Genomic DNA, 56830 nt, shown 5'->3' with positions numbered 1-56830 from the left:
GTATTTTGTTGTTCTGCAGCAGAGTTGCATCTGCGGTGGGTTGTCGTCCGTGCTGGATGATGTTGGGGGCGAGGATATTTCGGTCTGGAGATTGGGTTCCGATGGGGCGTTCGCTCGAGTGGCTGGGGTGTTCTATCGCGCGGAGCCACGGCGGTAGGCGCGGGCGTATCTGAACGGGTTGCTGGCGCCGGTGGAGCGGAAGAATTCCTGGCAGCTGGCGGAGGCGGCCGGGGTGGTGAAGCCGGGCGGATTGCATCCGTCGCCGAATCGGCCGCGCCGGCGTCGCGCCACGCGGGGCCGATCCGTCCCGGCGACAACTCCGGAACCCGCACTCCCACCGCTCGATCACCGTGCGCCAGTGCGGATTCCGGTACGAGGGCAATGCCAAGCCCGCCGCGGCCATGGCGACCAACAGGTCGGGATACCCGGCCTCGAAGATGATTCGCAACCGTGTACCCACCTGTGCGGCAGCACGATCGAGTTGTCGGCGTAGCCCGGACCTGGGACCGGTTGAGGAAATGCTAGATGTTCATCGAGCATGCCACGAGACTGACCGACGGGCAGCTCAGCTGACCGGATTCCGCGCTCCCGCATGGCGCCGACGAGCATCTGCCAGCCCGGTCCAGCGCCGCGCCCGCGGCGGGTCGAGATCGAATTGGTCGAGCACCCGCACCGCGATGTGGTCGACGATGTCGTCGACGGTTTCGGGGTTGTTGTAGAACGCAAGCATCGGCGGCACCATGCGGGCTCCCATGCGGCTCAGCGCCAGCATGTTCTCCAGATGTATGTCGTTGAGCGGGGTTTCGCGTGGCACCAGTACCAGACGGCGGCGCTCTTTGAGCACCACGTCCGCCGCCCTGGTGATGAGATTGTCGGCCAGACCGTGACGCACGGCGGCGAGGGTGCGCATACTGCAGGGCACGATGATCATGCCGTCGGTGCGGAAGGAACCCGAAGAGATGGCGGCTCCCTGCTCCCCGAGCTTGTAGGTGACATCCGCGAGCTCGCTCACCTCCCGCACCGACAGCGATGACTCCATCTCGATGGTCGAGTGTGCCCAGGTACTCAATACCAAATGTGTTTCCACCTCGGGCATTTCGTGCAGCATCTCGAGAATTCGCACAGCCAGTGGCGCACCCGTGGCACCTGTCACGCCGACGATGAGACGCCGGGTTGCCGTCTCCCTCATCAGATCCTCCGCATCAGGCGGTCCAGCAGATCGGCGACACGCCCCCATCGTTCGCGTTCGGCGAGCTCCGGTGACGCATGGAACATCATGGGGGTCAAGGCAATTCCGATATCGTCGCGCTTGTACTCGACGAGCTCGAACACGCAGCCGAGCAGGTCGCCGTCCTCGAGGCAGGAGATCATGCCCAGCTTGGCGTGGTGGCAGACTGTGCCCGCCACCGCGATCAAACCGGCAGCTCCGCTGCGATGCAGATTCGCCCGCGTGCGCGGGCTCGCCACCACGCCGAACAACCGGCTGCCGTCCGCCGCGGGCTCGAGTTCCGATCTCGACAGCAGCGCGCTGTGCGGGAACCCGTGCTCGTCGACCGAGAGGAACGGAAAGGCTTGCTCCCGCGCCTCCGGGTTAGGGAAGCCGCGCAGGAGCCCTGCGAGATCCTCGGGCAAGATGGCCATTGGCCTCACATACCTTTCCGTTTCGTCCCGGCCCCCGCGCCGCTTACAGCGGCAGGATCGCGTTCCACCTGTCGCGGATCTCGCCGCGGGCGGCGTCGTCGAAACGATTCGCCTTCGGGTAGGAGTCCTTCCAGGTGAAGGGCTTACAAGCATCGATCAGCACAATGCCCATCGACATGTCCCCGGCGGTTCGCTTCTCAGAAGACAGGCGCGGGTCGATGGCCGTGGTCAGCGTGCGCAGCGCATGAATCGTCTCTGCGGGATCGACCCGGGTGAACTGTGTCCACAGCACATGGTTGATATCGGTGATGTCGATATCCTCGTCCACAACAACGAAATACCGTTCCGTCCCGACGCCAACAGTGCTAGCCCAGTGGCTCTCACACAAGCCACCCTCATGGCGATGCCGTCCTCCTGATCGGTCATCGTTCCAGCACAGGCGAATTCGAAGATGGTGCATCAAGCTACGTCCAGGGCAAGCGGGCCGCGAAATTCAGCAGGTGCATCGCCAACTCGCCGGGTGCGGAAAGGAATGGGGAGTGTCCGGTGGACAAGGTGACAGTTTCGGTGATTCCGTCACGTCGGTACAGGGCCTTCTGAACGTCGGGGGGCAGGAGTGCGTCCTCCGAGGTGATCACCCCTAGTCGTGGAAGCGAAAGGTATCGGGTCGTCGGGGCGTCGACAAGGCCGGTGATGGTCGCGTTGGGTTCCGGGGTGAGGAGTCGGAGGGCCAGTGCGATGTCGGCGGCGTCGCAGTCGTTGTAGAAGAAGCTCGCCGCGGCCGCCGGGGCCAGGTCGAATGTTTGGTCGTCGGGGTTGGCCGAAAGATGGGGGCCCAGTCTCCCGAAGACACCGGCCAGGGCCGGATCGGTGGCGAGAGATTGCCCGCCCTCGACGACGTCTGCGGCAACGTACACGATTCCCGCGATCTTGTCCGCGTAGCGTTCCGCGGCGGTCTTCACCGTGACACCGCCCATCGAGTGGCCAACCAGTATCGCCTTGTCCGCCAGCGGATCCAGGACCGATCGGACCCGGTCGACGTAGGCGGACAGGCTCGCGCCCGCGACCGGTGTGCGGTCGATGCCGTGGCCCGGCAGGTCCGGTGTCACGACCACGTGGCCCAGGGATTCGAGAATGGGCACGACCTTGTACCAGCACCACGCGCCGTGACTTCCGCCGTGGATCAATACGAATGTGCTCATGCCGCCGCCCTATCCCTTGTTCCGGTCGCTGATCGGCGTGAGGTGCCACGCGGCGACCCGGTCCTTGATCCGGCGTTTGAGGTCTTCCGGATAGCTGGTCGCAAAGTCGCTTCGCAACGGAATGTCCTGTGGTGCAAGGTCGATCGGCCAGGTGCAGTCGAGCAGCACGTTCGCGCCGCCGACCCCGAGGGCGCGGTGCGGGCCCGGCGGCAGGTAGGGCTGCAAGGGTGCGTTGTAGAAGCCGGGGTAGACGTGGATGTCCCGTGCCGGATGGCATTTGGCCACGATGGCGTGCAGGACGGCGTCGGTGTCCATGGGGTCGACATCGGTGTTCACCACGATGACGTAGGGCGTGAGTTTGCTGCCGGCGGCGTCGGACCAGATGGTGGCGGCGATGCGCTGCGGAAGTCCCGCGATCGGAGTATCGGTCGAGACGACGACGGCCATCCCATTGCCGGCGCGCGGTACCCCGACCTTGTCGATGGGCAGCCTGGCCTGCAGCAGGGCGCGCTTGAAGTTCGCCGCCATCTGGATCTGCGGGAACACCATGTCCATCGGGATGCCCATGCTGCACGTCGGCAGAATCGCCCGGTCCCGATAGGTGACGGCGGTGACCCGCACGACCGGGGCGGGCGCCGGGTCGGAGACCAGGTAGCCCGGGTATTCGGCGAACGGCCCCTCGGGCAGGACATCGCCCGGGGACACCGTGCCCTCGACCACGATCTCGGCGTCGGCGGGGACGGTGAGATCGACGGTCTTGCACCGCACGAGTTCGACCGGGCGGCCGCGCATTCCGCCCGCGATGTCGACCTCCGAGACTCCGGGTGGCGCGCCTGGACCGCCCAGGATCGTGTAGAGCGGGTCACCGCCGAAGAACATGGCGTACGGCATGGGCCGGTCGTCGCGGTGGTAGGCGGCCATGATGCGGCCGCCGTGGTTGATCTGCGGATGCAGGGTGATGCCGAGCGCCCGGGGTCCGTGGATCATGCCGCGGTAGATGCCCCAGTTGGTCCAGTCGCTGTCGGGGTCCTTGGTGACGCTGACGCCGAAGGTGCCCAGATACCGGCCGCCGTCACCGGGGTGGCCGTGGATGGCGGGCAGTCCGGTGAGGTCCGCGTCATCGCCGAGCAGGACGTTCTGCTGGCACTCCCCCTCCGCGACGACGACGGGTTCGGTGGTGCGGCCGAATCGTTCGCGATAGCAGTCGATGATGTCGTGCACATCGGTGTCGGCGGGCAGGCCGAGCGCGATCGCGACACCCGGGAAGGTCGCGAACATATTGGCCGCCAAGCGCATTCCTGGAATCGAATCCTTGACGCGGCTGTAGATCGGTCCGGGAAGGCCGGATTCGAGGAGGTAGCGGTTGATGGCGCCGGCCTCGAGGTTCCAGTCGACGGGTTCGTCGATGCGATGCATCAGTCCCGCCGCGATGAGGGTGTCCAGAAAGTCACGGAAATCGGTGTGCGCTTGGTTCATCGGTCCTGCTCGGGAGTATGAGGGTGAATGGCGACGGCTACGGCCGCCACCAGGCCACGACGGCGTCCATGTCACCGTCGCCCGGCCCGGGGATATGGCGTGCGCCGGGAAATCGTTGTGCGGGTTCGGTATACGCGCGCTGCTGTACCAGGCGAGCGATATTGGCCCGGTAGATGTCGTCCACCTCGGCGTGTCGCCCGGGTTCACGGCTGAGCCAAAGATTGGCCGGATGGATCGGCCGGTCGTACATGCGCTGGAATAGCTCAGTGCGAATGTCCTTGAGCCAGTTCGAGTTCAGATTCATCATCCGATACTGGCGCAGCGCCTCGACGTCCACCGGCGCGGCGATGATCGTGTTGGCGCCCGACGTCACCCGCCCGATCACATGACCGTGATAGTCGACGATGTGCCCGTTGCCACCGGCGATATCCACGGGATGCTCAGCGGCGGGGCTGGAGTAGACCGGCCCGGTGTTCGGGCACACCATGTACACCCCGTTGAAGTGCGCGTGCGCCCGATTCTGCAGCAGCCAGGTGCCCCCGGCGTCCGGACCGGCCGCGGTCATCGGCACGGCCTCACTGGGCCGGTACACCACCTCGGCGCCGTTGAACGCCAGTGCCCGAACGGCTTCCGGGTACTCGCCGTCGCTGCAGCAAAGAGTGCCGATATTGCCGATGTCCGGGGTCCGTAGCACCGGATAGAAGGCGTCGATGCCGTCGCCGAACAGCTCGACCCACCGATCGTAGACATCGTGCGGGGTACACGAATGCTCCCGGCACCACACATGGTTCTTGGCGGCCCGATGGACGATCTCACCCTGCGGCGAGATCACCACCATGACATTGAAGAACCGGTCCGCGATGACCTCGGGCCAGCGGGCCTTGCACTGAACGATGAGATAGGTTTCGTACAGCCGGGCCAGCGCAGCGAGACGATCGGTCTCCGGGCCGGGTATATCGATGAAAAGCTCTCTGGCGCACCGGCTGTGCGGCAGATCGAAGATCTCGTCGGTGAAGCCGGTGAGGGCCCCTTCGGCCAGAGCGACGAGTTTCACCGGCAGATTGATGCCGACGACCGACACCGCCGCATGCATGGTCTCCTCGATCGTGTCGAGGTTGCGCGCGACGTGGTCGCGCGCCCCGATGCCGTGAACGATGGTCGACAACCCAACCGCCATATACGGTGCGACCGGTGCTGCCCCGGCGGCTCGGCCGCTCATTCCGCACCACACCAATCGATAGCGGCAACCGCGTATGTTTTGGCGGCACACACCAATTCGTCAATCGCGCACCGCTCGTCGACGGTATGAGCCACGGCGAGGGCACCCGGCCCCAGTCCGACGGCGGGGATGCCTGCTGCGGTGAACCACGTGAGATCGGTGGCCGACGGGAACGGCCGCACCTCGGGCACACCCGCGAAGGCGGTCTCGAGCGTGGCCCGTTCACGAGCCGCGCACACCGTCCGGGTGAACGGATGATCCCCGTTCGTGCGCCCGCCCGGATAGTGCATGGGCCAGTCGATGCGCGGCGGGTTGGCGCGCAGCCACGGGTCCTGCTGCGCGATGCCGGTGACCGTCTGCACGATCTCCGACTGGATCTCCGCCACCGGCGCCGCCGGCGGGTAGAAGATCGCGTAGTCGAGGGTGGTCTCGTCGGGAATGAACGCGACATTGCGGCTGCCGCGCGCACCGCCCTCGATCACATCGAGACCGATGGTGAATTGGCCCTTGTCGAACAGCGGATCGACCCGGCTCACCACCCACTCGTCCTCCAGCCGGCGCAACCCGTCGTGGATGCGCAGGGCCGCGTCGATCGCGCTGGCGGCAACGGGTTCGCCGGCATGCCCGGCCCGCATGTGGGACCGCATCGACGCGTGCGCCGAACGCCCGGTGACCGAGATGCGCATGACCAGCACACCGGGAGTCGCGGGCATGACGGTCAGCGGGACACGGGCGCCGGTGGGCTCGGCGATGATCGCCGCGTCCGCGGTGAAGCCGCGCTCGAGGACCGCGGAGGTCCCCATATGGTGTTCGAGATTCTCCTCGCCCGCCACGCCCTGCAGGATCAGGTCACCGCGCAGCCGCACCCCGGCCTGCCGTAATGCCATGGCGGCGAACGCCTGCGCGATCAGTCCGCCCTTCATGTCCACCGAGCCCCGGCCCCACACGTGGGTGTCGTCGACGAAGGCGGTGAACGGGTCGTGCGTCCACTGCGCGGTGTCGTCGGCCGGAACGACATCGACGTGGCCGTTGAAGATCAGCGACCGCCCGCCACCGCGCCCGCGCAGCACCCCGACGACATTGTCGCGGCCCGGGGCCTTGCCGAACAGTTCGGTCTCCGCCCCGGCCTGCCGGTACAGCCCGGCCAGCAGCCCGGAGACCGCCGATTCGCCGCCTACCAGGTCGTCGTAGTCCTGGTCCGGATAGGTGGGGTTCACGCTGCGGATGGCAATGGCCTCGGCGAGCGCGGCCACCAATTCGGCACGCAGGCCGTCGATCCGAGCGAGCGCACGATCTATTGCCTGGGCGTTCACGCGCGCACCTCCTGAGTCTCGGCGGCTGCGGCGAGATCGCCGCTGTCGTGGACGACCGTGCCGCCCAGATAGGTGCGCAGCACCTTGGTGTCCCGCAGGTCGTCGATCGGGCATGTCACCGGATCGCGGTCCACGATCACCACATCGGCGTGGTTTCCCGGTGCGAGCGAACCGATTCCGGGCCAGCCGAGCACCTTCGCCGCACCCGTGGTCCACATGTGCAGCGCGTCGGCGCGGGACACCTTCTGGTCGGGTCCGTCATTGCGGTGGTCGCTGCCGGCGAACCGGTGGGTGTGCGCGAGTTCGATCTGCTCCCACGGGTTCTTCGGTCCCCAATCCGATCCGCCCGCCAGGTCCAGGCCGCATTCGGTGAGCCGGTGCAGCGGTTCCAGGTCGCGCCAGACGTGCTCGCCCATGCGCTCGCCGTACATCGCGCCCTTCCCCCACGCGAAGCCCGCACTGGTGGTGACCTGGAAGCCGAGGTCGGCGTAGCGGCGGGCCTGCCGCGGCGTGATCGTCATGGCGTGCTGCAGAATCCAGCGCCGGTCACGGAAATCGTGTTCGCGCACCACGCGTTCGGCGATGTCGAGGAAGTCGTCGTGCTCACGGTATGCGCCGAGGCACAGGTTCGCGCGAATGTCGTTGGCGGCGCAGAACCTGACGAACGCCTCTTCCTTCTCCAGCGACACGAAACGCACACCGCGCGTGGGACGGCCGAACGGGTCGGAGTAGGTCTCGTAGGTGGCGAAGTAGCCCGAGAAGCAGGGGCCACCGGGACTCAGGGTGAGGCCGTCGACGCGCAGCAGATCGTCGTCGAGATCCGAGGCCAGCTCGGCGAGGTGACGCAGCCGGTCGTCGAACTCGGCGCCGGTCAGCGGATCGAACGGATAGAAGATGACCGACTCGGCATCCAGCGTCGCCTGGACACGCAGGGTCAGGGCGTCGGTGGCACGCAGATGCCGGTACAGCGCAAGGTGTTCCGGTTCCATGGCGTGACCCTCGTACACGCTGGTCACCCCCTGCGCCGAGTAACGGGCCATCTCCGCGGTCGTCCCGGCAACCGCGTTCGCCATGTCCGGCGGTGGCAGTTTGGTGAGGATCTGACCCCAGAAGGGGTCGTAGGTGTAGTAGTTCGTCACGGGTCCACGCAGGATTCCGGTCAGGTCGCCGGATTCGCTCTTCTCGATCTCGACATCGCAGACCCGGTCCGGGATGAACGCGGTGAGCCCGACGGCACGCAGCCCGGCGGTGTTGAACGCCACCACATTCGGCATGCGGGGCGCCCACGCCTGGATGAGCACCGGATGCGCGTCGGTCGCCGTGTCGAGGGTCCACCGATCGGGCAGGCGACGCTCGAGCAGATCCCGCTCGGAACGGCGGATGAAGTAGTGCGGCTCGCCCACCGGCGTACACATGATCCACTGCCCCGGCGGCGTGTCCGCGGCCTTGGCCCGGATCCGCGCCACGATATCCGCGTGATCGACCGCGTCGGTCAGATCCACCAGCCCGCCCGCCAGCATCCCGAAGTGCATAACGTGCGGGTGGGTGTCGATGAGTCCGGGTAGCACCACGCCGTCGCCGGCCTCGACGTGCCGGGCGTCCGGCCCGGCCGCCGCCCGCATGGTGTCGCGGTCCCCCACTGCCAGAACGCGTCCCCCGGACAGCACGAGTGCCTCGGCCTCCGGGGTGTTCGGATCGAGCGTGCGTACCCGCCCGGTGATGATCGTGTTGGTCATAGCCGTCCTCCGCTGCCAACCGGTTGTGTCTACTGCGCACACCGTACCTCGAGTTTTCTCCAAACGGAGAATTTTTTGATTTTCGGTCGCCAGTACGATGACCCCCATGACGACTCCCATGCGCGAGCCGCGGATGGCCCGGGGGGCCGCCCGCCGCGAGGCCCTGCTGGAGGCCGCGATCCGACTACTGGCCCGCGAAGGCGCCCGCGCCGTGACCCACCGCGCCGTCGCCGCGGAGGCGGGAACCACCCACGGCAACGCCCGCTACTACTTCGGCACCCTCGACCAACTGCTCGACGAAGCCCTGCGCCAACTGGCCGCCCGGCAGATCGACGAGGTCCGCGCCCTGTTCGACGGCCTGCCCGATGTGGATGTGCCGCAACGAATTACGCGGCTCACCCATTACGTCGCCGGAACCCTGGCAGGCGACCGCGATTCCAGCATCGCCCGCTACGAGTTCTTCCTGGAAGTCGCCCGCCGCCCCAACCTCCGGGCCAGCCTCGACGAATGGGGAGCCACCCAGCGCGCCGCCTTCGCCGCAGAACTCCGCGGCGCCGGAGCCACCGACCCCGAGGCCGCCGCCGCCGACCTCCTCAACCTCATCAACGGCCTGATCCTCGAACAACTCGCCCTGCCCGCCGACGATTTCGAATCCGCCCGCCTCCGACCGGCCATCGCCCGCTTCTTTCCCGAGCTGTCATAACCGGGCGGCTGTGGAGGATCATTCGATCTCCGAGGGTGGACCTGTGCCACGTCAGTCAGGGGTAGCCGCGTTCGCAGAGTGCACACCCATGACCTCGAAGCCGCCCAGCTGGCGATCCGGCAACGGCCGATAGCTGGGCGGGAGTCCCTGATCCGCGGTCACCAACCACCTCATCCCCCGCGTGGTGTACTCGCACCCGGAGCTGGCCTCCGTCGGCCTGACCGAAGCCGCCGCCCTGGACAGCACGGCTCTTGCACCACAACGGTTTACGATCTCGCAGGCAACGAAAAGAGCCAGATCCTCCGCAGCACCGGAGGCGTGAAAGTCGTGCGCGCGGGCGAAGAGTGCCCGATAGTCGGCATCCATATGTTCGGCCACCGCATCTGCGAAGCCCAACTGGCAGTCGCCTGGGAAGCCCTCCCCACCGACTCGCCGAAAGCCAATCGACACCTGTTTCCGGCAGGTCGAAAACTACTGCGCCGAAGGGAGACCCGCCCACGAGCGCAACACAGCGACCGCCAGCACAGGACCCGCGGTTCGTCGCCAGCCACCTTCAGACGCTCGGCCGGGCGCGGTCGTGATGCAAATCTGCCACGTGCGGTGGGATGGAATGCAAGGCCAGAGATAAGGGTATTGGGTGGCGTTCGAGGTAGACCTGGTCCTGACCGACAACCATGGGCACTGTGGCGATCTATTGATTCAGTGTCTGTACCCCAGTTCACTTTTCTGTCGGTAGATATGCTGCGTTGAGCAGTACCGTTTCGTCCACCCGAGAGCGCGTCGCGACCCCTTGCGATTGACAACCTCGACTCAGCCCCACTACTCTCGCCCGCTGTCAGATCACGCTGCCGAGAGTGTTCCCGGACTCCGACAGACGTTTTCCCCCAGTCGCTTTCCTGTCGCCAGTCACTTCCATGCCGTCGGCACCGTTCCGGTGCTCGACTCACGGCACGACTCGAGCAAGGAAAAGTGTTGGAGTACCCGATCTCTGCCAGGCAATGCGGGCTGTCCGCGCGGATTCGACTGACCTGCAACAGGAGCGCACGATGCACCAAAGCGTAGAAGCGCACGGCGACCCATCCGATCTCAGGACGCGCTACCGCGCTCTCTTGCGATTTCGACCGCGCACGAGCATCCGGATCAGGGTGCTCGCGATCGCGCTCGTTCCGAGCATTATCTTGCTCATCACCGGCAGCTTGGTTGTGGTGTCCTTGGCACGCCAGGCACAAGCGGCGCGCGATTGGTCGGAGTATCAAAGCAAGGGCACCGACCCTATCCTGCGATTCATCACTGCGACCCAAGACGAACGGACCGTCAGCCTGATGGCGCTGGCGGGATCCCAGTCTGCCGTTGCAGAACTGCCGAATCTACGTAATCAGACCACGGTATCGGTTGCTGACCTGGGCCGCACACTGGCTGGACTGCAGCACATCAATGCCAGCTCCATCACGCAATCCAGCGGCAGTTTCAACGACCTGTCACAGCAGTTGCAGCTTGTGAGGCAGTCGATAGACGTGAAGAGTACCGACGCCGGAAAGATCGACGGCTTCTATTCCCGGCTGGTGGCAGTAGTCTCCATCGGCCTCTTGGAGGGCGCCGCACGCAACGCGCCCAACCAAGAGAGTGTCGCGCAGCAGAATACCATTGCGGCGATGCTGCAAGTCGCTGACCTTCACTCCCGCGCGGTTGGTTTGGCAGCTTTCGCTGCGGTCCAGGGCAATCTGGATCCAGCCCAGCAACGCAGGATTGCCGCCCTCGACGGTGCCTTCGAAGAACAGGCCAACACCGTCCTCGCTCAGCTGCCCGAACATACCGCGAACTCCTATCACGAACTGTCCCGCGACCGCCAATGGCAGCTGGCTGCCCTTGGCCGCGCAGATTTGGCGGAGTCCGGCACGCTGTCGATGCCGTATCAAGATTGGTTGACCGCTGAAAAGGCGGTCGACGCGGGATTGCTCGGATTGCTCCGCGACTTCAGCGCGTACACCTTCAAGACGGCGGATACCGCTGCGACCAATTCGCTCACACGATCGATCGTCGGTGGGGCGGCGTTGGCCGCCCTGACGTTGGCGGCACTATGGGTGGCCGCCGCTCTCGCGAATCGGCTCGTTACCAGACTCCGGAATCTACGTTCACGCAGTCTCGAGCTTGCCGAGGAGAAGCTTCCGGCGCTGATGCATCGGATTCACAAGGGTGAGGACGTCGATATCGAAGCCGAGACAACGGCTTTCGACACCAACCGGGACGAAATCGGTCAGGTTGCTGCAGCATTCATCAGTGCACAACGCACAGCCCTCGCCGCGGCTGTCAACGAAGCCCGCACACGATCCGGGTTCGGCCGGGTCTTCCTCGACATCGCCAATCGCAACCAAGCTGTGGTACGCAGGCAACTTCAGGTACTGGATGCCGCCGAGTCCAAGCAGAACGATCCTGAACAGCTGCAACACCTGTTCGACCTGGATCATCTCACCACGCGCGCTCGAAGAAACGCCGAAAACCTCCTCATCCTGGGTGGCGGCGAGGCAGCTCGGCGATGGCGACACCCCGTCTCACTCGAAGAGCTCGTCCGCAGTGCGGTTTCCGAGACCGAACACCTGGCCCGGGTAGGCGGGGTGCGTGTACCGGAGATCTGGGTAGAAGGCCGAGCTGTCGCGGATCTCATCCACCTGCTTGCCGAGCTCATCGACAATGCGACCGGGTTTTCCCCGCCGGAGGCGCCGGTATCCGTGTACGGCAACGTCGTTGGGCGCGGAGTGGCAATCGAGATCGAGGATCAGGGTCTCGGCATTCGATTCGAGGAACGTGAGCGCCTCAACGAGCTACTGCGGAATCCGCCGGACTTCCACGAGATGGCCTTGGCGGGCCGGCGCAACCTCGGTCTCTTCGTTGTCGGGCGGCTTGCGCGCCGGCAATCTCTCGCCGTCAGCTTGCAGGAATCCGCTTACGGTGGGATCAAGGCCATAGTTTTGATCCCCGAAGAGTTGCTTGGCGAATCGCCCAGCCGAACAACTCCTGCAGAGGCCCCAAAGATCGCCGCAGTTGATGGCGGGCGCAGCCGAGTCCGACCCACCCGCGGAACCATGCGATCCGGAGTCCCCGACGATGGCGCTGCCTCGACATCGACCTCGTCCTGGGACCTCTCCGGCGCAGCGACGGTTGTGGTGAACGACAAGGGATTTGCCCCCTCATTCCCGGCTGGCGGCCTGACTTCCACTGGCGCTGCCGTCACTGAAGGCCGCGTGCAGTTGCCTCGGCGGCAACGACAGAAGCACCTGAAGCATGAGTTGAGGGTCGATAGTCAGAAGGCGACGCCTGTTGACCAGACCGCCCGCCCGGTCCGACGGACTCCGGATGCCGCACGGGGTGCGATGTCTTCATTCCAGCGCGGAACACGACAGGGCCGTGCCTCCTTCCCAGGCTCCACCGACTGAAACGAGCAATTAACGATGAACGATGAAAACCCCGCTCGGCTCACCTCGCATGGTTTGGACTGGCTGCTCGATGGGCTCGTCGACCGTGTCCCGGGCGCCGAGAACGCCGTGGCTCTTTCGACAGACGGCCTCCCTCTCGCCGCATCCCGTGCACTCGATCGTGAGCAGACCGAGCATCTGGCGGCGATGGCATCAGCCCTCTACAGCTTGGGCCGCGGAGTCGGTTCGCGATTCGGAAAAGGCAATCTGCAGCAAACCGTGGTCGAACTCGACCAGGGCTACCTCGTCGTCACGTCTGCGGGTTTCGGCACCTGCCTCGCACTTCTCGCGGATTTGAACGCTGATCTCGGCATGATTGCCTACGAGATGAACGTCATCGTGGGACAGGTTCGCGACCAACTCTCGACCGGAACTCGCGTGCCCTCGTCCGGCAATTCCCTTCGGACACAAAACCACCCATGAACGACAACAACATCGATTTCTGGCAGGAAGACGAGGATCCTGGTCCTCTGATCAGGCCGTTCGCAGTCACCCGAGGCAGGGCCGGCTCAGGATCCCACAACCTTGACCTGCTCACGCTGGTTGTCGCCGTGGGCTCGGAGACAGACGTTGTCACATTGGAGCGCGAGTACGGCGCCATCGTCCACATGTGCCAGGGCCGACCATTATCCATCGCGGAGATCGCCGCTCATTTGAATCTATTGGTCGCTGCAGTGAAGGTACTCATCAGCGATTTGATCAACTCGGGGTATGTCATCGTGAGATCTCCTGCCACAGCAGGAAATCGCCCCGATTCCCTTCTCCTACAGGCGGTACTCGATGGCGTTCGCAAGCTCTGATCCTTTCGGTTCCACCTGGCTGCAGACGGTTCAAGTGGCAAAACTTCTGATCGCAGGTGGGTTCGGTGCCGGAAAGACCACAATGGTCGGTGCCGTCAGCGAAATCATGCCGCTCCGTACCGAGGAGCAACTTACCGACCTAAGCGTCGGCGTTGACGATCTCGCCGGTGTCGAGAACAAGACGACCACGACAGTGGCCTTGGATTTCGGTCGCATCACGCTCAGCTCACAGGTAGTCCTGTATCTTTTCGGAACGCCTGGCCAGGACCGGTTCTGGTTCATGTGGGACGAACTGTCCACAGGTGCGCTGGGCGCAGTCGTCCTCGCCGATACCAGACGCTTGGAGGATTGCTTCGCGCCAGTGGACTATTTCGAATCCCGTGAGCTACCTTTCATCGTCGCGGTCAACTGCTTCGACAGCGCCGATGTTTACTATGAGGAAGAGGTTCGCGTCGCGCTCGATCTGCCGCCGGAAGTGCCTGTGGTGCTGTGCGACGCCCGTAGCCGGGAATCTGTCAAGAGCGCACTAATTTGTTTGCTCGAGTACGCTATGTCGGCAGGTGCGAAATACGCGTGAGCCCGATCAACAGCCGCAACGGCGCCGGAGACCGAGCCGGTTGCTTCGAACGGATCAAAGGCCCCGATGAGAAATTCCTCAGCACACCAGGCTGAGCGGCCGGTGCGCGCAGATGCTGCACGGAATCAGCGCAGGATCTTGGCGGCCGCCCACCAGTTGCTTGCCGACCGCGGATTCGACTTCACCCTGGACGAGGGGGCCGCCAGGGCCGGCGTCGGAGCCGGAGTCGGCACACCGTCTATCGCCGATTTGCGAATAGGCAAGAACTGGTCGACACGGCGTTCGAACACTACTTGCGCGAGATAGCCGCGGGCGCCGAATCAGTTGCCGCCGCTGCCGAACCATGGCAGAGCATGGTGCAGTTCATGCACCGCGTCGGGCAACGAGCAGCTGAGAACCGCGCATTCGCACAGATGACAGTCAAGATACGTGAGGGCACAACGCTGTTCGAGCGCTTCTGGCAGAACATCAGTCCCCACTGATTCAGCTCCTTGAACAGGCGAAACAGGCCGGGGGCTATATAGCGATATGGCTGTCACTGATCTCTTCGAAGTGATAACCATGTTGGATCCGGTTGCTTCCTTCGCTCGGCCGGTGGCCCCGGACAACTGGGAGCGCTACCTCACCTTCGTCTTCGACGGAATGCGAGGCACCAACCGACACCGGTCAGCTCTGGCTCCAGAGTCCTTGACCAAGACACAAATCGGGCCCGCCTTTGCCGTCGCCGAGGCGCAGGCCGAACTCGACCGCATGCGCGAAGAGGCCCGGGCCGACGCCGACCGCATCATCGCGCAGATGCGCGAGGCCGCCGCGGCCGAGGTGGAGCGGGTGCGCAAGCAGGGCCGCGATCAGATCCTGCAGTACCGCAGGCAGATGATCCGCGACCTGGAGCAGGATCTGGCCGCCGCCATGCTCGCTCTCACCGAGGAGAAGGTGCGCGAGCAGATCGGTTCGCCGCAGGCGCGGGCCGACAGCATCGAGAAGTTCCTCGAGGACCTCGAGGCGCTGGCCAACTCCGGCGAAGCGGCACGCCGCCAGCCGCAGACCGAGCGCAAGTAGCAGGTTCGGCTACGTCGAAGCCCCTGCGTGCTTCCCGGCTCCGAGGAGCCTCGGAGCATGCGGGGGCTTCGGCGATCCCGCGCCTCAGGCCGGCCGGCGGCCGGTCAGGCAGTAGGGCTGGCCGGCGGGGCCGGTCACGGTCGGGGTGAGCGGGCCCGCGGAATCGCGGAAAGGCGTGAAGCAGAAGGGCATTCCGGCGGGGGAGTGCACGACGGCGTACCCGATGCGCGAGGTGAGGATGTAGTCCGCGGCGAGGGTGGCGCCCAGCTGCTGGGCACGCTCGGTGGCCGCGCCGACATCGTCGACGTCGAGGTCCAGATGCACGCGCGCGGGGCCGCCGATCGCCTGCATCTTGACCGTCGCGGCCCCGGAATCCGGTAGCAGCGTGACGAATTCGTCGCGTTCGCCCCGCGGCGCCGAGAGCTCGGTGCCGGTGACCGTGGTCCAGAACCGGGCGCTGTCGTCGAATTGTGCGGCGGGACGGTCCAGGAAGGCCCACATCCAGCGAATCGTCATGCTGTCTCCAGGGTTTCGCGCTTACGGAAGGTCAGCGGCGGCACGCCCCAACTCCAGCCGCATGTGGTGGCGAACATTGCGCACGGCCCCGCGAACTCGACCTGGTACGGCCGAGCTGTGTCGTAGATCGCAAAATCACCGGGTGCGAGCACAGCCTCGTGACCACCCTGACGAACGATGCCCCGCCCTGTAACCTGCATGCCGATTTTGACCAGCCCGGGGTCCGACCGCCGAATCATTCCGATGGTGCGGCTCACCACGACGTCCCCACTCGACACCTCGCTCAGCTGGATGCTACCGAGGGTCCGAGACTGGAGCGCGCCGACGAAGTCCTTCCTGATACTGGAGACCTGGGCGCCGTCTCAAGCCGGGACGAAAGCAGCCGAGATGGCCTCACACCATCGATCGAATGCTAGCCCGGACAGCCCGCTGGCGGCTCCACCGAAGGCCCTCATCTCTATAAGGCGTCTTGTTCGGGGCATCGTTCACCTCTCTCAGGACGGCCGGTTGTCGATCAGTCGCTTGGCCTTGCCGAGGGACCGTTCAAGAGCGCTCGGCGCAAACACTTCAACCTCGACAGTCACACCGATCCGATTTTTGATCTTTGCACACAGCTCTGCGCCGGCGGCGCTCCATTGGTCGCTGAGCACATCGGGCCGAGCCTCCACCTGTACTGTCAACGTATCCATGCGCCCCGGGCGCTCCAGAACACATTGGAACTGTGGGGCCAGCCCAGGCACGGTCAGGATGAGCTCCTCGATCTGGGTCGGGAAAAGGTTGACACCACGCAGAATGATCATGTCATCACTGCGGCCGGTGATCTTCTGCATCCTCCGCATCGACCGCGCCGTGCCAGGCAGTAGCCGGGTCAAATCCCTTGTCCGATAACGAATGACCGGCATCGCCTCCTTTGTCAGGGACGTGAAGACAAGTTCGCCTTCTTCCCCGTCAGGAAGGACCGCCCCGGTATCCGGGTCGATGATCTCGGGGTAGAAATGATCTTCCCAAATATGAAGTCCATCCTTGGTTTCGACGCACTCCATGGCCACGCCCGGCCCGATGACCTCGGACAGTCCGTAGATATCGACGGCGTCGATCGCCAACTGATGCTCCAACTCGGTACGCATCTGCTCGGTCCAGGGTTCCGCACCGAAGACGCCGACCCGCAACGAGGTGGCCGCAGGGTCGATGCCCTTCTCGAGCATGGCGTCGAGGATCGTGAGCATGTACGACGGAGTGACCATGATGGCGTCCGGCTGGAAGTCCTGAATGAGCTGAATTTGCCGATCGGTCATGCCACCGGACATCGGAATCACCGTGCAGCCCAGCCGTTCCGCGCCGTAGTGCGCGCCGAGGCCTCCGGTGAAAAGGCCGTACCCGTAGGCAACATGCACCGTGTCCGAAGGGCGCACACCGGCCGCCCGAAGGCTGCGCGCTATCAAGTCGGCCCAGTTGCTGACATCGTTGGCCGTGTACCCGACGACGGTGGGCTGTCCGGTGGTGCCGGACGAGGCGTGGATCCGCGAAACCTGTTCGCGGGGAACGGCGAACATTTTGAAGGGGTAGTTCGCTCGCAGTTCCGCTTTGGTAGCGAAAGGGAACTTTGCGAGGTCCGACAGCTCCACCAGATCATCGGGGTGGACGCCAGCTTTGTCGAACGCCTCGCGATAATGCGGAACATTGTCGTACGCGTGCCGGACCGACCATTTCAGACGGTCCAGCTGCAGAGCCGAGATCTCATCGCGGGAAGCGAATTCGATGTCAGCGGACGGTGTTCGCGGAGAGGCGGGGGCAACGCTGCTCATTATGGCTCCGATATGAGTGGATCAAGCGTCGAAGTCGATCGTGACCGACTCGCCGAGAGGATAGGTTTGACAGGTCAGAATGAAACCGTCAGAAATTTCGGTTTCTTCCAAGGCATAATTGCGGCGCATGTCGACTTCGCCGGCGGTGACCTTCGCACGGCAGGTACCGCACACGCCGCCCTTGCATGCGAATGGGAGATCGGAGCGAATCTGCTCCGCCGCGTCGAGAACATTCTGGTCTCTGGGCAAATCCCCAGTCGTGCTGCGACCGTCGAGGGTGATCGTAACGGTAGTGGTGGGACCAGTAGCGCCAGGCTCACGGTGGGTCTGTTGCTCGGGCGGTGTCTCTTCGACGAAGAACAATTCGTGGTGTATGCGATTTTTCTCGACACCGAGCTCGGTCAGTACGGTCTCGGCATCGGTGACCATTCCGAAAGGACCGCATAGCCAGACATCTTCGATGTCGTCGATGGGAACCAATGCGGTCAAAATGCTTAGTAGCCGTTCGGCGTCGAGCCGACCGCTGAACAGCTCGACATCCCGTGGCTCCCGGGACAGAACATTGATCACGTCGATTCGCGCCCCGAAACGGTCCTTCAAATCGGCGATCTCGTCAGCGAACATGACCGAACGCACGCGCCGATTTCCGTACAGCAGAACAATTTCCGCGTCCGAGTTTTCCAGAAGCGACCCAGCGATCGACAGCATCGGGGTGATCCCTGATCCTGCGGCGATCAACAGATGCCGGCCGCCTGCTCCCGGATCCGCGACAAATCTCCCGGTCGGCCCCTGTACGTCGATACGATCGCCAGCCTTGACCTCGTTGACGAGCCAGGTCGAGAAAAGCCCGCCGGCCACCTGCCGGACACCCACGCGAGGCGCGGCGCCGATAGGCGCACAGATCGAGTACGAGCGCCGGTGCTCGGTGCCCTCAACCACGCGGCGCAGGGTCAGGGACTGTCCCGGCTCGAACACGAACTCCTCGGCGAGGTCTCCGGGAACCTCGAAGGTAACCGCCACAGCGTCGTCGCACAGCTGCTCGACATCGGCGACAACCAGAGACCGGAAAGGCCGGTTTCGGGCTGCGGCGCGCGACCGGTCATCGCGAACAGGTGCACTCATGTCAGATTTCCTTCACGTGGTCGAACGGTTCGAGGCATACCCGGCACCGGTACTGGGCTTTGCACAAAGTGGCACCGAACTCGGACACCAACTGCGTCTCCCGTGACCCACAGTTCGGGCATGTCAGTCCGCGTGGACGGGCCGTGAGAGTCAGCGGTATGGGCCCCGAGCCGCGCCGAGGTGCAGGACCGGGCAACGAATAGCCGGCATCACGCAACTTGCGCCGCCCGTCTTCGGTGATCCAATCACTGGTCCAGGCGGGTGACAGACTCGTGTCGACCCGAACCTCGCGGTACCCACGCTGGCGCAAGGTCCGCGTGATGTCCTCGCGCATCGTCGAGATCGCCGGACAGCCGGAGTACGTCGGCGTGATGGTGACCCTCACTCCGCTGTCCCCAGTCACCTCGACATCGCGCACGATCCCCAGATCGGCAAGGGTCAGGAGCGGCATCTCCGGATCCGGCATCGACTCCACCAGGGTCCGTACGTCCACCGGCATGAGGGCGGCCACGGTCACCACTTCCCATCCGGGTGCGCGCGTGCCACACACTGCATCTCGGTCAGCAGTGGTCCCAGCGCTTCGGTGTGTACGCCTTGCCGTCCCGAACGGCCCCCGACCGCTCCGATGGAACGACCTTGTGGCGCAGTGAGTTCTGCGGCATGAAGCACCTGCTCGAGCACGCAGTCGAATTCGTCCCGCAGCGTCCGCGGATCGACACCAACCCCGACCTCCGCCAGGGCCAGCTCATCCGCGGTCGTAACGAACAGTTCCGGAATGAAGGGCCAGACGAATTCGATCGCCTCGGCCATGCGCCGTTTCGACTCCGCTGTGCCGCACCCGAGTGTCACCGCCCATCGGGCAGCGTAATCGCGGTGATAGGTGAGCTCCTTGACGCCCTTGTGCGCGACCGCCGCCAGTACGGGATCGCGTGAGTCCCGCAGTCTGTCGAACAGCGCGAGGCGCCAAGTCGAGAAGACCAGCGATCGGACGATGGTTCGGGCGAAGTCACCGTTGCCGACTTCGACCAAACGCACACAGCGGAACCGGTTCTCGTCACGGAAGAATGCGAGTGCGTCTTCGGCGGGCACTGGAGAGGTGTCCGAGATGAACGGTACGACCGCCGGATCCGCGGCAGCGGCTCGCGCGAGCAACAGCCTGGCCTGGCCCAGGAGATCCAGGCCGATATTCGTCAGTGCGACCTCCTCCTCGAGCTCCGGCCCACGCGTGCTCCACTCGGTGAGTCGCTGCGCCGCGATCAGTGCGTCGTCGCCCACCATCAGGCAGTAGCGAGCCAATGCGGACAGATCGACATCGGCGGGCACGGTGGTGTCGACACCGGCGAGCGGGTCGTCGAAACTCGTTCCGAATGCCCACTGGCCGTCGCCATCCCCCTCGATGAGTCCGCTGAAGGCGTTATCGTGATCGATCATGGCTTCGGCCTTCACATATGAGGAACGTTGTCAGGGATGTCGTAGAACGTCGGATGGCGGTATACCTTGTCGCCGCTTGGTGCGAAGAACGGATCTTTCTCCGACGGACTGGAGGCGATGATCGACGCCGACGGCACCACCCAGATACTGACGCCCTCGTTACGGCGGGTGTACACGTCGCGCGCGTGCCGCAGCGCCATCTCGTCGTCGGCCGCATGCAACGATCCGACGTGCACGTGATTGAGGCCCCGCTTGCCACGTACGAATACCTCGTAGAGCGGCCACTCGGCTTTGACGCGCGACGGCTCTGCGACGGACTGTTTTTCGGCCATTACTTCACGCTCTTTCGTTCCTGTGCCGCAAAAACGAGCGCGGCCTCCCGCACCCAAGCGCCGGCCTCATGTGCCGCGCGGCGGTTGGTGATTCGCTCAACGTTGCAGGGACCGTTGCCGCCGATGACCTCGGTGAACTCATGCCAGTCCGGTTCGCCGAAATCGTGTGCCCGGCGCTCCTCGTTCCACGCCAGATTCGGATCGGGCAACGTTACGCCCAATGCCTGGGCCTGCGGCACCGACATGTCGACGAATCGTTGACGCAGTTCGTCGTTGGTGTGCCGCTTGACACGCCATGCCATCGACTGCTCGGTGTTGGGCGACTGGTCGTCCGGCGGGCCGAACATCATCAGCGCGGGCCACCACCATCGATCGACCGCGTCCTGCACCATCTGACGCTGGGCCTCCGTGCCGCTCATCATGGTCATGAGCAGCTCGTAACCCTGGCGCTGGTGGAATGATTCTTCCTTGCAGACCCGGATCATTGCGCGGGCATAGGGACCGAAACTGCTGCGGCACAAGGGAACCTGGTTACAGATCGCCGCGCCGTCGACCAGCCAGCCGATCACCCCGACATCAGCGTAGGTCAGCGTTGGGTAGTTGAAGATCGAGGAGTACTTCTGCTTGCCCTCGATGAGTTTGTCGGTCAAATCGGCGCGGTCTGCGCCCAATGTTTCGGCAGCTGAGTACAGATACAGGCCATGGCCTGCCTCATCCTGCACCTTGGCCATCAGAATTGCCTTGCGCCGCAACGACGGCGCCCGGGTCAGCCACTTGCCTTCCGGCTGCATGCCGATGATCTCGGAGTGCGCGTGCTGCGCGATCTGTCGTATCAGCGTGTTGCGGTAACCGTCGGGCATCCAGTCCCGGGGTTCGATGCGCTGGTCCCGGGCGATCGTGTCCTCGAATGCCTGCTGAAATTCCGGTAGGGGGGTTGCTGTAGTCATGTCGCCCTCTCCTCACATCGAAGTGTTCGTGCGTGTGCGGGGTGCGATCGTCCGCATCGATCTCACCGGCCTTCGAAGATCGGTTTGGTCTTGGCCAGAAATGCCTCGACGGCCGCACTGTGGTCCCGCGTGGCGCCCAGCGCTTCCTGCGCGGCCCGCTCGCGTTCGAGGGCGTCCGACAGCCCCGATGCCTCGGCTCGCAGTAGCTGCTTGAGGCGCCGGTATGCCTCGGTGGGGCCTTGGGCAAGGAACTGGGCGAGGTCGCGCGCGGCGCCCTCCACCTGCTCGTCGTCGACGACCCGATGGACGAGACCCCACGTGTGAGCCTCGGCCGCGGTGAATCTGTCACCCAGCAGCATCAGGCCCATTGCGCGGCTGTGACCGAGCGCCTGCACCAGCGCGTGGCTGAGACCGGAGTCGCTGGCCAGCCCGATACCTGTGAAGGCGGTCCCGAACTTGGCCCCGCTGCCTGCCACTCGGATGTCACCGGCCAAGGCGAGGCCGAGCCCCGCACCGACGCACGCGCCGCGAACCGCCACAACCACCGGAACCGAGATTTCGCTGAGCGCCTCGATGAGCGGGTTGTAATGCACACCAACGGTTTTCATTGCGGTGCTGGGATCAGCGCGCAAAGCGTCGACATGCTCGGCCAAATCCTGTCCGACACAGAAATTCTTCCCCTCCGCGGTCAGCAGAACGGCACGGACCCCTGGGGCGGAGGCGACGGCGCGGACCGCGTTGAGCAGACCCCGCTTGGTCGGCGTATCGAGCGCGTTCGACGCTGCGGCCCGCGCCAGAGTAATGGTGGCGAGGCCGTCGGCGATGGTCGTGCCGACGGTGTTGTCGGTCGCGGTCACGATCGTCCTCCTTCAGGTGCGGTGTCCCAGGTAAAGAACCCCTGGCCGGTCTTGCGCCCCAGTTCGCCGCGGTCGACCTTCTCGCGCAGCAGTCGTGGCGGTTCGAAGCGCGGTCCGAGGGTGACCGCGAGATGTTCGGCGATGGCGAGCCGAACGTCGAGTCCGACCAGATCGGTGGACCGCAAGGGGCCCATCGGGTGCCGGTAGCCGAGCTCCATCGCGCGGTCGATCGAAGCCGCGTCAGCGACTCCCTCCTCGACCATCCGAATCGCCTCGAGACCCAGGCAGACGCCCAACCTGCTGGTGGCGAACCCCGGTGAATCTTTGACGAGCACCTCGCTCTTGCCCAGAGCTGCAACCCAGCCCAGGACTCGCTCGACCACCTCGGCGGCCGTTGACTGCGCCCGGACTACTTCCACCAGCACCGAGGCGGGCACTGGATTGAAGAAGTGCATACCGAGAAAGCGGGTCGGATCCTGAAGCGCGGCACCGAGTTCGGTGATCGACAGCGAGCTGGTGTTGCTTGCGATCACGGTTTCGGGGCCGACAGCCTTGTCGACGGCCGCCAGCACTTCGGCCTTCAGTGCCGGGCTCTCGGGAACGGCTTCGACGACCAGGTCGAGGTCGGCGGGCAACTCGGTGGGCGCGGCTACCGTGGTGACGCGAGCCAGGACATCATCGGGGCCGGCGGCACCAAGTTTCCCCCGCTCGGCGGCGCGGCGCAGCCCGGCGGCCACGCGGTCCAATGCCGCACTCTGGTCCGCCGCCTCCGCGATGACCACATCGCTTCCGAGCGTCGCGAAAACCTGCGCGATGCCCGCGCCCATGCGTCCGCCGCCTACTACGGCGACACGTGTCGGTGCCTGTGCTTCGGTCATGCCTTCTTCTCCAGGAATGCAGTCATGCGGGCGTGCTTGTCCTCGGTCTCGAACAGCACCGCCTGCGCGATGTCGTCAGCGAACGGGTGGGATCCGGGGGCGTCGACGATCGTTTTCGTCAACCGCAGAGCCAGTGGCGCGGATACCGCAACGCGATCGAGCAACCGGTGCGCGGCCTCAACATGCGCGCCAGGGTCGGTCACCTCGAGAATCAATCCAGCATTGAGCGCGGCGCTCGCATCGAGAACGCGCCCGCCCAGCAACACCTGCTTGGCAATCGAGACTCCGACCAGCAGGGGCAGCCGGTAGCTGGCGCCTGCGGCGGCCATGATCCCGAGCCCTGGCTCGGGATTGCCGAATCTCGCGGTTGATGCCGCGATCCGGATATCGCAGGCATAGGCCAGTTCGGCGCCACCGCCCAAGGCAAATCCACTCACCGCGGCGACTGTCGGCAGCGGCAGCCGGCCGATGCGGTCGAAGAGATTGCGATTGATCCCGGCAAGCGCATCGTCGCGAGTCCGTGCCCGCAACTGCGCGATGTCGGCTCCGCCGGCGAAATGCTCACCGCTGCCGGTAAGGAGCAGCAGCTTGGGTGTTCGCTCCAGTCGGGCACAGATGTCGTGCAGTTCGCCGATCATCTCCGCGTTGATGGCGTTGCGCTGCGCGGGGCGGTCGAGGGTTACGACGAGGCGGTCGTCGAGCTCCTCGATCCGCAGCGTGGTGTAGTCGCTCATGGCGCCTCGATCAGCATGGAGACGCCTTGGCCGACACCGACGCACAAGGTGACCAGACCGCGGCGAGCGCCCTCGCGCTCGATCCGGCCCAGCAGTGTGAGCAGGATTCGTGCGCCCGAGCAGCCCAGCGGATGGCCCAGTGCGATCGCACCGCCGTCCGCGTTCACGATCTGCTCGTCCAGCTTCAACTGTCGTATCACTGCCAGCGATTGGGCGGCGAATGCCTCGTTCAGCTCGACCGCATCCAGATCCGAGGTATTCCAATTCGCCCGCGCCAAAGCCTTTCTCGTCGCAGGTACCGGGCCGAGACCCATCACATGCGGAGACACGCCCGCGCTTGCGCTCGTTACAATTCTCGCCCGGACCGTCAGCTGATACCGCCGCACCGCTTCGCCGCTCGCGACGACCAACGCTGCTGCACCATCCGACAGCGGCGACGCGGACCCGGCCGTGACAATGCCGTTTTCTCGGAAGACCGGCTTCAGTGCGGCAAGTTTCTCGATCGTGGTGCCAGGACGCGGTACCTCATCGACGTCGAGGACGCCATCCTTGATGGCAATTCCGACAATTTCGCGCTCGAAGTGACCCGCCACGGTTGCTGCGTGGGCACGTTGCTGGCTGCGCAATGCGAAGGCGTCGCTCTCCGCGCGAGTGATTCCCTCGAGCGCGGCGACCTCTTCGGCCGTCTCCCCCATCGCCAGCGTGATCTTCCGGATGCCCGGATCGGATTCGGCGGCGACCGCCTGATCAGCGGCGGTGAAGCGCCGATTGGTGAATCGCCAGCCGAGGGACGTGTCAACTACCTCCCCCGGGCGGGCCCATGGGGTACCGGGCTTGGCCATCACCCACGGCGCCCGGGACATCGATTCCGCTCCGCCGGCGACGATGACGTCGGCCTCACCGGAACGAATCGTCGCCGCTGCGGTAGCGACCGCAGTCAGACCGCTCGCACACAGTCGGTTCACCGTGTAACCGGGCACACTGTCGGGCAAATCGGCGAGCAGCACGGCCATCCGAGCGACATTCCGGTTGTCCTCACCGGCCTGGTTCGCCGCACCGAGCACAACCTCATCGACGGCATCGCCGGGTACGCCCGCCCGTCGCACCGCTTCGGCGACAACCAGGCCGGCCATGTCATCGGGCCGTATTCCGGCCAGGGCGCCGCCATATCGGCCTTGGGGTGTTCGCGCCCCGTCGACGAGGAAAACTTCGCTCATCACTACACTCCTTGTCGGCATCTGAGGGAATTATTAACCGAACATTCGGTAAGTATCAAGCCCTCGGAACGGGGCTCCACGACCATCGACGCCGATGAGTCAAGATGGACGGATGACATCGGCACGCACGGCCCCCCGAACCGGACGACCGGGGAGACCCGGGTACGACCTCGATTCCCTGCTGGCCGTCGCCGTCAAGGTGTTCAACGACAAGGGCTACGACGGAACCAGCATGGAAGCGCTGGCCAATCGGCTAGGTATCACCAAATCGGCCATCTACCACCATGTTTCCGGAAAATCCGAACTGCTGGAACTCGCGTTGTCGCGCGCCCTCAATGGCTTGTTCGCCGCGACCACCGAAGAGCGTGCGGTAACCGGACGCTCCATCGACCGCCTCGAATACGTGGTCCGCCGCAGCGTCGAAGTGCTCGTCACCGAGCTGCCTTACGTGACACTGCTGCTGCGCGTGCGTGGAAACACCGCGGTCGAGAAGCGAGCGCTGGCACGCCGACGCGAATTCGACGCGTTCGTCAGCGATCTGGTCCAGTCCGCCGCCGACGAGGGCGACCTTCAACAATGCGTCGACCCAGCGCTGGCCAGCCGCCTGATCTGGGGAATGATCAACTCCATCGTCGAGTGGTACCGCCCGCGCGGCGGCAATTCCGTCGACCAGATCGCCGACACCGTCGTCTCCATCGTCTTCTCTGGACTGCGCAACCCCGATTCCAGCGTCGGCTAACTTCGCGACCAGCCCCCTCTTGACACGCAGCAAACTCTGTCAGATCGTAATTACCTACCGAATGTTCAGTTATGATCGGAGAGTTGATGAGCCATCTGCTGCAAAGCTATGTAGGGGGGCGCTGGTACTCCGCGCCCGATGAGGGCACACCACTGCTCAGCGCCGTGGACGGCAGCGAGGTGGCACGCATCTCGTCGACCGGGCTGGACGTCGGCCACATGGTCGATTACGCGCGGACGGTCGGTGGACCGGCGCTGGCGCGCTTGACCTTCCACGAGCGCGCAGCCGCGTTGAAGGCCCTGGGCTCGGCCCTGCTGGCCGGCAAAGATGAGTTCTACGCGCTCTCGACCGCTACCGGCGCGACCACCCGCGACTCGGCCATCGACATCGACGGCGGTATCGGCACCGTGCTCAGCTACGCCAGCAAAGCTCGCCGCGAGTTACCCAACGACACCGTCTACCTCGACGGGGCGGTCGAGCCGCTGGGCAAGAAGGGCACGTTCGTCGGCCAGCACATCTACACCTCACGCCGCGGCGTGGCAGTGCAGATCAATGCCTTCAACTTCCCGGTCTGGGGCTTCCTGGAAAAGCTCGCACCGGCATTCATCGCCGGTGTGCCCTCGATCATCAAGCCGGCAAGCCAGACCGCATACCTCACCGAACTGGTGGCCCGCCGAATCATCGAGTCGGGCCTGCTGCCCGAAGGCTCGGTGCAACTGCTTTGTGGCAGTGCCAATGACCTGCTGGACCATCTGTCGGGGCAGGATTCGGTGGCATTCACCGGTTCCGCCGATACCGCCGCTCTGCTGCGCGCTTACCCGAATGTCCTCAGCGAGGGTGTGCACTTCAATGCCGAAGCCGATTCCCTCAACGCATCGATTCTCGGCCTCGACGTCGCCGCGGGCGGCACAGAGTTCGATCTCTACGTCAAGCAGCTCGTCACCGAGATGACAGCAAAGGCCGGCCAGAAGTGCACGGCGATCCGCCGCGCGTTCGTGCCCGAGGCGCTGGTCGACGACGTCGTGACGGCCGTATCCGCCCGGCTGTCGAAGGTCATCGTCGGCGCTCCCGGCGCCGAAGGCGTCACCATGGGAGCTCTGGCCAGCCTCGGGCAGCGCGAAGAGGTTCGCAATTCGGCCCGCGGTCTGTCCAAATCCGCCCGAATCGTCTTCGGGGATCTCGACGAGGTCGACGTGGTCGGCGCGGACGCCACAACTGGCGCCTTCCTCTCGCCAATTCTGCTGCGCTGCGACGACCGTGATGCCGTCGAGCCGCATGAGATCGAGGCATTCGGCCCGGTGAGCACCATCATCGGTTACCGCGACAACGCGGATGTCATCGAACTGACCGCACGGGGCAAGGGCAGCCTGGTTGCCTCGTTGGTCACTGCCGATCCAGCAATTGCCCGCGAGATCGTTCTCGGCGTAGCACCCCACCATGGCCGGATCCTGGTGCTCGACAGCGAGAACGCCAAAGAGTCGACGGGACACGGCTCGCCGCTCCCGGTACTGGTGCACGGCGGCCCGGGACGTGCCGGAGGCGGCGAGGAACTCGGCGGCATCCGCGGCGTCCTACATCACATGCAGCGCACAGCCGTACAGGGGTCTCCGAACGTGCTGACCGCAGTGGGGCGTCGGTGGGTGGCCGGCGCGGAACGACTCACCGGCGCGGTGCACCCTTTCCGCAAGAACCTCGCTGAGCTTCGCTTGGGCGACACCATCGTCGGTGGGCCGCGTCGTGTCACACTCGCCGACATAGCGCATTTCGCTGAATTCACCGGCGACACCTTCTATGCACACACCGATCCCGAAGCCGCGGCAGCCAATCCGCTCTTCGGCGGCATCGTGGCCCACGGATACCTGGTCGTATCACTGGCCGCCGGGCTGTTCGTCGATCCTGCGCCCGGGCCGGTGCTGGCCAACTTCGGTGTGGACAACCTGCGTTTTCTCACCCCGGTCAAAGCCGACGACGAGCTGACGGTGACCCTCACCGCTAAACAGATCAGCCCGCGCAACAGCGTGGACTATGGCGAGGTCCGCTGGGACGCAACCGTCACCAACCAGGGTGGCGACGCCGTCGCCACGTACGACGTGCTGACGCTCGTCGCCAAACCCAAGGGAGATTCCGAATGAGCCACCAGATCTCGATCTGCTACGGAAAGCCGGTCGATCCGGCCGCGTTCGACGAGTACTACTGGACCAAGCACATCCCACTCGCCAACAAAGTGCCCGGCCTTGCTGACTACACCTACTCGAAGTGCACTTCGCTGGACGGCTCCGAGCCCGCCTACTACGCCGTCGCCCGACTGCAATTCGACACCGAGGACGACTTGCAGAAGGCGCTGTCCTCCCCCGAGATGAGGGCGGCCGGCAAAGACGTGCGCAACTTCGCCACTGGCGGCGTCACCATGTACGTCCAAAACGTGGAATCGGTTCTGGCGTAAGGATGAGGCGCGGGCTTCCTCGCGGCCCGCGGACCGCTAACTGTCGGCCACAGAACAGGGATCCGTAGATGACCGCGATCGACGCGAGTTCATTCGAACTTGCCCATCAGATGTTCGCCGACGATATCGCCTCCCGCACTGCGGGAGTCGAAATCGTCGAGCTTGGCAAGGGACACGCCATCGCCACGATGACCGTGACCGAAAGAATGGTCAATGGCCACGGGATCACCCATGGCGGGTACGTATTCCTTTTGGCGGATACAACATTTGCCCTCGCATGCAACAGCCACGGGCACCCAGCCGTGGGAGCTCGTGCTGATATCCGATACGTACGCCCGACAGAGCTTGGGCAGACGCTGACCGCCATCGCAAAGGAACGTACCCGCTTCGGCCGCAACGGAATATACGACGTGACCGTCATGGATGAGCAGCGGCGCGTCGTTGCCGAGTTCCGCGGCGACAGCCGTGTCGTTCCGGCCCGCTAGGCCCCGCCGATGTCGCGGCGGGTCCTTGTCACGTGACATACGCACAGCTCCGTTCACGTTCGCATTCAGCCAACCGACTGTGTACGTAGCGACAAGTAATTCTGGCGCCAAGTCGTCACAGTTATGACACAGGTCACTGAGTGGCCTGGGTCATACAGCGCCAACGCGCCCGACGCAGATGGTCCCAGAGAAGACAAGAAGCACCATGAACCCGTTGCCCGAGCCGACGACGTTCTCGGCACTGCGGCAGGACTGACCCTCTACGACATACTCCACAAACTCCCACGCGCACTTGCCATCTGGATCGGAACCTGCCCGCTCTGCCACCACACATACCTCGACCGAACAAAGTCCTACCAGTGTTCTGGGGAGTTTCGGATTAACGGTGGATCCGACCTCGGTGTGGGTTAGTTCGCGGTCGGGTGGATCCGGCCTTCGAAGGCGATAGCGAAAGCGTTCAATGCAGGTTTCCACCGCATCGCCCATCGTGCCCGCCCCTGCCCGGTCGGGTCCAGGGATCGGGTCACCAGATACAGGCATTTCAACGCCGACTGCTCGGACGGGAAGTGCCCGCGAGCCCTGATCGCGCGCCGGTAGCGGGCGTTGAGGGACTCGATTGCATTGGTGGAGCAGATGATTCGCCTGATCTCCACGTTATAGTCCAGGAACGGCACAAACTCGGCCCAGGAGTTGGTCCAGAGCTTGACGATCGCCGGGTTCCCCGGCGGTGGTGACACCGATGACCGCGACTGGGATCTCCGCGCCGCGGGTGTTCGATCTTGACGACGTCGGCGCCGAAGTGCGCTTCGGCGTCGTCGCCGCCAGGGGCCCGGCGATCAGCGTCACCGCATCCACCACTTTCAGCGCCCCAGGATCCATTAACTTATACATTATAAGATGATACGTCAAGGGGTCCGTAGAGGCACTACGATCAGGACAGACGGCGACACAAGAAACAGGAGGCCCGACTCGATGGCACGGCGCAGCGCATCGGCCGCAACCGGAACAGGACAGCCCGAGACCGGTACCACCGGATCCGCCCCGACCTACGCGAAGGTCAAACCGCCCGGCAGCCGCGCCAGTTACGTTCAGGACGTGCTCCGATCGGAAATCCTCAGCGGCGCAATGCCTCCCGGCACGCCGATCCTGCAGGACAAGGTCGCCGAACGCCTCGGCGTCTCCATTACGCCGGTGCGGGAGGCCCTGCGGAATCTGGAATCGGTCGGATTGGTTGTCTACGAGCCGAATTTCGGCGCCAAGGTCGCCGAACTCGCCGCCGGCGAAATGGAAGAGCTGTATCTGCTGCGTGCCGCCGTCGAGGGCCTGGCCGCTCGGCTCGCCGCTACCTCGATCTCCCCCGCCGAAGTGCAGCGCCTACACGAAATCCATGGGGAACTGCGCACCGCGCTCGATGCGGGCGACCCCTCGCGAATGGCCGCCGCCAGCAGGCAGTTCCACGCCCAGATCGCCCGCGCCGGCGGACGCTCCATCATCGCCCGGCACCTGCAGTGGATCTGGGAGAGTCACCCCATCCCCATCGAACAATCGGTGTGGTCGAACCCGAAAGTGGCCGCACAGGCCGTGGACTCCAATGCCAGGTTGCTGGCCCTGCTCGAAGTCGGTGACGCCGAAGGCGCCGAAAACCATATGGTGCAGCAAGTCCGGCTGGCCGCCTCTGCCCGCCTGGCCACCATGCACAGTCGGGAGGAGAAGTCCGGGGCGTGATCACGGCACACAATCACGCCATTCGATCATCAGGCCGACCAGGTGGTCGATAGCGAGGGCCCGGCGGGCCGATGGATGAGCAGAAGGTCGCCGCACTGCTCGAAAGGCTGCGCAGCAGCACGATCGCGCGATCGTGCTGCTGATGTTGCGGGGCGGTCTGCGGCCCGGCGACTGCCGACTCCCTATTTCAGAGCGTTTTCGGCGGTACCCCCAGAGATAAAGTCCACAGGTCCCAAACCCTGAGCCTTGGCCAGTTCCTCGGTCAGATAACGGATCGCCGCAGCATCAAGGATCGAGTGGTAGCTTCCATCCTCAGAGAAATTGATATTGGCACCCTCGACGCGCACGAGAAAAACTGTGTCCTCAGTGTTCGACTCAGGGCAGACGAAGGTATGCGCGGATGCTGCCGGCTCAAAAAGGTAGGAGCCAGCTGTTTGCACCTGTTCCGGATATTCGAGATAATACCACTTGCCCGACAAGGTATAGACCTCAGCAATACCGGTGTGATAGTGGAGTGGAATCACCGCCCCGGGCGAGAACGTCGCCAACACCACCCATACACCGGCTTCAACGTCCAGTCGCAGCGGCTGAAAATGCACCCCCGGGCCTAAAGCATCCCTTATCAGCGGTGTTCCGCTGGCGTTTACCGTCAGAACCTCGCTCTGAGGCAAGGCGACAAAGGGAAGAAGCGCTCCGCTCGACGTCCGGATGGGACCTGGAAAACTCATGTTCAACCTCTCTCATACTTCTCAATAATGAACACGCTTGCGAATCTCGAATCAGCTGTCGAATCAGCGCAAGAACCTTCTGTGTATCGGAATGTCAAGCCGCGAAGATCGTCTCGGCGACTCAGTTCCCTTTCAACGTCGCATGATCCCTTGCTCACGCGCGAAAGCGAGTATCTGGCGACGACTACTGCCCTTCAGGAGTGCACGAAGAATCGCTTTCAGACCAATCTGACGGAGCAGCCCTACTCGGTCGATCTCGTCCCAATGCTCCACACAGATCCCGTTCTTCACCCGCCAAATATCAATCGAAGTCATTTCAACGTGCTTACCGGTCGGAGCGATACCGATGAGCGGTCCAGTGTGTGTACCTGTCATCGAAATTCTGGCTACAACCTTATCGCCCTCAGCAACAATATCTTTGATCACCATCTGCCCGTCGGGAAATGCAGTCTGGAGAATGTCTGCCATGCGCTTGACCGGCTCGCGACCGTTGGGAGTCGGATTATGCTGCAGATAGTCATCGGACATGAGGGAGTCGAGCAATCCGTGGTTTGCCACAGAAAATGCCTCCATTAGGCGCACCACTACATCTTTGTTTATATCTTGGAGATCCACCTTCATAACTTCCTTCCGTGCGAATAGTTCTTTCCCGGGCGAACACGTCCGGCATGCTTCCCGGGGTTCACCCCTGGAAGATCTCACTGCCCGAGCTCTGATTAGGGGTTATTGGAGGGTAGCCGCAAAATCAGCAAATCTGTCGGCGTCACGCAATACCGGTCCGTGCCCGAAGCAGACCAAATCCGGTCCGAGCCCGGCGAGTCTGGCGATGGACTCGCGATTGCCTCGAGGATCCGCCGTCAAGAACGCGAACGGTTCTCGCAATCCACGGACTCCCGTGAACGGATGGTGGCCATTCGCAACATCGCCGAGCAGAAGAGTTCGGTCCGACTCGCGCCAGAACGCCAAGTGGCCAACTGTGTGTCCAGGAACTTCGAGGACCTCGAAACTCCCGACCCGATCACCCTCACGAAGCCGCCTGTCGACCGCCGCCGGCGGACCGCCCTGAAAGCGGCTCAATATCCTGGGAGCAGGATGATCCGGAAATCGGTCGTACATCAGACCGGGCGTCTCGACCGCCGCAGCATCAGCATGACCGACCCATAACGGGATTCCCAATTCCTCGCAAATTCTTCTACTCGCCCCGAAGTGATCGGGATGTGCATGCGTTACCGCATGCGCCCGAATATCAAATCGCGCTATATCACGCAGTATGCGTCGGCCACTGTACCTGGTTCCGGCATCAACTAGAATGCCGTCGATCACGTAGGAATTGATAGAATTCCTTGGATATCCGCTAATCTGGTATACATCCTCGGCAAGTTCTATGATCATCGCCATTCCTAATGGTGTTCAGGCTACTGGATTTATCAAGCTGGCAACCGTGGTGCGCGCGAGGCGATCCGATTCAAACCTCTCGACAACACGTCGACGCACAGCAAGAGCGGGCGCAGTGCGCCTGTGAACCATCCATCCATACTGACGAGATTTACGCTGCACGTCCCGGACTCGCTTGTACCTGCTGGCTTGGAAGCGATGCAACGCGTCCGCAATTTCAGTCGAGTCGACCAGGATTCGAGCCAGTGTGATCGCATCCTCGATTGCCATAGAACCACCCTGCCCGAGGTCCGGGGACATGGCGTGCGCCGCGTCTCCGATCAGAACTACTCGCCTCGAGATCCACCCGGGTAGGATTACCTGTTCGATATCGCCGTAATGGATCGCATCCTCATCCGGATTCGAATCCACGATATACCTGGCCGGTCCCTTGAAATCGCTGAACAGCTCACGCAGAAGATTCATATTCTCGGACGGATCCCGCACAGCGCCTCGAGCGGAAAGAAAAGTAGAGTACGAATACAGCAGATCTTCACCAATTGGAAGTATCCCCATTCTCCGACCACTACCCCAGAGTTCGCACATACCTTCGAACCCCTGCGGTCGCGGGATAACTACTCGAATCGCGCAGTATCCGACATATTGGCGCTCAACCTCTCCAAAGACCAGTTTCCTGACCTTTGAATTTCGCCCATCTGCCCCGACGACGAGGTCGTACTCCGCGCTGGTCCCGTCGCTAAATTCTGCGACCACACTCTTGGTGAGCTCCCTCAATGCGGTCACAGTAATCCCGAGCCGCGGACTATTCTCGAGCGAGCCGGCGAGGACGTCATGCAGAGCCCCGCGATGTATCCCGGTTGTTGACGTTCCGTAGACATCCGCCACGGAGCTGAACCGGAATCCGTTCATGCGGTTGCCATCCGAGTCCAGGACAGTCACACTGTTGAGCGAAACCCCACGCTCCTGGACCGCACTCCCCAATCCAATGGAGTTCAACGCCAGAATTCCGTTGAATCCGATCGCAATTCCAGAACCGACTGGGCGCCATTCGGGCGCGAGGTCGACCACATCAGCCGAAGCGCCGTGCCGCTTCAAAGCGGCAGCAAACGTCAATCCAGCAATCCCGCCACCGACAATCAAGATCCTCTGTGGTATCGCCACCAATACTCCTTTAGCGCCCAGCCTGCTTTACTACACTCTTAGCAGTTCTTGCTACAGTTGTAGACCTACTTACTAGGGCTGTCAAGTGTGGATGGGATACTGACCTCATGCGACAGAGTTCAGATGTCATCGACCGCCGTGCCCGCCTGCTTGATGCCGCAATACAGGTGATCGGCACGAAGGGCCTCGCAGCGGTCACGCACCGGTCGGTGCAGGAGACCGCCGGCGTACCGCACGGGGCTGTCACTTACTACTTCGGTACCCGTAACGATCTGGTGGTAGCCGCAGTCGAGCGCCTCGCCGAACTCGACGAGAAGCGCCTGACCGACCTCATGCACGAGCTGATGCTGGTACTGGCCCGCCGTTCACCTGAGCCGGACTACGACTCGCTTCAGCAAGCTCTCGTCGAATGGATCGAAAGTGACCCGATCCACCAAATCGCAAGGTACGAGGTACTACTGGAAGGCACCCGAAATCCTGCGGTTCGAGCCGCCGTCAGCAGTGGCGCTGCCGCGATGTGGCGTGCGGTCAGGCCGATCGCCGTTGCAGCCGGTTCCGACGACCCCGATCATGATGCCCGCATCATCGTGGCACTGCTCGACGGCCTGATCTTCGATCGATTCACACGCGCACCCGACGATCTGACTCCCCTGCGCCATGGGCTGGAGCGAGTGCTGAATACCTGGCATCCGTAGACAGCTTGCTGTCGTCGCACCGTCAGCCGTCTACGCCGCGTTCTCCCACCGGTGGACCGGCGGGCAAGTCACTGCGATCCACACCGGATTGCGCGCGGCCTGTCGCCGCGCCGTGAGATGCGAACCCGATCCGACCGCAGCGGTCCTCGACTCGCAGTGGATCTGCGCCGCCGGAACTGTCGGCGGCAACAGCCGGTTTCGACGCCGAGAAGAAAGTGGCAGGCCGCAAACGCCACGTCATCGTCGACTGTTTGGGCCTGCTGCAGGTTGTGCTGGTCACCGGCGCGAGCACCCAGGACCACGACTGCGCCCGGCCGGCCCTGGCACAGCTGCGGGGAACTGTTCAACACCATCAGCCTCATCTGGGCCGACAGCACCTACATCGGCAGTCTGGCCGACTGGGCGAAATCTGTTCTTGCCCTGAGCATCTCCGGCGTGTCGACTGATGACGGGCCGCGGATCTCCCTGCATCGAAGAGGCGCTGTGCGCGCGGCGATCGACCATAGCGGATCAAGCATGGAGTCGACGCCGGTCGAGATCGGTTGTGACGCGGCAGCCCAACATTCGGATCGACTGGCGTTGGGGCTCAGCGTTCCTTCCGCGCCGAGACCCGTCTCTTCGCGCGCTGCCCATGAATCACGGCCAGCGCGTGCTTCTGGGCGAGTATCGCGAGGGCCTCGTTCAGTTCGTCGAACAAGGTGCCGGCAGCCTCCCCGTTCCATGCCGGGGGCAGTAGTGACAATGGGAGACCGGGATCACGGTACGGTAGTCGGCGCCATTCGGTCAGTATCGGGACGTAAAGCTGGAACGCTTCCTGCGGGGCGATATTCGTCGCAGTTACCTGATAGAGGACGGGCCGATACCGCTGTAGGAAGTCTGTGTACAGCTGAGTGAGCTCTGGCAGATTCCACCATTGGCGCACCTTCGCGCGCATGTCACCGAATCCGAGGTGGCGGCCGGTGAACATGTCGACGTAGCCGGACAACTCGCGACGGTCCAACATCTGACGGGTCTCTCGGGCCAGCGTTCCGGGGCCGACCCAGACTCCCGGTGCTGCGGTGCCGAAGCCGAGCCGGGTCAGGCTCGATCGGAGCGCGTGGCGTTTCTCGCGCTCCGACTCGGGCACAGAGAAAACGACCAGAATCCAACCGTCTTCCTCGGATGCCCTGGCACGATGGAAGATTCTCACATCGCCTTCGGCCAACGCCTCGAGCGTCGATTCCGAAAGGGAGTATCCGACCGCACCGGCGTTCTGCTCGCTCAGTAGTACGCCGCGCCGCTTGAGCCGTGATATGGAGGATCGGACCGCCTGGGCATCTATCCCCAGATCTGCCATCAGCGCGATAACCGACGCCGTCGACAGCCAGTTGCCTTCGGCACGCGCGCACAGACCGAAGATGGTGATGATCAACTGAGCGAGGCGAGCTTCGCGTCCGCGCACATTCGGCACCACTTCCAGCCCTGTCGTCATATTTGCACCATACGTCCCCTGGGTCACGAGGCGCGAATCATTCCCTCCTGCAAGACAGTTGCCAGGTGACGCTGGTCGCGGTCATAGAAGCGACCGATTCCGACGCCACGCCCGGCGTCGGCGGCGACCGCTTCCTGAACGTAGAGCAGCCAGTCGCCGACCCGGCCGGGGCGGTGAAACCACATCGCGTGGTCGAGGCTGGCGGTGACCAGGCCGGGCCGGGCCCAAGGCAGGTCGAGCACTCGCAGGACAGGTTCGAGGATGGTGTAGTCACAGACGTAGGCGAGGGCGGCGAGGTCGCGTTGGGCATCGGTGAGACCGTCGACCGGGCGAAGCGGGTCGAATGGTTTCACCCACACCGCTTGGTGCGGTGCCCGCTTTCCTTCAACCGTTAGGTATACAGGGCCCGGTACGTGGCGCATGTCGAAGCTTCGGCCTTCGGACCAGTAGGTTTTCGACTCGTCGGTCATGGTCCCGCCGTGACGGTCGGCGAGATATCGCGCGGAGCTGGGCAACTCGTCCGGATCGGGGACGCGAGTCGCAATGCGCCCGGCGAAGGTGCCGCCGGATTCACCAGCAGCGAAGTTCGCCAGGCAGACGTAGACCGGCCTGCCGTTCTGATAACCCCGAACCTGGCGGGTGCTGTAGCCACGCCCATCTCGCAGCAACTCCACCTCGTAGCGCACTACCGCCCCGATATCGGCAGGGCGGAGGAAGTAACTGTGCATCGAATGCAGCGTCTTGCCATCGGTCACGGACCGCATCGCCGACGCCGCGGCCTGAGCCACCAGATCGCCTCCATAAGCCTTGGGCCATGGACATGGCTGGGTAGTGGCGTCGAAGGCCAAATCGAAGTGCTGCGGCTCGGTCGGCGTCAGCGTTACCGCCGCAGTGAAGATCGTGGATGTGGTCGGGGTTTCGGTCTGCATCGATCCGTCCGTTCAGAGCCTAGCCCGCAGGTACGAACTACGGCGGCGGTTTATATAGAGTCATTGTTTCGATCGTCACAGACAATCTACATTATAGGACGAGGTGGTGGCCACACGACCGCAACCACTACCTTCCGGACGACCGGTGGACGAGCACCCTTGTCGTTCAAGAGAAGTCGGGATGATCGGCGGCGATTCGATAACCCCCGGAGTGGAAGACCAGCGGCTGACCATTACAGGTGTCGAACTGCTCGACCTCGCCGATGAAAATGACATGATCACCGGCTTCCACCCTCTGCACGGTCCGGCACTGGAAGCGGGCGATGCTGTTGTCCAGCAAAGGAACTCCCGCGATGCCGTCGTGGTGGGCCACACCCGCGAACTTGTCCGGCGCGGGCGTGGCGAACTGCCGCGAGAGCTCGTGCTGGTCGACGGCGAGCACGTTCACGGCGAAATGCGACGCCGCGACGAGGTCGGGCAGACTCGGCGCCTTCTTGGCCGGGCACCAGGCGACCAGCGGTGGATCCAGCGAGACCGAGGTGAACGAGTTGGCCGTCACCCCGACCTTGCGGCCATCAGGTGCGCGTGAGGTCACGACCGTGACACCAGTCGCGTATAGCCCGAGGGCATTTCGCAAGGCCCGCAGGTCGACCGCATTCGATTCGGACCGGACCACATCGAGCATGCGCTCGGCATCGGACCGGTCGAACCACCAGTCGTGCACGGCGCTCGGGTCGTCGAATCCAGCCGCGAACAACCCGGCCACCGCCGGCTCGTCCGCGGCGATCCGCACGAAATCCAGTACATGCTCGGGGATCTCGGTGAGCATGCGGTTGGTCCACGCCACGGACCACCGCCCCCAGTTGCGCCAGAAGGATTCGAATACCTCATGCATCCACTCGGTGTCGAATACCTTCGCGCCGTGCCGCAATACCGCATCGAGGTAGATACCTGCCGCATGGACAGCGTTGTTCGCGCCCTGCGCGGTCAGCGGATCATTGAGCACCACCGCGTCGGCCAGGCCCAGCACCGGATGTCCGGACGCGGTGAAGGCCACCGGCCGTCGCACCGTGGGCGTCAACCGGCCGCGCAGCACACCGCCGTCATCGGTCAGCTCGATGTCGCGGGCTCGGGCCGCGATCTTCGGAAACGCGTCGTCGAGGACCTCCACGCACCGTTGCAGATGCTCCTCCGGTGTCTTGACGTTGTCGAAGCGATCCATCGGTCCGCCCGGGATCGCTTCGACGACTACGATCGAGCACGGGCCGGAGGTGGTGAGCGCAGGCAGCGTGATCACTTCCCCTGCCCCCGGCATCACCGAGATTGTGAGGTCGGCGCCGGAGTCGTCGGGCAGCAGTCCGCGCACATACGCCACGGCCAGTGCCCGCTTCGGGCGGTCGTACGGCGACCGCACCCGATCGCGGACGAACATCCGGCCCAGGTCTCCGGTACCGGTAGCTACGATGGTCAGACTATGTTGTGCCGCAAGGGAATCCAGACGTTCTACGGTGACGTCCTCGACGTGGAAGCTCCCGCCCTCGGCGATGAACGCCTCGATCAAGGCGGCGCAGACCACACGCTGGTCGATCGAGTAGGCAGAAGTCTCGAACGCCGAAACCACTTCCCCCACACCGTCGATGCTCAGAGCAAGACGGTCGATAGCGGGGGCATCTTCGTCGACGTCGACGATACGGCGCAGGACCCGTAAGGCTGACCCGAACAGGCATTGACTCGACAGCACCGAACCGGTCCGGACCTCGTCGGGGTGGCGGTCGCCGATCAGGGTTACCGTGCAACCGTGGCGCCGCAGCCCCAACGCCAGCAAGGCTCCGGCCTGTCCTGCCCCGATGATGGCGATACGGTGGGGTTCTTGGGCGTTCATGCCGCCGGAGCGAGGTCGTCGAGGTACGACCGCGCGCTGTCGGGGTCCATGAACCAGTGGAAGAAGTCCCGCGGATCGTCGAAACCGTTGGCGAAGCGACGAGCGATACGCGGACTCGTTCCGGCCGCGCCCAACATCGCCAGTACGTGTTCGGGTGGAGGAACCAGCAGCCCGTTGGTCCAGGTCACCACGTACTTCGCGTAGTCCCAATACCTTTCGAACGTGTCGTGCATGAACTGCCGGTCGAAGGGGCGCTCGTCGTGCTCGAGGATGCTCGCCAGATAGGAGGCGGCGCATTTGGAGGCGTTGTTGGATCCCTGCCCGGTGACAGGGTCGTTGAGCACGACGACGTCGGCCATGCCGAGCACGGGAGCACCCGAAGGAAGCACCCCGATCGGGCGGCGCACGGTGGGCGGGAAGCGACCGGCGAGCATGCCCAGGTCGTCGGTGAGCTCGAGGTCGCGGCAACGTTCGGCCTCCCACGGCAGGTAGGTTTCGACGATCTTCTTCGCGGTCTCGAGGTGCTGGTGCGGGTCGGTGACACCACCGAAGCAGTCCATCGGACCGCCGGGCACACCCTCGATGACCATGATCTCGCACGGGCCGGTCGTGGTCAGCGCCGGGAATACGAAGTACTCGCCGATTCCGGGAACCATATTGAACGACACTGCCGAATACGGTTCGCGGGGTACCATGCCGGTCACGTATGTGAGCGACAACGCCCGTTGCGGTCGATCGAATGTCGAACGGGCCGAGTCACGTTCGAACATCTTGGCAATGTCACCCTTGCCTGCCGCCAGCAGCACCAGGTCGGACTCGCGCGCATATCTCTCGAGGTCGTCGAGGGTGGCATCATGGATGTCGAGGTGACCACCGCGGCCTTCGAATTCGCCCATCCAGCGTGGCATCTTCACCCGCTGGTCGACAGATTGCGCCGGAAGGTCCAGCCGGGAAGCCCAGGAGATCGCCTTACCCCCTTTGTCGTCGGGAACAGTGAACGCGATGCCGTCCACATCCGGACATCCCTCGGCCCAGAAATCCAGACCGAGTACATGTTCTCTGGCCAGCGAGCTGCCGAACATGCACTGGCTGGAGGTCACCTGGCCGGTGAAGATCTCTTCGGGGGTGCGGTTCGACACGATCCGGACGTCGTATCCGGCATCCAGCAGACCCATGCCGAGCTGCAGGCCGGACTGACCGGCACCGATGATGGTGATGGTACGCATTGTGTTCCTTTGGTTTTCGGGTTCGGGTCAGTGCGCCGGAGCGCTCTCGGCGGCGAGTTGTGGGATGGCACTCACGGTCTGCTCCGGGCCGAGAGCGGAGTAGCCGCCGTCGACGGGCCAGTCGGCGCCGGTGACGAACGACGCCGCTTCGGAGGCGAGAAAGGCGATCACACGCCCCACCTCGGATGGGTCGCCGGTGCGGGCGAGCAAGTGGAAGGGCGCCGCGACGGAGTCGGTGTGCGCGCGGTCGCCGGCGGAAAGCTCATCCATGATTTTCGACCAGGTCCAGCCCGGGCTCACCGAATTCACCCGGATACCGTCAGCGGCGTAATCCAACGCCATGCTGCGGGTGACCTGGGCGATTGCGGCCTTGCTTGCTGGGTATACCCACCGACCGGCCTGCGCGACCTTCGCCGAAATCGAGCTCAGGTTGACGATGGCTCCACGGCTCCGCGCCAGATGGGGGCGGGCGTTGGCAGCGAACAGCACCGCGCTGACCAAGTTGACGTCCAGGGTCCGCAACCAGGTTGCCCGGTCGGTGTCGGCGCCATCGTCTCCGTACGAGCAGGCCAGATTGACCAGGACATCGAGCGATCCGAACCTTTCGACCGTCGTACTGACGCAACGTCGGATGGACTCATCGCTGGTGATGTCGGTCCGGACGAACGCGGCCCGGTCGAACTTCTCGGCAACCGCCGCGCCGCCCACCTCGTCGATATCGGCTACCACCACCTGCGCGCCCGCGGCGACGAGCTCGGCGACGACGCCAGTCCCGAACAGGGTGGCGCCACCTGTGACGATCGCCGTCTTCGTGGACAGTGAGATTGGGGTTGACATGCCGCCCTCCGAACTACACACGCTAATGTGACCCGAGTCACGGTAAGGAGCGGCTGGACCGTCGGCTATCCCGCAAACGCGGAGCTTGTCCGCACAGCGTCGATCCGTCGGTTCTTGACACGCATGACGCCGGAGTGGAACAAACTGGTAACGCGCAATCATGACGATGGTCAATAGGACGATATGCGCGCGTGTCGCCTGGAGGAAGCATGAACGACGACGAGCGCCCGCTCAGCCGATACCGCCTAGCGGCCTCCAGCGACCCTGACGTCGTACGCGACACCGTCGGCCAGGCCTTCTGCGACCACCGGCTATCACCACTGAGCCGCGGGAGCGGACTCGACGCACACTTCAACGGCCTGCGCTGGAACAGCGTGGGCGTGTACTACCTGGAGTACGGCACCGATGTTCGCATCGACCCACGCGACCTCGACGACTTCTACCTCGTCCAGGTCCCGCTCGTCGGTCGCGCCACGATCACCGTTGGAGCCGAAAGTTTCACCTCCACACCGGAAGTGGCCTCGGTACTCGAACCCGGACCGCGAGTATCGATGTCGTGGGAAGGGGCGAATCGGCAGCTGCTGCTGCGCTTGGATCGCGCATCGGTTCACGACGTGCTGCGCAAGAAGATCGGAAGGGAACCGACCACGCCCCTCACGTTCACCCCGCGGATGGATCTCACGACCCCGGCCGGCCGCACCTGGAGCGGGCTGTTCAAGGTGTTGACCGATGCCGTCGGCTCGGCCGAGATCCCGGAATCCATACCTGTCCGGGAATTCGAAGGGCTCCTCGTCAGCCAATTGCTGCTCGGCCAGCCGAACAACTACCGCGACGAGCTCGACCGGCGACCACAACCGACCGTGGCCCGGCCCATCGCACAGGCCGCAGACCTGATCGAAGCCCACGCCCATGAACCCCTCACCATCGACGACATTGCCGAGGCAATCGGCGTGAGCACACGCACGCTCCAGGACGGTTTCCGCCGCTATTACGACACGACACCGATGGCATACCTGCGCGATGTACGACTGCGGCGCGTGCGGACCGACCTGTTGCAGGCCGATCCGACAACCGCCACGGTGACCGATATCGCGATCCGGTGGGGATTCCTGCACCCGGGCCGTTTCTCGATCCTTTACCGCGATCGCTATGGCGAATCGCCGTCGCAGACGCTTCGACTGGAACGTGACCGCACCGTCCGGAAATAGCCTGCACCACAATGCAAATCCCCCGCCCGTAGCCGGGCGGGGGACGTAAACAGATCCTGCGTGAAAGTACTCAGCGACTCACACCGACGCCCGGCGGCTGCCAGCGTCGCCGGAGGGTCGTTGCCCCTTCGGCAGCGCGGATCAACTCGAGACGCGGGGGCGGGCCGTCGGTGCGGCCGTTAGGCGGTTTGCGGTTACCAGCGCGGAAGGGCGCGGGCCATTCCGCCGCCTCGCCGACATACTGCTGGTCCACCGCGGCGTGCAGTGTCCACTGCGGATCCCACAGATGAGCGCGGCCGATCGCCACCAGGTCGGCACGCCCGGCGAGCAGGACCGAATTGACATCGTCGTAGGAGGAGATGGCACCGACCGCCACCACCGAGATGCCGTGGGGCACGCCGACCTCTTGCCGGATCCGGTCCGCGAACGGCGTCTGATAACTGCGCCCGAACGCAGGCTTCTCATGCTTGACCACCTGGCCAGAGGACACATGCAGCACATCGGCTCCGTGTTCGGCGAATGCACGAGCGATCTCGACAGCGTCGTCGACGGTGTTGCCCCCCTCGGCCCAGTCGGTGGCCGAAATGCGCACCGACAGTGGCCGATCCGCGGGCCACACCGCTCGGATCGCATCGAAGACGCGCAGCGGGAAGCGTAAACGGTTCTCGAGTGAGCCGCCGAAATCATCGGTGCGCTGATTGGCCAGCGCGGAGAGGAAAGAAGACAGCAGATATCCATGCGCGCAGTGCAGTTCGAGCAGATCGAATCCGGCGCGGGCGGCGGCCTGGCCCGACCGAGCGAACTGTTCGGTGATCTCGTCCATCTCCTCGCACGTGATCTCGCGCGGGGTGCGGCTGTCGGGTCCGTACGGGATGGCCGACGGGGCGACGGTGTCCCAGCCGCCGGTGTCCAGCGGGTCGTCGATGCCCTCCCACATGACCTTGGTGGCGCCCTTGCGGCCGGAATGCCCCAGTTGCACACCAATCTTCGAGCGGGAATTGGCGTGCACGAAGTCTACGACCCGGGCCCACGCCCGCTCTTGTTCGCTGGTGTACAGCCCCGCGCAACCGGGCGTGATGCGCCCCTCCGGCGACACACACACCATCTCGGTCATTACCAGCCCAGCACCGCCGAGCGCCTTGCTGCCCAGATGCACCAGGTGGAAATCGGTGGGCACACCGTCGACGGCGGAGTACATGTCCATCGGCGAGACGATGATCCGGTTGGGTAGCTCGATTCCCTTGAGCCGCAGAGGATAGAACATGGGCGGACGAGTTTCGTCGCCGATCACTGCCGCGTTCCGCGGGGTGTCGTCCTGGATCGAGAGGTACCACCCGTCGATCCGATTCACGAATCCGTTATCACGCAGCCGCAGGTTGTCGTAGGTGATGCGGCGACTGCGCGTGAGGAGATTGAAGGCGAACTGATCCGGCGCTTGATCGGTGTAGTTGCCGATGGCTTCGAACCACTCCAGGCTGGCCTGGGCTGCCCGTTGAATGGACTCCACGACCGGTCGTCGCTCCTGCTCGTACTTTTCCAGACCGGTTGCAACGGAGTCGTTTTCGTGCAGACAGGCGGCGAGCGCGAGGGCATCTTCCATGGCCAGTTTCGTGCCCGAGCCGATGGAGAAGTGCGCGGTATGCGCGGCATCGCCCATCAGCACGACATTGCCGTGCCGCCACGTCCGGTTGCGGACCGTGGTGAAGTCGATCCACCGCGAGTTGTTGGCCTGCAGACCGTGGCCGTCCAACTCGTCGGCCAGGATCTCCGCCAGTAGCGCAATGGACTTCTCGTCGTTCTCGCCGGGCAAAAATGCGCGGTCGGCGAACACGTCGAAACCGGCTTTCCGCCACACGGATTCGTGCATCTCCACGATGAATGTGCTCTGCTCGGCACTGAGCGGATAGCCGTGTACCTGCATGATCCCGTACGGCGTGTGCTTGATGAAGAACTCGAATGCCTCGAACACCCGGTCGGTGCCCAGCCACATGTACTTGTTGTGCCGCCGATCCAGATCCGGGCCGAACACATCCGCGAAACGGGTCCGCACCACGGAGCTGAGACCATCGGCCGCAAGCACCAGATCATGGGTGGCGGACAACTCCTCCACATCCGGAGCGAGCGTGCGGAAATGGATGGTGACACCCAGATCAGCGCATCGCCGCTGCAAGATATGCAGCAACTCCTTGCGGCTCATCGCCGCGAACCCCTGGCCGCCGGAGGTGCGGACCTCACCACGGTAGTGGATATCGATGTCGCTCCAGCGGGCGAATTGCTCGCTCATCGCACGATAGATCTCCTCGTCGGCATGCTCGATGCCACCGAGGGTCTCGTCGGAGAAAACCACACCGAAACCGAAGGTGTCGTCGGGAGCATTGCGCTCCCAGATGGTGATGTCGTGGGTAGGTTCGAGTTGTTTCATCAAGGCGGAGAAGTACAGCCCCGCGGGCCCTCCGCCGATCACGGCGATACGCATGCAAGCCTCACACTCTTCGGGTCGAAGTCGGTTCGAATTCAGTTGGCTGCCCGTTGGACTCGACCGAGCCGAATTCGGGCAGCGGGGCGCCGCGCAAGGCCGCGGCAATGTTGTCGGGCCATGGCAGCGAGCCCCTGTCGGTGCTGGGCACATGGGCGGCTGTCAGGGCGCCACGGGCCGCGATCGTCGACGGTTCCGGCAGTGACGGCTGCGTCACCGCGGGGATCCTGGTGATGATGAAGTCGTACCGGAGCGAGGATCGGCCGACTTTGCCCACCGACAGGCTGATCGACGCGGTATCGCCGAACCAGAGGCGCTCCAGGTAGTCGACCTCGTATCGCACTCGCGGAATACGGCCGAACAGCCAGCGCAGCCCGATTCGGTCGAGCAGTGCAGCTTCGGCCGCCTCCACCCAGCGCACGACCGTACTGTGGTGGTAGTGCCCAGCCGCATCGGTGTCCTGCCAGTCCACAACGCGCTCGATCACGATGTCGGTCATCGCGTCCCCCAGTTCTCGCGCACCTTGAACCGCTGTAGCTTGCCGCTGGGATTGCGGGGCAGACTGTCGACGAATTCGATACTGCGCGGGTACTTGTACGGTGCCGCAGTGCTTTTGGCGAAGTCCTGGAGCTCCCGAGCCTTCGCCGCGTCGCCCGCGACGCCCGGCCGGAGCACCACCGCCGCGTGTACGATCATGCCGCGGTCCTCATCGGGAACCCCGATCACAGCACTCTCAACCACATCCGGGTGCTGGTCGAGGACCGCCTCGACCTCCGGTGCACCGATGTTGTACCCGGCCGAGACGATCATGTCGTCGCTGCGGGCGTGGTACCAGAAGTAGCCGTCGGCATCGCGAGTGTAGGTGTCGCCGGTCAGATTCCAGCCATTGCGCACACACTGGCGCTGACGGGGATCGGCCAGATACCGGCACCCGGTTGGTCCCTGCACCGCCAGCCGGCCGGGAGTGCCATCCGGTACCGGATTGCCGTCGTCGTCCTGGATCTCGGCACGAAATCCGGGCACGACCCTACCGGTGGAGCCGGGGCGGATGTCGTCGTCAGCCGCCGAGATGAAGACGTGGAGGAGCTCGGTGCCACCGAGGCCATTGATGATCTTCAGCCCGGTCCGTTCGTGAAACCGCCCGAAAACGGCTTCGGTCAGATGTTCGCCGGCCGAAACGCACCGGCGCAGGGATTTCAGGCGCTCCGGATCGTCGCGCTTGATCAAAGACTTGTACGCGGTCGGCGCAGTGAAAAGCACTGTCACCGAAAACTTCTCGATCGCGGCTACGAGCGCATCCGGATCGGGCTTCTCCAACAGCACGACCGACGCTCCGACGGATAGCGGGAACATCACCAGCCCACCGAGGCCGAAAGTGAATGCCAAAGGCGGTGTCCCGATGAAGACATCAGCGCCGTGCGGTCGCAGCACTTGTGCGGAGAAGGTGTCGGCAATGGCCAGCACGTCGCGGTGGAAGTGCATGGCGACCTTCGGCATTCCGGTCGTACCCGAGGTCGGCGCAAGCAGCACCACGTCGTCGGCACTGGTCCGCACATCGGTGTAGGCGACCGGTTTCGCTGCTGCCCTGCGGATCAGGTCATCGTCACCTGGCCCGCCGACCGAGGCGATACGCAAGGCCGTGTCGGCCGCGGACAGTTCGTCGAGCAGTCGGTGATCACATAAAGCTAGCGCCGGGCGGGTCAGCTCGATCAGCTTGGTCAGCTCGGGAGCACGCAGCAGAGGCATGGTGGTCACCACCACCCCACCCGCCTTGACGACACCGAACCAGCAGGCAACCAGCCACGGGGTATTGGGAGCGCGCAACAGCACACGGTTTCCGGGAACCAGGCCGTAGTCTTCGGCCAGCACATGCGCAATCTGGTTCGCACGGTCGAGAAGATCGCCGTAGGTCCAAGTTTCGGACTCGGAGTGCAGGCAGGGCCTGGCCCGGCCATGGACCGCTACCGTCGCATCGAGCAAGGCGCTCGCGCAGTTGAGTCGATCGGGGTAGCGCAACCCCGCCAGGTCGAAGACCAGATCGGGCCAGTCGGCTTCGGGCGGGAGATTGTCCCGGCAGAAGGTGTCTTTGTGCGCGGAGGGTGTGAGCATCATGCTCGGCCCTTTCGAACTGGTGAGGCCAATACATTCTCATTGCTTTTAGCTAACCGCCGTCGATGTCGCGCCATGTTCGGAGGCTGCACCGAGCCGGTGACATCACGCCTGTTCGGAGCCCAGCGCGGCTACGGCCTGAATCTCCACGAGCGCCTCGGGTTGCCAGAGCGCGGTGACACCGATGCCGGCCATCGCCGGGTACGCCTCGCCAACCAACTCGCGCCAGAGCTGGCCGATTTCCTTGGCGTTTGCCTGATAGCCGGGAATGTCCAGCAGATAGATGGTCACCGACAGCAGATTCTGCGGCTTTCCACCCGCAGCCTCGAGCGCCGCGATCACATTGGCCAGCGCCTGCCGGAACTGGGCGACGATCCCGCCGTCGACGATCGTCCCCTCGGGTGTCAGGGCCGTCTGGCCCGCCAGATGAACGATGTCGCGATACCGCGTGGCGTGGGAGAACCCGGAGGGTTTCGCCAGCTCGGGCGGATTGATGTGGTCGACGAGCATGATCGCCTCTTTCTCGCGGAGACCCACCGGGCGGCGAGCCTATTCGAAGTGGGGGTGGCCCGAACCACAATATGGTGTTAGATTCATCGTCGTCAATAGAACGCTATACACGAGCTGCCGCTCCTCGCGTTCGAAGCCGCCCGGGCAACCCGGCTGAATTCCTGGAGTCTCCAGCGATGCGTTTGCGAACAGTTCTCTGCGACGACCACGGCAGTCGCGCCGAAGTCCGCGCCGACGGACAGTGGTACGCGACGACGGCCACCGACGTCGGCGCACTGCTCTCAAACCAGAACTGGCGCTCGGTCCGACCGCTGCCGGGCGAGCAGCCGCCGCCCGGGCGGGCGGCGCCGGTAGTGACAGCGCCGACCAAGATCGTGTGCTGCGGGCACAATTACCGCGCCCACATCGCCGAGATGGGTCGATCCGCCCCCGAATTCCCCACGCTCTTCGCAAAATTCGCCGACACTCTCACAGCCTGGGACGCCGACATCGTCCTGCCCGGCCCGGCCGAGGCGGTGCTGTTCGACTGGGAGGCCGAACTCGCGATCGTCGTGGGCGCCACTCTGCGCCGGGCCGATCGCGACACGGCGCGGGCAGCCATAGCCGGATACACCGTCGCGAATGACTTCTCGGTGCGCGACTGGCAGCGGCGAACTTCGCAGTGGTTGCAAGGCAAGGCATTCGACGCCACCACTCCACTGGGTCCTGATCTGGTGACGCCCGACGAGGCCGACCCCACCGATGGCCTCCGCATCGTCTGCCGAGTCAACGGCGCCGAGGAGCAGACCGGGGTGACCGACGACCTTGTCTTCGACCCGGCGACCCTGCTGTCGTACATCTCCGCGTTCACCGTGCTGCGTCCCGGAGACGTCGTATTGACCGGCACCCCGGGGGGTGTCGGCATCGCGGCAGACCCGCCGCGCTACCTGCGTGCCGGCGATGTCGTAGAGACCGAAATCGAGGGCATCGGCCTGCTACGCAATCGAATCACTTTGTCCCCCAATGATATCGAGCCCGCCCAGCGGGACGGAAAGGAATCATGATGACCAGCGACTCCACCATCCAGGTCGCTCCGATTGTCACCAGAGCCGGAGCGGAGTACACCGAGACGGCACAGTCCGGTGGCGCGGTACGCGTCTCGGGCGTGAGCCCGCAGCACACCCCGGCGACCAAGATCTGGTACGGCAAGGTGACCAACGAACCCGGCTACCGTTCCTTGCCCCATCACCACGGCGAAGCCGAGACCGGCGGCTATGTCCTCACCGGGAAGGCACGCATCTACTACGGGGAGAACTATGAGGAGTACGTCGATATGAGTGAAGGCGATTTCGTATTCGTGCCACCGTTCATGCCGCACGTGGAGGTGAACATGAGCACCACCGAGAAGCTGGTCTGGCTCACCTGCCGCACTCCGGACAATATCGTCGTCAACCTGCCCGATGTCGACGATTCCATCCTGGTTGGATACCGGCAGGCGTGAGATTCGGCTCGGGTCGCACCATCGGCCCGAGCCGTTGGACAGCACGATCCGGACAGATGCCGCGCGCAGCGTATAGCCGAGCAAGTGCCGCAACCATACCGTGCGTCCTATGACCGACATCACAACCGAAGCCGACGCGATTGTCGTCGGCTCAGGGGTCAACGGCCTGGTGGCCGCGGCCGAGTTGGCACTGGCCGGCTGGTCGGTGCAGTTGCTGGAGCGTAATGCGGAGATCGGCGGATTCATCGCCACCGAAGAACGCACTCTTCCCGGCTACCGGCACGACACCTACTCGTCCTGGCATCCATTGTTCGTCTCCGGCGCCGCCTATGCGAGCCTCGGACCCTACCTGCATGAACACGGACTCGAATTCCGCAACACCGAAGAATGGGTGACCGCCAGCGTTGCCGATGACGGCCGCGCCACCATCGCACACCGCGATCCGGAACGCACCGTCATGGAGTTCGCTGACCCCGAAGACCGAACCGCATATCTCGCGATGCTGGCCCAGCTTGCGGCGAGTGCGGCACCGATCGGCGGACTGATGGATGCCGAACTACGCTCGCCATCCGCCCTCCGACCGCTGGCCGGTCTGATCCGCGGTGGGCGACGCGGCACTGAAGACTGGCTGCGGATGGCACTCACCAGCGGTCGTGCATTCGCGCGCCGCGCGTTTCGCGGCCACGAGGTCGATCACCTCTATGCACCGTGGCTGCTGCACGCCGGTCTCTCTCCGGATCATGCTTCAGGCGGACTGATGATGCCGTTGCTCGCGGCCACCCTGCACGGGGCCGGATTGCCGGTGGTTGCCGGCGGATCCGCCGGACTGCTGACAGCGTTCAAGTCGCTGCTGCATTCCCTGGGCGTCGAGGTGCGAACTTCCACCTCCGTGGAGCGGATCCTGGTGGACCACGGCCGAGCAGTCGGGGTCGTCGCCAATGGCCACGCCACATACGCCCGCCGCGCGGTGCTCGCTTCGGTGACGCCAACCGCCTTGTACGACAAGCTATTACCACCTGAGGCAGTGTCATCCACCATCCGGGCCGAGGCTGCGACCTTCCGCTACGGCCGCGCGGAAATGCAAGTCCATGTCGCTTTGTCGGCGCAGCTGGACTGGGCCGACACCCGATTGCGGGACATTCCGTTGATTCACGTCTCCGATGGATCCGACAGCACCGGAATCGCCTGCGCCGAGGCCGAAGCCGGGCTGCTCCCCCGCCGACCGACCGTCGTCGTCGGCCAGCAGTACCTGCTCGACCCCAGCAGGGTGCCGGATGGTACCGCCGCACTCTGGCTGCAACTGCAGGAAGTCCCATTCGCACCGGTAGGCGATGCGGCCGGAGCGCTGGATACAACTGATGGCTGGACTCCGGCGCTGGCACGGAGTTTCGCCGATCGTGTATTGGCGCGAATCGCCACCCACGCCCCCGACCTTCCCCGGAAAGTGCTCGCGGTCGACGTCATTACCCCGGCAGATTTGGCCGCACACAACCCGAATGCCGTCACGGGCGATCCCTACGGGGGTTCGTGCGAATTGGACCAAAGTTACCTGTGGCGCCCCCTGCCCTCCGCCGGACGGCACGCGACACCTGTGTCCGGATTGTGGCAGATCGGCGCATCCACGCATCCCGGTCCCGGCTTGAGCGGCGGATCGGGACACCTCGTAGCGCGAACCCTCACACGAAATCGCAAGCTGCGCAGACTGTTCCGCGCACGTTGAAGAGCGCCGCCGGTGGACTGCACCAGCCGGACAACCGCCGCATTCAGCGGATAGCTCGGCCCGACCAGCCCGCACCAGACTTCGAAACCAGTTACCTCACCCCAGGAGCCACGATGTCACTGCTCAAGACCGTCATCGAAGCGACCCGCTCCGGCGCTGTCGACATCATCGATCTCACTACTCCGTTGCAGGAGTCCACCCCGATCCTGCAGCTGCCGCCACCGCTGGCCAACACCGTCCCGTTCCGGCTCGAGGAGATCAGCCGCTACGACGACCGCGGGCCCGCCTGGTACTGGAACAACATCCACACCGGCGAGCACACGGGCACCCATCTCGACGCACCGGTGCACTGGTTGAGCGGCCGTGACGGACACGATGTCTCACAAGCCCCGATGCGCACATTGTTCGCGCCCGTTGCAATGATCGACATGACCGCTGAGGTCGCGGCCGACCCGGAATTCCTGTTGGAAATCGATCACATCCGCCGCTGGGAGAAAGAGCACGGACCGCTCCCGGCGGGCGGCTGGCTACTGTATCGCACCGGATGGGAATCCCGAGGTGAGGATGCCGCCGCGTTCACCAATGACGGGCGCACACCTGGCGTTTCCGCCGCTTGCGCCAAGTGGCTGGCCGAAGGGTCTGCACTGACCGGACTCGGCGTGGAAACCGTCGGCACCGACGCCGGCGCAGCCGCTGGGTTCGAACCGCCCTTCCCGTGCCACAGCCAGCTGCTGGGCGCCAACAAATGGGGCCTGACCAGTCTGCGCAACCTCGCCCGGCTGCCCGCCACCGGCGCCCTGCTGATCGTGTCCCCGCTGCCGATCGTCGGCGGGTCCGGCAGCCCGGCGCGGGTGCTCGCACTCGTCGAACGCGACGCCGGATAAGGGAGGGAAAACCATGGCGGAACGGTCTTTTACGAACGAGGTCGGCAAACTGCGGCAGGGCTCCGGTACGACCCTGCATGTGGAGGGCATCCTGGCAGTCACGAAGGCGCTGCTGCAGGCCGGCGTCGCCTACGTCGGCGGCTACCAGGGTGCACCGATCTCCCATCTCATGGACGTGCTCGGCGATTCCAAAGACGTACTCGACGAGCTCGGCGTCTATTTCGAAAACAGCGCCTCGGAAGCTACCGCGGCGGCGATGCTGGCCGCATCGGTGCACTATCCGCTACGTGGCGCGGTCACATGGAAGTCAACCGTGGGCACCAACGTTGCTGCCGACGCCCTGGCGAATCTGGCCAGCGGCGGCGTCATCGGCGGAGCACTCATCATTCTCGGCGAGGACTACGGCGAGGGCTCCAGCATCATGCAGGAGCGTTCACACGCGTTCGCAATGAAATCGCAGATGTGGCTGTTGGATCCGCGGCCGAACATCACCGCGATCGTGGACGCGGTCAAATCCGGCTTCGAATTGTCGGAGGCGAGCAACACCCCTGTGTTCTTGCTGCTGCGGCTGCGCTCTTGTCACCTGCATGGAGCATTCGAGGCCGAAGACAACAAGCGGCCTCCGATGACGGTCACCGAAGCGACCCAGCAGCCCACTCGCGACGTGAGTCGAATCGTGCTGCCGCCAGCCAACTTTCAACATGAGAAGGAAAAGATCGAAAACCGATGGCCTGCCGCGGTGAAGCACATCCGCGACCACGGGCTCAATGAGGTGTTCGGCGATGACCTTGCCGACGTCGGGATCATCGTTCAAGGAGGGCTGTACAACACCCTCAACCGGTCGATGGAACTGCTCGGCTGCTCGGATGCGTTCGGCAACACTCGGGTACCGCTGTACGTAATGAACGTTGCCTACCCGGTGATCGACGAAGAAGTCATCGAATTCTGCACTGGCAAGCGCTCGGTGCTGCTGATCGAAGAAGGCCAGCCGGACTTCATCGAGCAGAACATCAATGCCGTCCTGCGCCGTGCTGGCATACCCACCGAACTGCACGGCAAGGACATGCTGACCATGGCGGGCGAGTACACCTCGCTGGTCGTCACGCGTGGAGTGCACGCCTTCCTCAGCAGCTATCTGCCCGAGGTGATCACTGCCGAACCCGCGCTCCTGCGCTCGGCCGATGACCCGGCCAGCCCGTTCGCGGTCCGCGTCGAGCCGCACAGTGTGCGGCCCCGTCCGCCCGGGCTGTGCACCGGATGTCCAGAGCGACCTATCTTCAGCGGATTGAAACTCGCCGAACGCGAAACGGGCGAACATCACATCAGTGCCGACATCGGCTGTCACTTGTTTTCGATAAACGCGCCGTTCGATCTGGGGGCGACAACCATGGGCTATGGCCTCGGTTCGGCGGCTGCGGCGGCGCTGAACTCGAAGGGCTCCGACCGCCGAACCATCGCGATGATGGGCGACGGGGGCTTCTGGCACAACGGGCTGAGCAGCGGCGTCGGCAACGCGGTCTTCAACAAGAACGACCAGCTACTGGTAGTCGTCGACAACGACTATGCGGCCGCCACCGGAGGTCAGGACGTGCTCTCCTCGCACGCCGACCTGCCGACCCGCTCCACGAAACATCCCATCGAGAGGGCCGTCCGCGGCATCGGTGTCAACTGGGCCAAGACAATAGACAACACCTACGACGTCACCACCGTGCGCGACACCTTCGTCGATGCGCTCACCACCGATGAGACAGGGCCGAAAGTCCTTGTCATGCAAAGCGAATGCCAGCTCAACCGGCAACGACGTGAGAAGCCGCAGCGGGCACAGGCCTTGCAGGCCGGCAAGCGGGTGGTCCGCGAACGTTTCGGCGTCGACCCGGAGACCTGCACCGGCGACCACGCCTGCATCCGCATCTCCGGCTGCCCGTCGCTGACCATCACCGACAACCCCGACCCCATGCGCACCGATCCAATCGCGACCGTGCTCGACAGCTGCGTCGGATGCGGAGTGTGCGGCGCCAACGCGCATGCGGCCGTGTTGTGCCCGTCCTTCTACCGAACGGACGTTGTCTACAACCCCACCCGGCGCGATCACATGCTGGCCCGGCTGCGCAACTGGTGGATCAACATGCTCGCGCGCGGAATAGAGCGCCGCGCCGCCGGATTCGAGGTAACACCATGACAGGTTGGTACACAGGGCAGCGCCCCATAACACTCGCGATCCTGGCCATGGGCGGCGAAGGCGGGGGCGTACTCTCCGACTGGATCGTGGAAGTCGCCGAGTCAGCCGACTACTTCGCCCAGACCACGTCTGTACCCGGTGTCGCCCAGCGCACCGGATCCACCGTGTACTACGTTGAACTGTTCCCACCCTCCCGAACCGGCCACACCACCGGAACCGGACGCAACGAACCTGTGCTGAGCGTGTTCCCCACCCCCGGCGAAGTGGACATCGTGATCGCCTCCGAGCTGATGGAAGCAGCCCGCGCCGTCCAACGTGGTTTCACAACACCGGATCGAACCACCCTGTTCACCTCCACACACAGGGTGTATTCGATCGACGAGAAGATGGCTCTCGGCGACGGTCGGGTCGACAGCGCGACGCTTCTGGACGCGGCCCGGCGCGGATCGAAGCGATTGATAGCGTCCGATTTCATGGCAGTAGCCGAGCACCACCGCAGCGTGATCAGTGCGGCGCTGTTCGGCGCCGTGGCCGGATCCGGCGTATTACCGTTCACCCGAGAACAATTCGAAGAGCCGATTCGCGGCTTCGGCAAAGGGATCGAACAGTCCCTGCGTGCGTTCGCCGACGGCTTCAGCGCTGCCGCCGCACCGACAGTCACCGAACCCCCGATCCCACCACAAACTTCACAGCCAGTGGAATTGACCCTCATTCCCCGGCCGCTTACCGCCGACGAGCGCAAGGCACGAGAAGAAGAGCGCCGCACCGAAATAGCCGCCATCGACCCGGGAGAGCTCGTCGGCCCCAAACTGCGGAAGCTCGCGGAATCCGTCAGAGATCTCCCGCCTGCGGCGCGGTCCATGATCCTGCACGGCCTGGTCCGCACCGCGGTGTATCAGAACACTTCGTACTCCCGGCTATATCTGAGTCGCGTGAGGGAAATCGCGGCAGTAGATCCCGATGCCGAGGGCGGCGCACTGCTCACCATCGAAGCGGCCCGGCACGTCGCACTGTGGATGTGCTATCAGGACACTATTCAGGTTGCGCTGCAAAAAATCCGGCGACACCGCATGGATCGTATCCGCTCCGAGGCGCGTGCCGAACCGGACCAGCTGATTCAGGTCCGCGAGTACCTCCACCCACAGATCGACGAGATCACCGACACCATGCCGGCTCGAGTCGGCTCGGTCCTGCGCCGCTCCAGCACATTCCAGCGTCTGGTCCGAAAATTCACCCGTCGAGGCATGACTGTCAATACCAGCTCCATCACCGGCTACACCGCACTGTCGATAACAGCCCGACTTCGCCCTCTGCGCCCACGATCATTGCGCTATCAGCGCGAACAGCATGCCATCGGCGAATGGCTGAAAGCAGCATCGACCGCCGCCCCACTCGATGCCGACCTCGCTCGCGAGATCCTCGAATGCCAATGTGTGCTCAAGGGCTACGGCGCCACCTTCGAAAACGGCACCGACAGTTTCGGAAAACTCATGCACGCTGCCCACAAACTAACCGGGCACCCAGATGCAGCCGAACGACTCTCGAAGCTTCGGGCGGCCGCACTCGCCGACGAGACCGATACAGCTCTGACCATCGAGCTCGCTGCAGCGGTGCCCAGCTGACGATCCTCTAAAGGCAACGCGTCGGGAATCCCGGCACGACCGGCGCTTGCCTGGGTCGTCGTAATCATGGGCTCGGCACCGCGTGTCGATGAGTTCCGCGGCCCCGGGAACCGGGCGGCGGACCCGGCAGATCGCCGCAATCAACTACGTCACCGTTTCCTGGGTGGCGACCGCGTAGAGTACTACCGAATCCAACGCGCGACGTATCTAGCCTTGCAGCACAACGGTTTTGGCAGCCACCGCACGCAGGGAATCGATCACAGTGATCGTTCGGCCATTCGGCCGTAGCGACTCCTATTGCGTCCCCTGGCCCGTGAGAGTCCAGACCCGGTAGCCGGCCTCAGCGCCGGCCCGCGCCGCGGATCGGTCATGGGGACGAACTCATCACCGAGTGGGCCGATAGCCAGATCGCCGATCCGAACCAGCGCACGCTCGCCATAGCGACCGCACCGCGCCCTCCCGCACGTCGGGAAGCTGGGTGCGGGCCACCCGCCAGACGTCGTGGCCACCCGCACTCGTTCTGTCCGAGGCCAGGCCTGGCCAGCGGCGCTCGAGGCCTGCCCTGCTACCCCCTAGCTCACCCATTTGCGGACCGTCTCCGGCGTCCCGACCCCGAGCAGATCGGCAACCGCTTTCATCGCCGCCCACTCCGACTCGTGCTCACCCTTGATCTCGGCGAACATCCGCACTGACTGGGCCCCGCTTACGACGCCGACGGGCAGGTCCGGGATTGGCCTGGATAGAGGATGCGGCTGATCGTCCGGAAAGAACACCCGTACCCGGGCGCACAGCTGCAGTTCACCGACGTCGACGGGCTGCGGCTGACCGCGTTCGTCATCAATACCGGCCGTGATCGGCTCCCGGACCTGGAATTACGGCACCGCCGCCGCGCCCGCCGCCAAGACCGCATCCGTGCCGCGAAGGACACCTGCCTGCGCAACTTGCCCTTCCGCAACTTCGATGCCCACCGAATCTGGCTGACAATCGTCGCCCTCGCACTGGATCTGACCGCCTGGCTACAGACCATCGCCTTGGGCGACCACTCGCCCGCCACTGGGAACCGAAAACCCTTCGCCTGCAACTCTTCCCACTACCCGCCCGCATCGCCCGCTATGCCCCGCGCACCCGCCTCCACCTGTCCCGGCAGGCCCCCACGCCGGCCTCCTGATCACCGCCCTCGACTTCCTGCAGTCAGGCTGACCAGCACGAAACCGCCCCGACGAGCAACGAAAGGACCGTTCACCGGGTCACCTTACCGCTCAATTACAATTACGACATAATATTTCGTAAGCACGGTAGGCATCTTCGGGAAAGACCAGGATGCCGAAGAATTCGCGTCCTTCGGACGTCTTCCTAGAGCGTAATGCAGGGGTTACGGTCGCGCGCACATCGTGAACGTAAAGAATCTGCAAGACAAGGCGCGCGGCCGCTTTCTCAAACACCGTTGCTGCTGTAACCAGAAGCCCGTAGTCATAATTTTCAAACCGCGCAGGTGAAGGAACTTCATACACGTTATGTCGCGAGTACCGATCAGCTCTCATGTGTACCTGCGATTTCCTCTTCATCGCTCTGGGCCAAGCCTTTCGCCTGATACTCACGCAGCACTCCGAGCTGTGATTTTTCCGCATCATGGTGGATCTGGGCGATCGTGACCGCTTCCTCGGACGGGTCAGGACGCAGGAAGGAGCCGGTGCCGGGCTTGCCCGCGGAGCCCAGCTTGGCCATCTTCTTGGGCACCGGGGCGCCCTGGTACTCCAGCGAAATCGGGTGGCCGTGCGAGTCGGCTGGCCCCAGCAGCTGGTGCACCTCGATGTACTCACCGTGCGGAAGCCGCTTGATGACACCGGTTTCGATGCCGTGCTCGAGCACCGCACGGTCACTGCGCTGCAGG

Annotated in this window: 53 protein-coding genes and 6 pseudogenes; 22 read left to right on the top strand and 37 right to left on the bottom strand. The window is 64.2% G+C overall.

Annotation, left to right across the window (positions count from 1 at the left end; all coding sequences use genetic code 11):
- Window positions 1-565: 565 nt before the first annotated feature.
- The 9 genes and pseudogenes from ACFXIV_RS44360 to ACFXIV_RS44320 all read right to left on the bottom strand — a co-directional run bounded on the left by ACFXIV_RS44360 (window position 566) and on the right by ACFXIV_RS44320 (window position 8587).
- Entirely contained in the window at window positions 566-1189 is a 624-nt protein-coding gene (locus ACFXIV_RS44360) for a non-oxidative hydroxyarylic acid decarboxylases subunit B (RefSeq protein ID WP_379403344.1), read from the bottom strand.
- Entirely contained in the window at window positions 1189-1641 is a 453-nt protein-coding gene (locus ACFXIV_RS44355) for a hypothetical protein (protein WP_379403345.1), read from the bottom strand. Before ACFXIV_RS44355 ends, ACFXIV_RS44360 begins: the two co-directional genes overlap by 1 nt.
- A gap of 43 nt (window positions 1642-1684) precedes the next feature.
- On the bottom strand, window positions 1685-2101 hold the full coding sequence (locus ACFXIV_RS44350) for a hypothetical protein (protein WP_379403392.1): 417 nt from the start codon (window positions 2099-2101) through the stop codon (window positions 1685-1687).
- 4 nt (window positions 2102-2105) lie between these two features.
- Window positions 2106-2843, bottom strand: coding sequence for an alpha/beta fold hydrolase (locus ACFXIV_RS44345; RefSeq protein WP_379403346.1), 738 nt, complete (start codon window positions 2841-2843; stop codon window positions 2106-2108).
- 9 nt (window positions 2844-2852) lie between these two features.
- Window positions 2853-4319, bottom strand: a complete 1467-nt coding sequence (locus ACFXIV_RS44340) for a UbiD family decarboxylase (protein WP_379403347.1) — start codon at window positions 4317-4319, stop codon at window positions 2853-2855.
- A 37-nt stretch (window positions 4320-4356) separates the two neighbouring features.
- A complete protein-coding gene (locus ACFXIV_RS44335; RefSeq protein WP_379403393.1) occupies window positions 4357-4569 on the bottom strand; it encodes a hypothetical protein in 213 nt (70 codons plus the stop codon).
- 69 nt (window positions 4570-4638) lie between these two features.
- Window positions 4639-5496: pseudogene (locus ACFXIV_RS44330) on the bottom strand (nitrilase-related carbon-nitrogen hydrolase); the annotation flags it as partial.
- A 38-nt stretch (window positions 5497-5534) separates the two neighbouring features.
- A complete protein-coding gene (locus ACFXIV_RS44325; protein ID WP_379403348.1) occupies window positions 5535-6851 on the bottom strand; it encodes an ArgE/DapE family deacylase in 1317 nt (438 codons plus the stop codon).
- Window positions 6848-8587: an amidohydrolase gene (locus tag ACFXIV_RS44320; protein WP_379403349.1), complete on the bottom strand. Its 1740-nt coding sequence runs from the start codon at window positions 8585-8587 to the stop codon at window positions 6848-6850. The genes ACFXIV_RS44325 and ACFXIV_RS44320 overlap by 4 nt, the downstream gene beginning before the upstream one ends.
- Before the next feature lie 106 nt (window positions 8588-8693).
- On the opposite strand from ACFXIV_RS44320, the gene ACFXIV_RS44315 reads away from it, so the two are divergent.
- The 7 genes and pseudogenes from ACFXIV_RS44315 to ACFXIV_RS44285 all read left to right on the top strand — a co-directional run bounded on the left by ACFXIV_RS44315 (window position 8694) and on the right by ACFXIV_RS44285 (window position 15196).
- Window positions 8694-9290: a TetR/AcrR family transcriptional regulator gene (locus ACFXIV_RS44315; protein WP_379403350.1), complete on the top strand. Its 597-nt coding sequence runs from the start codon at window positions 8694-8696 to the stop codon at window positions 9288-9290.
- 157 nt (window positions 9291-9447) lie between these two features.
- A pseudogene (locus ACFXIV_RS44310) lies at window positions 9448-9719 on the top strand (dihydrolipoyl dehydrogenase); the annotation flags it as partial.
- Window positions 9720-10336: 617 nt separating this feature from the next.
- A complete protein-coding gene (locus tag ACFXIV_RS44305) occupies window positions 10337-12721 on the top strand; it encodes a nitrate- and nitrite sensing domain-containing protein (protein WP_379403351.1) in 2385 nt (794 codons plus the stop codon).
- A gap of 15 nt (window positions 12722-12736) precedes the next feature.
- Window positions 12737-13183 (top strand): roadblock/LC7 domain-containing protein, encoded by a 447-nt coding sequence (locus ACFXIV_RS44300; protein ID WP_379403352.1) that lies wholly within the window; start codon window positions 12737-12739, stop codon window positions 13181-13183.
- Window positions 13180-13560 (top strand): DUF742 domain-containing protein, encoded by a 381-nt coding sequence (locus ACFXIV_RS44295; RefSeq protein WP_379403353.1) that lies wholly within the window; start codon window positions 13180-13182, stop codon window positions 13558-13560. The genes ACFXIV_RS44300 and ACFXIV_RS44295 overlap by 4 nt, the downstream gene beginning before the upstream one ends.
- Complete coding sequence (locus tag ACFXIV_RS44290; protein ID WP_379403354.1) at window positions 13541-14137, top strand: ATP/GTP-binding protein; 597 nt, start codon at window positions 13541-13543, stop codon at window positions 14135-14137. The genes ACFXIV_RS44295 and ACFXIV_RS44290 overlap by 20 nt, the downstream gene beginning before the upstream one ends.
- A gap of 561 nt (window positions 14138-14698) precedes the next feature.
- Window positions 14699-15196, top strand: coding sequence for a hypothetical protein (locus ACFXIV_RS44285; protein WP_379403355.1), 498 nt, complete (start codon window positions 14699-14701; stop codon window positions 15194-15196).
- Between the two features lie 84 nt (window positions 15197-15280).
- Here ACFXIV_RS44285 and ACFXIV_RS44280 read toward each other — a convergent pair whose 3' ends face one another.
- The 12 genes from ACFXIV_RS44280 to ACFXIV_RS44225 form a co-directional block, all read right to left on the bottom strand.
- Entirely contained in the window at window positions 15281-15712 is a 432-nt protein-coding gene (locus tag ACFXIV_RS44280; RefSeq protein WP_379403356.1) for a VOC family protein, read from the bottom strand.
- Window positions 15709-16053 (bottom strand): hypothetical protein, encoded by a 345-nt coding sequence (locus tag ACFXIV_RS44275; RefSeq protein WP_379403394.1) that lies wholly within the window; start codon window positions 16051-16053, stop codon window positions 15709-15711. The genes ACFXIV_RS44280 and ACFXIV_RS44275 overlap by 4 nt, the downstream gene beginning before the upstream one ends.
- 153 nt (window positions 16054-16206) lie before the next feature.
- Complete coding sequence (gene paaK / locus ACFXIV_RS44270) at window positions 16207-17517, bottom strand: phenylacetate--CoA ligase PaaK (RefSeq protein ID WP_379403357.1); 1311 nt, start codon at window positions 17515-17517, stop codon at window positions 16207-16209.
- 21 nt (window positions 17518-17538) lie between these two features.
- The gene (gene paaE / locus ACFXIV_RS44265) at window positions 17539-18639 is read right to left on the bottom strand and encodes a 1,2-phenylacetyl-CoA epoxidase subunit PaaE (protein WP_379403358.1); all 1101 of its coding nucleotides are present in this window, start codon (window positions 18637-18639) and stop codon (window positions 17539-17541) included.
- Between the two features lies 1 nt (window position 18640).
- Window positions 18641-19150 (bottom strand): 1,2-phenylacetyl-CoA epoxidase subunit PaaD, encoded by a 510-nt coding sequence (gene paaD, locus ACFXIV_RS44260; protein ID WP_379403395.1) that lies wholly within the window; start codon window positions 19148-19150, stop codon window positions 18641-18643.
- Window positions 19151-19152: 2 nt separating this feature from the next.
- Window positions 19153-20070, bottom strand: coding sequence for a 1,2-phenylacetyl-CoA epoxidase subunit PaaC (paaC, locus tag ACFXIV_RS44255; protein WP_379403359.1), 918 nt, complete (start codon window positions 20068-20070; stop codon window positions 19153-19155).
- An 11-nt stretch (window positions 20071-20081) separates the two neighbouring features.
- A complete protein-coding gene (gene paaB / locus ACFXIV_RS44250) occupies window positions 20082-20402 on the bottom strand; it encodes a 1,2-phenylacetyl-CoA epoxidase subunit PaaB (protein ID WP_379403360.1) in 321 nt (106 codons plus the stop codon).
- A complete protein-coding gene (gene paaA / locus ACFXIV_RS44245) occupies window positions 20402-21349 on the bottom strand; it encodes a 1,2-phenylacetyl-CoA epoxidase subunit PaaA (protein WP_379403361.1) in 948 nt (315 codons plus the stop codon). The genes paaB and paaA overlap by 1 nt, the downstream gene beginning before the upstream one ends.
- 62 nt (window positions 21350-21411) lie before the next feature.
- Window positions 21412-22206 (bottom strand): enoyl-CoA hydratase/isomerase family protein, encoded by a 795-nt coding sequence (locus tag ACFXIV_RS44240; RefSeq protein WP_379403362.1) that lies wholly within the window; start codon window positions 22204-22206, stop codon window positions 21412-21414.
- Window positions 22203-23084, bottom strand: coding sequence for a 3-hydroxyacyl-CoA dehydrogenase family protein (locus ACFXIV_RS44235; RefSeq protein ID WP_379403363.1), 882 nt, complete (start codon window positions 23082-23084; stop codon window positions 22203-22205). Before ACFXIV_RS44235 ends, ACFXIV_RS44240 begins: the two co-directional genes overlap by 4 nt.
- Window positions 23081-23818 (bottom strand): enoyl-CoA hydratase/isomerase family protein, encoded by a 738-nt coding sequence (locus tag ACFXIV_RS44230; RefSeq protein WP_379403364.1) that lies wholly within the window; start codon window positions 23816-23818, stop codon window positions 23081-23083. The genes ACFXIV_RS44235 and ACFXIV_RS44230 overlap by 4 nt, the downstream gene beginning before the upstream one ends.
- Window positions 23815-25035 (bottom strand): thiolase family protein, encoded by a 1221-nt coding sequence (locus ACFXIV_RS44225; protein ID WP_379403365.1) that lies wholly within the window; start codon window positions 25033-25035, stop codon window positions 23815-23817. Before ACFXIV_RS44225 ends, ACFXIV_RS44230 begins: the two co-directional genes overlap by 4 nt.
- A 112-nt stretch (window positions 25036-25147) precedes the next feature.
- On the opposite strand from ACFXIV_RS44225, the gene ACFXIV_RS44220 reads away from it, so the two are divergent.
- The 4 genes from ACFXIV_RS44220 to paaI all read left to right on the top strand — a co-directional run bounded on the left by ACFXIV_RS44220 (window position 25148) and on the right by paaI (window position 28702).
- A complete protein-coding gene (locus ACFXIV_RS44220; RefSeq protein WP_379403366.1) occupies window positions 25148-25774 on the top strand; it encodes a TetR/AcrR family transcriptional regulator in 627 nt (208 codons plus the stop codon).
- 86 nt (window positions 25775-25860) lie between these two features.
- A complete protein-coding gene (paaZ, locus tag ACFXIV_RS44215; RefSeq protein WP_379403367.1) occupies window positions 25861-27906 on the top strand; it encodes a phenylacetic acid degradation bifunctional protein PaaZ in 2046 nt (681 codons plus the stop codon).
- A complete protein-coding gene (locus tag ACFXIV_RS44210) occupies window positions 27903-28217 on the top strand; it encodes an EthD family reductase (RefSeq protein ID WP_379403368.1) in 315 nt (104 codons plus the stop codon). The genes paaZ and ACFXIV_RS44210 overlap by 4 nt, the downstream gene beginning before the upstream one ends.
- Before the next feature lie 68 nt (window positions 28218-28285).
- Complete coding sequence (gene paaI / locus ACFXIV_RS44205) at window positions 28286-28702, top strand: hydroxyphenylacetyl-CoA thioesterase PaaI (protein ID WP_379403369.1); 417 nt, start codon at window positions 28286-28288, stop codon at window positions 28700-28702.
- A 407-nt stretch (window positions 28703-29109) separates the two neighbouring features.
- On the opposite strand, the pseudogene ACFXIV_RS44200 reads toward paaI, so the two are convergent.
- Window positions 29110-29415 (bottom strand): annotated as a pseudogene (locus tag ACFXIV_RS44200) (transposase); the annotation flags it as partial.
- A 259-nt stretch (window positions 29416-29674) separates the two neighbouring features.
- Here ACFXIV_RS44200 and ACFXIV_RS44195 point away from each other — a divergent pair.
- A complete protein-coding gene (locus tag ACFXIV_RS44195) occupies window positions 29675-30427 on the top strand; it encodes a GntR family transcriptional regulator (protein WP_379403370.1) in 753 nt (250 codons plus the stop codon).
- 182 nt (window positions 30428-30609) lie between these two features.
- Here the strand turns inward: ACFXIV_RS44195 and ACFXIV_RS44190 are convergent, their stop codons facing one another.
- The 4 genes from ACFXIV_RS44190 to ACFXIV_RS44175 form a co-directional block, all read right to left on the bottom strand.
- Window positions 30610-31155: a 2,4'-dihydroxyacetophenone dioxygenase family protein gene (locus tag ACFXIV_RS44190; protein WP_379403371.1), complete on the bottom strand. Its 546-nt coding sequence runs from the start codon at window positions 31153-31155 to the stop codon at window positions 30610-30612.
- A 132-nt stretch (window positions 31156-31287) separates the two neighbouring features.
- Window positions 31288-31776 (bottom strand): ester cyclase, encoded by a 489-nt coding sequence (locus ACFXIV_RS44185; RefSeq protein WP_379403372.1) that lies wholly within the window; start codon window positions 31774-31776, stop codon window positions 31288-31290.
- A 102-nt stretch (window positions 31777-31878) separates the two neighbouring features.
- Window positions 31879-32547 (bottom strand): MBL fold metallo-hydrolase, encoded by a 669-nt coding sequence (locus ACFXIV_RS44180; protein WP_379403373.1) that lies wholly within the window; start codon window positions 32545-32547, stop codon window positions 31879-31881.
- Between the two features lie 18 nt (window positions 32548-32565).
- On the bottom strand, window positions 32566-33711 hold the full coding sequence (locus tag ACFXIV_RS44175) for an FAD-dependent monooxygenase (RefSeq protein ID WP_379403374.1): 1146 nt from the start codon (window positions 33709-33711) through the stop codon (window positions 32566-32568).
- Window positions 33712-33818: 107 nt separating this feature from the next.
- Here ACFXIV_RS44175 and ACFXIV_RS44170 point away from each other — a divergent pair, with 107 nt between their 5' ends.
- Window positions 33819-34406, top strand: a complete 588-nt coding sequence (locus tag ACFXIV_RS44170) for a TetR/AcrR family transcriptional regulator (protein WP_379403375.1) — start codon at window positions 33819-33821, stop codon at window positions 34404-34406.
- Window positions 34407-34534: 128 nt separating this feature from the next.
- Entirely contained in the window at window positions 34535-34852 is a 318-nt protein-coding gene (locus ACFXIV_RS44165) for a transposase (RefSeq protein WP_379421456.1), read from the top strand.
- A 140-nt stretch (window positions 34853-34992) separates the two neighbouring features.
- Here the strand turns inward: ACFXIV_RS44165 and ACFXIV_RS44160 are convergent, their stop codons facing one another.
- The 5 genes from ACFXIV_RS44160 to ACFXIV_RS44140 all read right to left on the bottom strand — a co-directional run bounded on the left by ACFXIV_RS44160 (window position 34993) and on the right by ACFXIV_RS44140 (window position 40751).
- Window positions 34993-35877 (bottom strand): PaaX family transcriptional regulator C-terminal domain-containing protein, encoded by an 885-nt coding sequence (locus ACFXIV_RS44160; protein ID WP_379403376.1) that lies wholly within the window; start codon window positions 35875-35877, stop codon window positions 34993-34995.
- 23 nt (window positions 35878-35900) lie between these two features.
- Window positions 35901-36725, bottom strand: a complete 825-nt coding sequence (locus ACFXIV_RS44155) for an acyl-CoA thioesterase (protein WP_379421452.1) — start codon at window positions 36723-36725, stop codon at window positions 35901-35903.
- Between the two features lie 247 nt (window positions 36726-36972).
- Window positions 36973-38688: a flavin reductase gene (locus tag ACFXIV_RS44150; RefSeq protein ID WP_379403378.1), complete on the bottom strand. Its 1716-nt coding sequence runs from the start codon at window positions 38686-38688 to the stop codon at window positions 36973-36975.
- Window positions 38685-39914 (bottom strand): styrene monooxygenase/indole monooxygenase family protein, encoded by a 1230-nt coding sequence (locus tag ACFXIV_RS44145; RefSeq protein WP_379403379.1) that lies wholly within the window; start codon window positions 39912-39914, stop codon window positions 38685-38687. The genes ACFXIV_RS44150 and ACFXIV_RS44145 overlap by 4 nt, the downstream gene beginning before the upstream one ends.
- A 27-nt stretch (window positions 39915-39941) precedes the next feature.
- Window positions 39942-40751 (bottom strand): SDR family oxidoreductase, encoded by an 810-nt coding sequence (locus ACFXIV_RS44140; protein WP_379403380.1) that lies wholly within the window; start codon window positions 40749-40751, stop codon window positions 39942-39944.
- A 209-nt stretch (window positions 40752-40960) separates the two neighbouring features.
- Here ACFXIV_RS44140 and ACFXIV_RS44135 point away from each other — a divergent pair, with 209 nt between their 5' ends.
- The gene (locus ACFXIV_RS44135) at window positions 40961-41959 is read left to right on the top strand and encodes an AraC family transcriptional regulator (protein ID WP_379403381.1); all 999 of its coding nucleotides are present in this window, start codon (window positions 40961-40963) and stop codon (window positions 41957-41959) included.
- Window positions 41960-42029: 70 nt separating this feature from the next.
- Here ACFXIV_RS44135 and ACFXIV_RS44130 read toward each other — a convergent pair whose 3' ends face one another.
- The 4 genes from ACFXIV_RS44130 to ACFXIV_RS44115 all read right to left on the bottom strand — a co-directional run bounded on the left by ACFXIV_RS44130 (window position 42030) and on the right by ACFXIV_RS44115 (window position 47054).
- Window positions 42030-44435, bottom strand: a complete 2406-nt coding sequence (locus ACFXIV_RS44130) for a bifunctional salicylyl-CoA 5-hydroxylase/oxidoreductase (RefSeq protein ID WP_379403382.1) — start codon at window positions 44433-44435, stop codon at window positions 42030-42032.
- 7 nt (window positions 44436-44442) lie between these two features.
- Window positions 44443-44934, bottom strand: a complete 492-nt coding sequence (locus tag ACFXIV_RS44125) for an acyl-CoA thioesterase (protein WP_379403383.1) — start codon at window positions 44932-44934, stop codon at window positions 44443-44445.
- Window positions 44931-46547, bottom strand: a complete 1617-nt coding sequence (locus ACFXIV_RS44120) for an AMP-binding protein (protein WP_379403384.1) — start codon at window positions 46545-46547, stop codon at window positions 44931-44933. Before ACFXIV_RS44120 ends, ACFXIV_RS44125 begins: the two co-directional genes overlap by 4 nt.
- Window positions 46548-46649: 102 nt before the next feature.
- On the bottom strand, window positions 46650-47054 hold the full coding sequence (locus tag ACFXIV_RS44115; RefSeq protein ID WP_379403385.1) for a RidA family protein: 405 nt from the start codon (window positions 47052-47054) through the stop codon (window positions 46650-46652).
- A 176-nt stretch (window positions 47055-47230) separates the two neighbouring features.
- Here ACFXIV_RS44115 and ACFXIV_RS44110 point away from each other — a divergent pair, with 176 nt between their 5' ends.
- From ACFXIV_RS44110 to ACFXIV_RS44085, 6 genes are all read left to right on the top strand, one after another.
- Entirely contained in the window at window positions 47231-48097 is an 867-nt protein-coding gene (locus ACFXIV_RS44110; RefSeq protein WP_379403386.1) for a fumarylacetoacetate hydrolase family protein, read from the top strand.
- On the top strand, window positions 48097-48534 hold the full coding sequence (locus tag ACFXIV_RS44105) for a cupin domain-containing protein (protein WP_379390111.1): 438 nt from the start codon (window positions 48097-48099) through the stop codon (window positions 48532-48534). Before ACFXIV_RS44110 ends, ACFXIV_RS44105 begins: the two co-directional genes overlap by 1 nt.
- Window positions 48535-48643: 109 nt before the next feature.
- The gene (locus ACFXIV_RS44100) at window positions 48644-50254 is read left to right on the top strand and encodes a phytoene desaturase family protein (protein WP_379403387.1); all 1611 of its coding nucleotides are present in this window, start codon (window positions 48644-48646) and stop codon (window positions 50252-50254) included.
- Between the two features lie 113 nt (window positions 50255-50367).
- Entirely contained in the window at window positions 50368-51138 is a 771-nt protein-coding gene (locus ACFXIV_RS44095) for a cyclase family protein (protein WP_379403388.1), read from the top strand.
- 13 nt (window positions 51139-51151) lie between these two features.
- The gene (locus ACFXIV_RS44090) at window positions 51152-53317 is read left to right on the top strand and encodes a thiamine pyrophosphate-dependent enzyme (protein ID WP_379403389.1); all 2166 of its coding nucleotides are present in this window, start codon (window positions 51152-51154) and stop codon (window positions 53315-53317) included.
- Window positions 53314-54939 (top strand): indolepyruvate oxidoreductase subunit beta family protein, encoded by a 1626-nt coding sequence (locus ACFXIV_RS44085; protein WP_379403390.1) that lies wholly within the window; start codon window positions 53314-53316, stop codon window positions 54937-54939. Before ACFXIV_RS44090 ends, ACFXIV_RS44085 begins: the two co-directional genes overlap by 4 nt.
- 45 nt (window positions 54940-54984) lie before the next feature.
- Here the strand turns inward: ACFXIV_RS44085 and ACFXIV_RS44080 are convergent.
- Window positions 54985-55200: pseudogene (locus tag ACFXIV_RS44080) on the bottom strand (IS5/IS1182 family transposase); the annotation flags it as partial.
- Between the two features lie 437 nt (window positions 55201-55637).
- Here ACFXIV_RS44080 and ACFXIV_RS44075 point away from each other — a divergent pair.
- A pseudogene (locus tag ACFXIV_RS44075) lies at window positions 55638-56107 on the top strand (transposase); the annotation flags it as partial.
- A 362-nt stretch (window positions 56108-56469) separates the two neighbouring features.
- On the opposite strand, the pseudogene ACFXIV_RS44070 reads toward ACFXIV_RS44075, so the two are convergent.
- Window positions 56470-56830, bottom strand: a pseudogene (locus tag ACFXIV_RS44070) (cytochrome b); the annotation flags it as partial.

Origin of the sequence: Nocardia sp. NPDC059236 (assembly GCF_042754085.1) — a bacterium.
Taxonomy (GTDB): domain Bacteria; phylum Actinomycetota; class Actinomycetes; order Mycobacteriales; family Mycobacteriaceae; genus Nocardia.
This window is presented reverse-complemented; position numbering and strand designations above follow the sequence as displayed.

Bases quoted from the DNA above. Each gene is read 5' to 3' on its own strand.
- ACFXIV_RS44320 (WP_379403349.1), bottom strand. From the start codon at position 8,587: ATGACCAACACGATCATCACCGGGCGGGTACGCACGCTCGATCCGAAC.
- ACFXIV_RS44090 (WP_379403389.1), top strand. From the start codon at position 51,152: ATGGCGGAACGGTCTTTTACGAACGAGGTCGGCAAACTGCGGCAGGGC.
- ACFXIV_RS44125 (WP_379403383.1), bottom strand. From the start codon at position 44,934: ATGACCGACATCGTGATCGAGCGCGTTGTGGACTGGCAGGACACCGAT.
- ACFXIV_RS44140 (WP_379403380.1), bottom strand. From the start codon at position 40,751: ATGTCAACCCCAATCTCACTGTCCACGAAGACGGCGATCGTCACAGGT.
- ACFXIV_RS44340 (WP_379403347.1), bottom strand. From the start codon at position 4,319: ATGAACCAAGCGCACACCGATTTCCGTGACTTTCTGGACACCCTCATC.
- paaE (WP_379403358.1), bottom strand. From the start codon at position 18,639: ATGAGTGCACCTGTTCGCGATGACCGGTCGCGCGCCGCAGCCCGAAAC.
- paaI (WP_379403369.1), top strand. From the start codon at position 28,286: ATGACCGCGATCGACGCGAGTTCATTCGAACTTGCCCATCAGATGTTC.
- ACFXIV_RS44120 (WP_379403384.1), bottom strand. From the start codon at position 46,547: ATGATGCTCACACCCTCCGCGCACAAAGACACCTTCTGCCGGGACAAT.
- ACFXIV_RS44085 (WP_379403390.1), top strand. From the start codon at position 53,314: ATGACAGGTTGGTACACAGGGCAGCGCCCCATAACACTCGCGATCCTG.
- ACFXIV_RS44190 (WP_379403371.1), bottom strand. From the start codon at position 31,155: ATGAGTTTTCCAGGTCCCATCCGGACGTCGAGCGGAGCGCTTCTTCCC.
- ACFXIV_RS44115 (WP_379403385.1), bottom strand. From the start codon at position 47,054: ATGCTCGTCGACCACATCAATCCGCCCGAGCTGGCGAAACCCTCCGGG.
- ACFXIV_RS44285 (WP_379403355.1), top strand. From the start codon at position 14,699: ATGTTGGATCCGGTTGCTTCCTTCGCTCGGCCGGTGGCCCCGGACAAC.
- ACFXIV_RS44280 (WP_379403356.1), bottom strand. From the start codon at position 15,712: ATGACGATTCGCTGGATGTGGGCCTTCCTGGACCGTCCCGCCGCACAA.
- ACFXIV_RS44315 (WP_379403350.1), top strand. From the start codon at position 8,694: ATGACGACTCCCATGCGCGAGCCGCGGATGGCCCGGGGGGCCGCCCGC.
- ACFXIV_RS44105 (WP_379390111.1), top strand. From the start codon at position 48,097: ATGACCAGCGACTCCACCATCCAGGTCGCTCCGATTGTCACCAGAGCC.
- ACFXIV_RS44210 (WP_379403368.1), top strand. From the start codon at position 27,903: ATGAGCCACCAGATCTCGATCTGCTACGGAAAGCCGGTCGATCCGGCC.
- ACFXIV_RS44220 (WP_379403366.1), top strand. From the start codon at position 25,148: ATGACATCGGCACGCACGGCCCCCCGAACCGGACGACCGGGGAGACCC.
- ACFXIV_RS44305 (WP_379403351.1), top strand. From the start codon at position 10,337: ATGCACCAAAGCGTAGAAGCGCACGGCGACCCATCCGATCTCAGGACG.
- ACFXIV_RS44110 (WP_379403386.1), top strand. From the start codon at position 47,231: ATGCGTTTGCGAACAGTTCTCTGCGACGACCACGGCAGTCGCGCCGAA.
- paaK (WP_379403357.1), bottom strand. From the start codon at position 17,517: ATGAGCAGCGTTGCCCCCGCCTCTCCGCGAACACCGTCCGCTGACATC.
- ACFXIV_RS44180 (WP_379403373.1), bottom strand. From the start codon at position 32,547: ATGATCATAGAACTTGCCGAGGATGTATACCAGATTAGCGGATATCCA.
- ACFXIV_RS44135 (WP_379403381.1), top strand. From the start codon at position 40,961: ATGAACGACGACGAGCGCCCGCTCAGCCGATACCGCCTAGCGGCCTCC.
- ACFXIV_RS44185 (WP_379403372.1), bottom strand. From the start codon at position 31,776: ATGAAGGTGGATCTCCAAGATATAAACAAAGATGTAGTGGTGCGCCTA.
- paaA (WP_379403361.1), bottom strand. From the start codon at position 21,349: ATGACTACAGCAACCCCCCTACCGGAATTTCAGCAGGCATTCGAGGAC.
- ACFXIV_RS44160 (WP_379403376.1), bottom strand. From the start codon at position 35,877: ATGACGACAGGGCTGGAAGTGGTGCCGAATGTGCGCGGACGCGAAGCT.
- ACFXIV_RS44195 (WP_379403370.1), top strand. From the start codon at position 29,675: ATGGCACGGCGCAGCGCATCGGCCGCAACCGGAACAGGACAGCCCGAG.
- ACFXIV_RS44355 (WP_379403345.1), bottom strand. From the start codon at position 1,641: ATGGCCATCTTGCCCGAGGATCTCGCAGGGCTCCTGCGCGGCTTCCCT.
- ACFXIV_RS44150 (WP_379403378.1), bottom strand. From the start codon at position 38,688: ATGAACGCCCAAGAACCCCACCGTATCGCCATCATCGGGGCAGGACAG.
- ACFXIV_RS44335 (WP_379403393.1), bottom strand. From the start codon at position 4,569: ATGTACGACCGGCCGATCCATCCGGCCAATCTTTGGCTCAGCCGTGAA.
- ACFXIV_RS44295 (WP_379403353.1), top strand. From the start codon at position 13,180: ATGAACGACAACAACATCGATTTCTGGCAGGAAGACGAGGATCCTGGT.
- ACFXIV_RS44230 (WP_379403364.1), bottom strand. From the start codon at position 23,818: ATGAGCGACTACACCACGCTGCGGATCGAGGAGCTCGACGACCGCCTC.
- ACFXIV_RS44235 (WP_379403363.1), bottom strand. From the start codon at position 23,084: ATGACCGAAGCACAGGCACCGACACGTGTCGCCGTAGTAGGCGGCGGA.
- ACFXIV_RS44345 (WP_379403346.1), bottom strand. From the start codon at position 2,843: ATGAGCACATTCGTATTGATCCACGGCGGAAGTCACGGCGCGTGGTGC.
- ACFXIV_RS44290 (WP_379403354.1), top strand. From the start codon at position 13,541: ATGGCGTTCGCAAGCTCTGATCCTTTCGGTTCCACCTGGCTGCAGACG.
- paaB (WP_379403360.1), bottom strand. From the start codon at position 20,402: ATGGCCGAAAAACAGTCCGTCGCAGAGCCGTCGCGCGTCAAAGCCGAG.
- ACFXIV_RS44170 (WP_379403375.1), top strand. From the start codon at position 33,819: ATGCGACAGAGTTCAGATGTCATCGACCGCCGTGCCCGCCTGCTTGAT.
- ACFXIV_RS44350 (WP_379403392.1), bottom strand. From the start codon at position 2,101: ATGCACCATCTTCGAATTCGCCTGTGCTGGAACGATGACCGATCAGGA.
- ACFXIV_RS44360 (WP_379403344.1), bottom strand. From the start codon at position 1,189: ATGAGGGAGACGGCAACCCGGCGTCTCATCGTCGGCGTGACAGGTGCC.
- paaZ (WP_379403367.1), top strand. From the start codon at position 25,861: ATGAGCCATCTGCTGCAAAGCTATGTAGGGGGGCGCTGGTACTCCGCG.
- paaC (WP_379403359.1), bottom strand. From the start codon at position 20,070: ATGATCGATCACGATAACGCCTTCAGCGGACTCATCGAGGGGGATGGC.
- ACFXIV_RS44225 (WP_379403365.1), bottom strand. From the start codon at position 25,035: ATGAGCGAAGTTTTCCTCGTCGACGGGGCGCGAACACCCCAAGGCCGA.
- ACFXIV_RS44145 (WP_379403379.1), bottom strand. From the start codon at position 39,914: ATGCGTACCATCACCATCATCGGTGCCGGTCAGTCCGGCCTGCAGCTC.
- ACFXIV_RS44300 (WP_379403352.1), top strand. From the start codon at position 12,737: ATGAACGATGAAAACCCCGCTCGGCTCACCTCGCATGGTTTGGACTGG.
- ACFXIV_RS44100 (WP_379403387.1), top strand. From the start codon at position 48,644: ATGACCGACATCACAACCGAAGCCGACGCGATTGTCGTCGGCTCAGGG.
- ACFXIV_RS44130 (WP_379403382.1), bottom strand. From the start codon at position 44,435: ATGCGTATCGCCGTGATCGGCGGAGGGCCCGCGGGGCTGTACTTCTCC.
- ACFXIV_RS44095 (WP_379403388.1), top strand. From the start codon at position 50,368: ATGTCACTGCTCAAGACCGTCATCGAAGCGACCCGCTCCGGCGCTGTC.